The organism is Stenotrophomonas maltophilia R551-3 (assembly GCF_000020665.1).
Classification (GTDB): domain Bacteria; phylum Pseudomonadota; class Gammaproteobacteria; order Xanthomonadales; family Xanthomonadaceae; genus Stenotrophomonas; species Stenotrophomonas maltophilia_L.
Window position 1 is genome coordinate 1,042,199 of sequence record NC_011071.1, and the last position, 54,932, is coordinate 1,097,130.

The 54,932-nt window shown below is 66.8% G+C and carries 54 protein-coding genes (2 of these 54 running past the window's edge); 24 read left to right on the forward strand and 30 right to left on the reverse strand.

Going from position 1 to position 54,932, the window contains the following annotated elements:
- The 6 genes from SMAL_RS04650 to SMAL_RS04680 all read right to left on the reverse strand — a co-directional run.
- On the reverse strand, nucleotides 1-58 hold the beginning of the coding sequence (locus SMAL_RS04650; protein ID WP_232274011.1) for a Mor transcription activator family protein. Its footprint begins 371 nt before the window's first position; the window shows 58 of its 429 coding nt (coding positions 1-58); the start codon lies at nucleotides 56-58; its stop codon lies off the left edge, out of view.
- Between the two features lie 355 nt (nucleotides 59-413).
- Nucleotides 414-797 (reverse strand): hypothetical protein, encoded by a 384-nt coding sequence (locus SMAL_RS04660; RefSeq protein WP_012510241.1) that lies wholly within the window; start codon nucleotides 795-797, stop codon nucleotides 414-416.
- Nucleotides 798-949: 152 nt separating this feature from the next.
- Complete coding sequence (locus SMAL_RS04665) at nucleotides 950-1,588, reverse strand: deoxynucleotide monophosphate kinase family protein (RefSeq protein ID WP_012510242.1); 639 nt, start codon at nucleotides 1,586-1,588, stop codon at nucleotides 950-952.
- Between the two features lie 41 nt (nucleotides 1,589-1,629).
- Entirely contained in the window at nucleotides 1,630-1,857 is a 228-nt protein-coding gene (locus tag SMAL_RS04670; RefSeq protein WP_012510243.1) for a hypothetical protein, read from the reverse strand.
- A gap of 74 nt (nucleotides 1,858-1,931) precedes the next feature.
- Entirely contained in the window at nucleotides 1,932-2,207 is a 276-nt protein-coding gene (locus tag SMAL_RS04675) for a DUF7696 family protein (protein WP_012510244.1), read from the reverse strand.
- Complete coding sequence (locus SMAL_RS04680) at nucleotides 2,208-4,544, reverse strand: VapE domain-containing protein (RefSeq protein ID WP_012510245.1); 2,337 nt, start codon at nucleotides 4,542-4,544, stop codon at nucleotides 2,208-2,210.
- A gap of 485 nt (nucleotides 4,545-5,029) precedes the next feature.
- Here SMAL_RS04680 and SMAL_RS04685 point away from each other — a divergent pair, with 485 nt between their 5' ends.
- The 5 genes from SMAL_RS04685 (at nucleotide 5,030) to SMAL_RS04705 (ending at nucleotide 9,911) form a co-directional block, all read left to right on the forward strand.
- Nucleotides 5,030-5,254 (forward strand): hypothetical protein, encoded by a 225-nt coding sequence (locus SMAL_RS04685; RefSeq protein ID WP_012510246.1) that lies wholly within the window; start codon nucleotides 5,030-5,032, stop codon nucleotides 5,252-5,254.
- 11 nt (nucleotides 5,255-5,265) lie between these two features.
- Nucleotides 5,266-5,520, forward strand: a complete 255-nt coding sequence (locus SMAL_RS04690; protein ID WP_012510247.1) for a hypothetical protein — start codon at nucleotides 5,266-5,268, stop codon at nucleotides 5,518-5,520.
- A 216-nt stretch (nucleotides 5,521-5,736) separates the two neighbouring features.
- The gene (locus tag SMAL_RS04695; RefSeq protein WP_012510248.1) at nucleotides 5,737-6,132 is read left to right on the forward strand and encodes a DUF2946 family protein; all 396 of its coding nucleotides are present in this window, start codon (nucleotides 5,737-5,739) and stop codon (nucleotides 6,130-6,132) included.
- Between the two features lie 129 nt (nucleotides 6,133-6,261).
- Complete coding sequence (locus SMAL_RS04700) at nucleotides 6,262-8,400, forward strand: TonB-dependent receptor (protein ID WP_012510249.1); 2,139 nt, start codon at nucleotides 6,262-6,264, stop codon at nucleotides 8,398-8,400.
- 11 nt (nucleotides 8,401-8,411) lie between these two features.
- Nucleotides 8,412-9,911: a PepSY domain-containing protein gene (locus SMAL_RS04705; protein WP_012510250.1), complete on the forward strand. Its 1,500-nt coding sequence runs from the start codon at nucleotides 8,412-8,414 to the stop codon at nucleotides 9,909-9,911.
- Between the two features lie 9 nt (nucleotides 9,912-9,920).
- On the opposite strand, the gene SMAL_RS04710 is transcribed toward SMAL_RS04705, so the two are convergent.
- Nucleotides 9,921-11,054, reverse strand: coding sequence for an MFS transporter (locus SMAL_RS04710; RefSeq protein ID WP_012510251.1), 1,134 nt, complete (start codon nucleotides 11,052-11,054; stop codon nucleotides 9,921-9,923).
- Nucleotides 11,055-11,065: 11 nt separating this feature from the next.
- Entirely contained in the window at nucleotides 11,066-11,842 is a 777-nt protein-coding gene (locus tag SMAL_RS04715; RefSeq protein WP_012510252.1) for a DeoR/GlpR family DNA-binding transcription regulator, read from the reverse strand.
- Between the two features lie 158 nt (nucleotides 11,843-12,000).
- Between SMAL_RS04715 and smqnr the strand changes: the two genes are divergently transcribed.
- Nucleotides 12,001-12,648: a SmQnr family pentapeptide repeat protein gene (gene smqnr / locus SMAL_RS04720; RefSeq protein ID WP_012510253.1), complete on the forward strand. Its 648-nt coding sequence runs from the start codon at nucleotides 12,001-12,003 to the stop codon at nucleotides 12,646-12,648.
- Between the two features lie 3 nt (nucleotides 12,649-12,651).
- Here the strand turns inward: smqnr and SMAL_RS04725 are convergent, their stop codons facing one another.
- Nucleotides 12,652-13,326 (reverse strand): class I SAM-dependent methyltransferase, encoded by a 675-nt coding sequence (locus tag SMAL_RS04725; protein ID WP_012510254.1) that lies wholly within the window; start codon nucleotides 13,324-13,326, stop codon nucleotides 12,652-12,654.
- A 98-nt stretch (nucleotides 13,327-13,424) separates the two neighbouring features.
- Entirely contained in the window at nucleotides 13,425-14,804 is a 1,380-nt protein-coding gene (locus SMAL_RS04730) for an aminotransferase-like domain-containing protein (protein WP_012510255.1), read from the reverse strand.
- A 133-nt stretch (nucleotides 14,805-14,937) separates the two neighbouring features.
- Between SMAL_RS04730 and SMAL_RS04735 the strand changes: the two genes are divergently transcribed.
- On the forward strand, nucleotides 14,938-15,801 hold the full coding sequence (locus tag SMAL_RS04735) for a DMT family transporter (RefSeq protein WP_012510256.1): 864 nt from the start codon (nucleotides 14,938-14,940) through the stop codon (nucleotides 15,799-15,801).
- A gap of 39 nt (nucleotides 15,802-15,840) precedes the next feature.
- Here SMAL_RS04735 and SMAL_RS04740 read toward each other — a convergent pair whose 3' ends face one another.
- Nucleotides 15,841-16,776 (reverse strand): LysR family transcriptional regulator, encoded by a 936-nt coding sequence (locus tag SMAL_RS04740; protein WP_041864480.1) that lies wholly within the window; start codon nucleotides 16,774-16,776, stop codon nucleotides 15,841-15,843.
- 107 nt (nucleotides 16,777-16,883) lie between these two features.
- On the opposite strand from SMAL_RS04740, the gene SMAL_RS04745 reads away from it, so the two are divergent.
- Complete coding sequence (locus SMAL_RS04745; RefSeq protein ID WP_012510258.1) at nucleotides 16,884-18,401, forward strand: MFS transporter; 1,518 nt, start codon at nucleotides 16,884-16,886, stop codon at nucleotides 18,399-18,401.
- Here SMAL_RS04745 and SMAL_RS04750 read toward each other — a convergent pair.
- The 3 genes from SMAL_RS04750 to SMAL_RS04760 all read right to left on the reverse strand — a co-directional run bounded on the left by SMAL_RS04750 (nucleotide 18,385) and on the right by SMAL_RS04760 (nucleotide 22,621).
- Entirely contained in the window at nucleotides 18,385-20,475 is a 2,091-nt protein-coding gene (locus SMAL_RS04750; protein WP_012510259.1) for a TonB-dependent siderophore receptor, read from the reverse strand. The genes SMAL_RS04745 and SMAL_RS04750 overlap by 17 nt on opposite strands.
- Nucleotides 20,476-20,574: 99 nt before the next feature.
- Nucleotides 20,575-21,960, reverse strand: coding sequence for a sensor histidine kinase (locus SMAL_RS04755; protein ID WP_012510260.1), 1,386 nt, complete (start codon nucleotides 21,958-21,960; stop codon nucleotides 20,575-20,577).
- Nucleotides 21,938-22,621 (reverse strand): response regulator transcription factor, encoded by a 684-nt coding sequence (locus SMAL_RS04760; protein WP_012510261.1) that lies wholly within the window; start codon nucleotides 22,619-22,621, stop codon nucleotides 21,938-21,940. The genes SMAL_RS04755 and SMAL_RS04760 overlap by 23 nt, the downstream gene beginning before the upstream one ends.
- A 153-nt stretch (nucleotides 22,622-22,774) precedes the next feature.
- Here SMAL_RS04760 and SMAL_RS04765 point away from each other — a divergent pair, with 153 nt between their 5' ends.
- On the forward strand, nucleotides 22,775-23,953 hold the full coding sequence (locus SMAL_RS04765) for an efflux RND transporter periplasmic adaptor subunit (RefSeq protein WP_012510262.1): 1,179 nt from the start codon (nucleotides 22,775-22,777) through the stop codon (nucleotides 23,951-23,953).
- A gap of 4 nt (nucleotides 23,954-23,957) precedes the next feature.
- Nucleotides 23,958-27,059 (forward strand): efflux RND transporter permease subunit, encoded by a 3,102-nt coding sequence (locus SMAL_RS04770; protein WP_004147062.1) that lies wholly within the window; start codon nucleotides 23,958-23,960, stop codon nucleotides 27,057-27,059.
- Between the two features lie 270 nt (nucleotides 27,060-27,329).
- On the opposite strand, the gene SMAL_RS04775 is transcribed toward SMAL_RS04770, so the two are convergent.
- The gene (locus SMAL_RS04775; protein ID WP_012510263.1) at nucleotides 27,330-27,734 is read right to left on the reverse strand and encodes a GFA family protein; all 405 of its coding nucleotides are present in this window, start codon (nucleotides 27,732-27,734) and stop codon (nucleotides 27,330-27,332) included.
- A 171-nt stretch (nucleotides 27,735-27,905) separates the two neighbouring features.
- On the opposite strand from SMAL_RS04775, the gene SMAL_RS04780 reads away from it, so the two are divergent.
- Entirely contained in the window at nucleotides 27,906-28,880 is a 975-nt protein-coding gene (locus SMAL_RS04780; protein ID WP_012510264.1) for an Lnb N-terminal periplasmic domain-containing protein, read from the forward strand.
- Nucleotides 28,880-30,904: an esterase/lipase family protein gene (locus SMAL_RS04785; RefSeq protein WP_012510265.1), complete on the forward strand. Its 2,025-nt coding sequence runs from the start codon at nucleotides 28,880-28,882 to the stop codon at nucleotides 30,902-30,904. The genes SMAL_RS04780 and SMAL_RS04785 overlap by 1 nt, the downstream gene beginning before the upstream one ends.
- A gap of 123 nt (nucleotides 30,905-31,027) precedes the next feature.
- Here the strand turns inward: SMAL_RS04785 and SMAL_RS04790 are convergent, their stop codons facing one another.
- Nucleotides 31,028-32,449, reverse strand: coding sequence for an MFS transporter (locus SMAL_RS04790; protein WP_041864481.1), 1,422 nt, complete (start codon nucleotides 32,447-32,449; stop codon nucleotides 31,028-31,030).
- A 29-nt stretch (nucleotides 32,450-32,478) separates the two neighbouring features.
- Here SMAL_RS04790 and soxR point away from each other — a divergent pair, with 29 nt between their 5' ends.
- On the forward strand, nucleotides 32,479-32,913 hold the full coding sequence (gene soxR / locus SMAL_RS04795) for a redox-sensitive transcriptional activator SoxR (RefSeq protein WP_004147068.1): 435 nt from the start codon (nucleotides 32,479-32,481) through the stop codon (nucleotides 32,911-32,913).
- A 72-nt stretch (nucleotides 32,914-32,985) separates the two neighbouring features.
- Here soxR and SMAL_RS04800 read toward each other — a convergent pair whose 3' ends face one another.
- Nucleotides 32,986-33,588: a short chain dehydrogenase gene (locus SMAL_RS04800; RefSeq protein WP_012510267.1), complete on the reverse strand. Its 603-nt coding sequence runs from the start codon at nucleotides 33,586-33,588 to the stop codon at nucleotides 32,986-32,988.
- A gap of 100 nt (nucleotides 33,589-33,688) precedes the next feature.
- Between SMAL_RS04800 and SMAL_RS04805 the strand changes: the two genes are divergently transcribed.
- Nucleotides 33,689-34,564, forward strand: a complete 876-nt coding sequence (locus tag SMAL_RS04805; protein WP_012510268.1) for a LysR family transcriptional regulator — start codon at nucleotides 33,689-33,691, stop codon at nucleotides 34,562-34,564.
- A gap of 59 nt (nucleotides 34,565-34,623) precedes the next feature.
- On the opposite strand, the gene proC is transcribed toward SMAL_RS04805, so the two are convergent.
- Complete coding sequence (gene proC, locus SMAL_RS04810) at nucleotides 34,624-35,445, reverse strand: pyrroline-5-carboxylate reductase (RefSeq protein WP_012510269.1); 822 nt, start codon at nucleotides 35,443-35,445, stop codon at nucleotides 34,624-34,626.
- A gap of 18 nt (nucleotides 35,446-35,463) precedes the next feature.
- Nucleotides 35,464-36,141, reverse strand: coding sequence for a YggS family pyridoxal phosphate-dependent enzyme (locus SMAL_RS04815; protein WP_012510270.1), 678 nt, complete (start codon nucleotides 36,139-36,141; stop codon nucleotides 35,464-35,466).
- An 87-nt stretch (nucleotides 36,142-36,228) separates the two neighbouring features.
- On the opposite strand from SMAL_RS04815, the gene SMAL_RS04820 reads away from it, so the two are divergent.
- The 3 genes from SMAL_RS04820 to SMAL_RS04830 all read left to right on the forward strand — a co-directional run bounded on the left by SMAL_RS04820 (nucleotide 36,229) and on the right by SMAL_RS04830 (nucleotide 39,629).
- Entirely contained in the window at nucleotides 36,229-37,266 is a 1,038-nt protein-coding gene (locus SMAL_RS04820; RefSeq protein ID WP_004147099.1) for a type IV pilus twitching motility protein PilT, read from the forward strand.
- Between the two features lie 84 nt (nucleotides 37,267-37,350).
- Nucleotides 37,351-38,493 (forward strand): PilT/PilU family type 4a pilus ATPase, encoded by a 1,143-nt coding sequence (locus SMAL_RS04825; protein WP_005408369.1) that lies wholly within the window; start codon nucleotides 37,351-37,353, stop codon nucleotides 38,491-38,493.
- Between the two features lie 152 nt (nucleotides 38,494-38,645).
- Nucleotides 38,646-39,629: an aldo/keto reductase gene (locus SMAL_RS04830; protein WP_012510271.1), complete on the forward strand. Its 984-nt coding sequence runs from the start codon at nucleotides 38,646-38,648 to the stop codon at nucleotides 39,627-39,629.
- 55 nt (nucleotides 39,630-39,684) lie between these two features.
- On the opposite strand, the gene SMAL_RS04835 is transcribed toward SMAL_RS04830, so the two are convergent.
- Nucleotides 39,685-40,584, reverse strand: coding sequence for a LysR family transcriptional regulator (locus SMAL_RS04835; RefSeq protein WP_012510272.1), 900 nt, complete (start codon nucleotides 40,582-40,584; stop codon nucleotides 39,685-39,687).
- A 93-nt stretch (nucleotides 40,585-40,677) separates the two neighbouring features.
- Here SMAL_RS04835 and SMAL_RS04840 point away from each other — a divergent pair, with 93 nt between their 5' ends.
- The 3 genes from SMAL_RS04840 (at nucleotide 40,678) to SMAL_RS04850 (ending at nucleotide 42,234) form a co-directional block, all read left to right on the forward strand.
- On the forward strand, nucleotides 40,678-40,887 hold the full coding sequence (locus SMAL_RS04840; protein WP_012510273.1) for a DUF4287 domain-containing protein: 210 nt from the start codon (nucleotides 40,678-40,680) through the stop codon (nucleotides 40,885-40,887).
- Between the two features lie 96 nt (nucleotides 40,888-40,983).
- Nucleotides 40,984-41,433 carry a GNAT family N-acetyltransferase gene (locus tag SMAL_RS04845; RefSeq protein WP_012510274.1) on the forward strand — a complete coding sequence of 150 codons (450 nt, stop codon included), beginning with the start codon at nucleotides 40,984-40,986 and terminating at the stop codon, nucleotides 41,431-41,433.
- Nucleotides 41,434-41,526: 93 nt separating this feature from the next.
- Entirely contained in the window at nucleotides 41,527-42,234 is a 708-nt protein-coding gene (locus tag SMAL_RS04850) for a YitT family protein (protein ID WP_012510275.1), read from the forward strand.
- Between the two features lie 73 nt (nucleotides 42,235-42,307).
- On the opposite strand, the gene SMAL_RS04855 is transcribed toward SMAL_RS04850, so the two are convergent.
- Together SMAL_RS04855 and SMAL_RS04860 are read right to left on the reverse strand one after the other, a co-directional pair.
- Nucleotides 42,308-42,850, reverse strand: coding sequence for a DNA-3-methyladenine glycosylase I (locus SMAL_RS04855; RefSeq protein ID WP_012510276.1), 543 nt, complete (start codon nucleotides 42,848-42,850; stop codon nucleotides 42,308-42,310).
- The gene (locus SMAL_RS04860; protein WP_012510277.1) at nucleotides 42,847-44,634 is read right to left on the reverse strand and encodes a DUF4153 domain-containing protein; all 1,788 of its coding nucleotides are present in this window, start codon (nucleotides 44,632-44,634) and stop codon (nucleotides 42,847-42,849) included. Before SMAL_RS04860 ends, SMAL_RS04855 begins: the two co-directional genes overlap by 4 nt.
- A 91-nt stretch (nucleotides 44,635-44,725) precedes the next feature.
- Here SMAL_RS04860 and SMAL_RS04865 point away from each other — a divergent pair, with 91 nt between their 5' ends.
- The 4 genes from SMAL_RS04865 to SMAL_RS04880 all read left to right on the forward strand — a co-directional run bounded on the left by SMAL_RS04865 (nucleotide 44,726) and on the right by SMAL_RS04880 (nucleotide 47,485).
- The gene (locus tag SMAL_RS04865) at nucleotides 44,726-45,292 is read left to right on the forward strand and encodes a YqgE/AlgH family protein (RefSeq protein ID WP_004147177.1); all 567 of its coding nucleotides are present in this window, start codon (nucleotides 44,726-44,728) and stop codon (nucleotides 45,290-45,292) included.
- Nucleotides 45,285-45,779 carry a Holliday junction resolvase RuvX gene (gene ruvX, locus SMAL_RS04870; RefSeq protein WP_012510278.1) on the forward strand — a complete coding sequence of 165 codons (495 nt, stop codon included), beginning with the start codon at nucleotides 45,285-45,287 and terminating at the stop codon, nucleotides 45,777-45,779. The genes SMAL_RS04865 and ruvX overlap by 8 nt, the downstream gene beginning before the upstream one ends.
- 15 nt (nucleotides 45,780-45,794) lie before the next feature.
- Nucleotides 45,795-46,745 (forward strand): aspartate carbamoyltransferase catalytic subunit, encoded by a 951-nt coding sequence (locus SMAL_RS04875; RefSeq protein ID WP_004147181.1) that lies wholly within the window; start codon nucleotides 45,795-45,797, stop codon nucleotides 46,743-46,745.
- A 248-nt stretch (nucleotides 46,746-46,993) separates the two neighbouring features.
- Nucleotides 46,994-47,485, forward strand: coding sequence for an REP-associated tyrosine transposase (locus SMAL_RS04880; protein ID WP_004147230.1), 492 nt, complete (start codon nucleotides 46,994-46,996; stop codon nucleotides 47,483-47,485).
- 120 nt (nucleotides 47,486-47,605) lie between these two features.
- Here SMAL_RS04880 and SMAL_RS04885 read toward each other — a convergent pair whose 3' ends face one another.
- From SMAL_RS04885 to hprK, 8 genes are all read right to left on the reverse strand, one after another.
- Nucleotides 47,606-48,403 (reverse strand): carboxylesterase family protein, encoded by a 798-nt coding sequence (locus SMAL_RS04885; RefSeq protein ID WP_004147231.1) that lies wholly within the window; start codon nucleotides 48,401-48,403, stop codon nucleotides 47,606-47,608.
- A gap of 70 nt (nucleotides 48,404-48,473) precedes the next feature.
- A complete protein-coding gene (locus tag SMAL_RS04890; RefSeq protein WP_012510279.1) occupies nucleotides 48,474-48,740 on the reverse strand; it encodes a hypothetical protein in 267 nt (88 codons plus the stop codon).
- 61 nt (nucleotides 48,741-48,801) lie between these two features.
- Nucleotides 48,802-50,163 (reverse strand): magnesium transporter, encoded by a 1,362-nt coding sequence (gene mgtE / locus SMAL_RS04895; RefSeq protein ID WP_004147235.1) that lies wholly within the window; start codon nucleotides 50,161-50,163, stop codon nucleotides 48,802-48,804.
- Between the two features lie 180 nt (nucleotides 50,164-50,343).
- Complete coding sequence (gene ptsP / locus SMAL_RS04900) at nucleotides 50,344-52,113, reverse strand: phosphoenolpyruvate--protein phosphotransferase (RefSeq protein WP_012510280.1); 1,770 nt, start codon at nucleotides 52,111-52,113, stop codon at nucleotides 50,344-50,346.
- Nucleotides 52,114-52,115: 2 nt separating this feature from the next.
- Nucleotides 52,116-52,385: an HPr family phosphocarrier protein gene (locus tag SMAL_RS04905; protein ID WP_012510281.1), complete on the reverse strand. Its 270-nt coding sequence runs from the start codon at nucleotides 52,383-52,385 to the stop codon at nucleotides 52,116-52,118.
- The gene (locus tag SMAL_RS04910) at nucleotides 52,378-52,770 is read right to left on the reverse strand and encodes a PTS sugar transporter subunit IIA (protein ID WP_012510282.1); all 393 of its coding nucleotides are present in this window, start codon (nucleotides 52,768-52,770) and stop codon (nucleotides 52,378-52,380) included. Before SMAL_RS04910 ends, SMAL_RS04905 begins: the two co-directional genes overlap by 8 nt.
- A 572-nt stretch (nucleotides 52,771-53,342) precedes the next feature.
- Nucleotides 53,343-54,227, reverse strand: coding sequence for an RNase adapter RapZ (gene rapZ / locus SMAL_RS04915; RefSeq protein ID WP_012510283.1), 885 nt, complete (start codon nucleotides 54,225-54,227; stop codon nucleotides 53,343-53,345).
- A 27-nt stretch (nucleotides 54,228-54,254) separates the two neighbouring features.
- On the reverse strand, nucleotides 54,255-54,932 hold the 3' portion of the coding sequence (hprK, locus tag SMAL_RS04920; protein WP_004147299.1) for an HPr(Ser) kinase/phosphatase. It continues 273 nt past the right edge of the window; only the last 678 of its 951 coding nucleotides appear in the window; the start codon falls outside the window, past its right edge; it ends in the stop codon at nucleotides 54,255-54,257.

Sequence of the window (54,932 nt, forward strand, 5' to 3'; positions counted from 1 at the left end):
CTGCGGATTCGCCGATGACCTCGGCCAGGGTCTGGATGCTGTCGGGCAGGGCGTTCATGGAGGATGTCTTCAGTGGCATTGATCTCCACTGTTGCCATCCCGCTCGTCCAGTCAACACCTTTCATCTACTTTTATATCTGCGCGCTGAAGACGTTCAGTCGTGCGCGAGGAAGGGTGAGGAGCACGACTCGCCTGCTTGCAGTGCGCCGCATCCGCTTGCACCGACCGCTGATGTTCTCCTGTACATCCGTACTCGTTGTCCTCATCTGGCAGGAACAGAGGCAGATCAAGGGGATCGGGCAGGTACAGGGTGAGGACGGCCACCCGCCACACAGCCTCATGCGCCGTGTACGGGCCTGAAACGAAAAAGCCCCGGACGATGCCGGGGCTTCAGGACTGCAGGAGGCGCTGGATCAAAGATCGAATACCAGGTTGCCGCCGGTCTTGCGGGGGATGTAACCGGCGTCGCGCAGCCAGCGTGCTGCGTTGACCTGGTCCATACGCTTGACCGGGAAGCGGTTGGCGAACATCAGGAAACGCGCCACGGTGATCGACTCGCCCTTGCCCTTCAAGGCAGCGAGGGTTTCGACGAACCACGGTGCGGGCGGCTGCTGGTTGCCGGGGCGGGCCACGGTACGCGCCTGCTGGGCGCTGCCAGCGCCTGTCCGGGCAGTGGCCAGCGTGCACAGCGAGATGAAGATCGCATCCAGGCTCACGTTGTCCTTGCTGCCCTTGGGCTGGGACTTGAACAACTCGATGGCCTTCAGGCGCGTCGACGTGAACTGTTCGACCTCCATGGCGTTTCCTCTTTGCGAAATGGGTTGGGGATGCAGAGTGACGACAGGTGTCGTCGGTGATGGGGGATGACCTTACATCATTCTCGTCGATGATGGGTCGGGGCCTGCGGTGGGTTCAGCGGATGGGGCGGGTAGCGGGTCCTGATTCCGGATCAGATCACACCGCGTGAAAGCAGCTGGTCCAGGGATCTGCGGACCAGATCGGCCGGGGTGCCGTCGTTGTCGACTTCGATGTCGACCAGTTCATGTGGCAGCGGCTGCTCGCTGGCATGAGGGTCGCTGCTGCAATGGCCCGGGCGGTTGACGCGGATCACGACACCACCACGACGCCGGATCGCGCGGGCCTCATTGGCGAAGCGGACGTCGGGTACCAGCCCGCCCTCGGGCAGGCGTGCGAACAGCGAGCGTACCCACAGCTCGGGATGGACGCGGTCACGCCCCCATTCGGTACCGCCGGTCTGCATCAGGTGGCGCGGGGTGAGTTCGGCCAGCCAGTCGATGGCATCCTCCTTGCGCCTGTCCAGTTCGTGCAGGGAAAGACCGAGGAGGGAGGCGACGAACTGCCGCAGTGGGGCCGCGAAGCTGTCGCGTGGCAGTGACAACGCCGACGCCAGTCCATTGGCGAGTGTGTCCTTGCCCGAGCGCTTGCTGCCGGCGATGCCGATGTAGAGCGGCACACGTGCGCGCGGCGCCGGCCGCAGGGCGATGCTGCCCAGTGCAGGGCCGGCACGGAACGCGGCCAGTGTGTCGGCAATCATGCGATGACCGCTGTCGAGGGAGGCGGGAATCATGCGGAATCTACTCCTGGAGAAATGCGGCAGGTGCCGGAGGATCAGGAATCGCGACCGGCGAGGCTGCGGGCGCGGAGGATGCGCTGGGTGATGCGACCGCCCCGGGCCGCCGCGGCGATCGGGTCAAAGCACAGCATGGCGGTGCGGGTACGTCGGCCGGCAGCGAGGTGGTCGCGGATGGTCCGCTCGGACAGCACCGGTACCCGCTGGTGGATCTGCTGCACGGTCAGCTGCTCACCTTCGAAGGCATGCAGTCGGGGATGAGGCATGGCGGAAGCGCTCCTGGAAGGTGGCGGGCCGATACAGCCATCTTGCCTCTGTAGATGCCCCTAGTCAACACCTTTCATCTACTTACGTCATGGTGCAGTTGGACGGGCGGGCTGGCGGTCCACAGCCGCAATGCCGCTGCTGCCAGGCGCTCACGCTCAACCGGGCCGCGTGCGGCCAGGACACCCTCGAGATACTGCTGGCGGTGCCGGCGCGAACTGACCGCCGTCCAGCGCCCGTCGCTGCCCATGCGGCGGTAGCCGTCCAGTTGCAACACGAGACGTGCTTCGCAGTGCAGACGCCAGTCGTCGCTGCTGCTGTCAACGTCGCGACCATCATGCAGGCGTGGCATCTAGAACGGCCCTGCCGCGTGCTCGGCGAGACTGCGTCGGCGCTGTGGCATCAGCCAGACCTTGGCCCGCTCCTTGCCCACCACGCGGGTGCGTACGCCATGCCGCTTCACCACGTAGGCGGCGGCCTCGTTCACCTCGCGACGGTTGGGCTTGTCGATGCCCACCGCGATGACGATTTCGGTGGCGCGGTAATGCGCGCTCCAGTGTTCGGCAGGGAGCGACCAGTCGAAATGGCGATCGATCAGTTCGGCGATGGGCGAGATGGGTTCGTGTTCGCTGTTGGTGGCATTCAGTGCATCCAGTTCCTCGGCACTCAAGTGCCAGGTCTCGCCGCTGCTGTACAACGCATGGGCCTCTGCCCACACCTGCTGCATGTCGATCCGCGCCGGTTCGCCCAATGCCACGGCGTGCACGGTCCACCAGCGGGTATTGCCGGTGGCATCGCGCAGGAAGCGTTCGTCGTTGACACTGGCAAACAGGATGGTGCGCCGCGCGTAGCGGGATTCGGTGCGCGCGTAGGGGCGGCGGATCTCGTCATGGCTGCGCGAGATGAATGATTTCAGCGCCGCGATATCAGTACGGCGGAAGGTGGCATCGACTTCGCCCAGCTCGACGATCCATTTGGAGATGACCTGCTTGACGCTGTCCTTGTTGGCCGGATCGAGCACCACGCCATCGGCGATCAGTTGCAGCTCCGCCGGCGCCAGCTGCCGTGCCCAGCGCGTCTTGCCCAGGTTCTGTTTCGAGACGAACGTCAGCACGCCGCGCGCGACCACGCCATCGGGTTCAAAGGCGGCCGCCACGCCGGAGATCAGCCAGCGCCGCATCAGAACCTCCTTCAGCACGCGTCCGTCGGCCATGCGCGTGGGCTGGGCTTCCTGCACGGTGTCGAAGAACGCCTGCAGGCGGCGCTGACCATCCCACGGCCGTGAGGTGATCCAGCTGGCGACCGGGTTGTAGGGATTGGCTTCGGCCACCTGGCACAGGTTGGTCTCGAAGCTGGCGGTGGCCATGCCGGCGCGGTGCATGCAATCCATCACTTCGCCAGCCGCGACTTCCTTGGCGTTGTCCACGGTCGTCTGCAGCCCAGGGACCAGAATCTCCAGATCCTTGCGGATGACGTTGTAGCGCACGGTCACACCGGTGCGGCGGCACAGCTCGGCCAGGTTGCGGGCCGTTGGCAACGGCCGCCCGCGCGCGCTGGTGTCGGGAAACGGGGTGAAGGCATCGAATGCGGACAGGTTGCCTGGCACCTGGTAGCGCGCGCTGCCCGATGACGGTGCATCGTCCTGCGCCACGTCGTCGCCTGCTGCGGGCGGCACGGGGGGCAACAGCTGGGTACGCACGGCGTCCAGCCCTTCACGCAGATGAAGGTCGTTGAAGTCGGTTGGACGGTCATCGTCGCCATGCAGCGCGGCGAACTCGGGCCAGGCCACGCGGGCATCGATGTCTGCGGCAGTCTGCGTGGCCAGGGTGACGCCAGGGTTGTCCAGCGGCTGCCGCGTCCACTGATCGTTGTCGGCACATAGCACGAACGACGCGTCCGGCATGGCGCCGCGCCAGGCCTGGCCGACCGGGCCGAGGTTGCCGGCATCCCAAGCCACTACCGCGCACCAGCCGGTGGCCTGGTGGATGGATTCGGCCGTGGCGTAACCTTCTGCAATGGCGATCGGCTGGCCGGGAACCGGCTTGCCGATGACATGGAAGCAGCCCTGCTTGCGGCCGCCGGAAAGGAAGTCCTTGTCGCGTCCGAGTGCCGGATCCATGCGTGGAAAGATCGCCTGCAACGAGACAATCCGGCCCGCACTGTTCATCACCGGTACCAGCAGGGCATTGTCGATGTGGCGGAAGACCAGGCCATCGCTGTTGCGCACCGGCCATGGCGCCACACGCAGGCCATGTGCGTGGATGCCCTTGCGTACGAGATAGGGGTGGTGGGCATCCGCGGGAATGGCTCGGTTCCACAGCACGTTGGCCACCTTGGCGGCGGCGTCCTCGCGCTCGCGCTGATCCCGTTCGCGCGCGCTGCGGGCCGCCTCCTGGCGTTGCCGGATGGCACGCTGCTCGGCGGCGCTCAACGTGGTCGGCGATTTCGCGCACCAGGCATGGCGGATGCCGGTCCGCCAGCTGCCGAACTCGCCGGCCGGCACGTTGTCGCCAAACAACACCGCCCAACCATTGCGCGTGCCACGACGGTCGCCTTCCACATGGAAGCGCACCAGCGTGCCATCGGCGTTGAGCGCGTCGCGGCCGCGCGCGTCCGGCACGATGCCGTGCGCGTGCATGGCCTGCAGGAACGCGGGAACGATGTCCTGCGTGGGATGCGGTGTGTGCATTCGACGGAGCCCCTGGGAACGTGGATCGGTCCACGGCGGCTGATGGCGGCCAACGTGCTGTGCAGTACCTGGCGTGCGCAGGCCACGCAGCGGCCGACCGACGCAGTGTGGTCAGGATGTGATGGGAGGTGGTGACGGTCATGGTGTCGGAATGGGGCTTCATTTGCAACACCTTCCGGCACCTTGCATCCCTGATCGCGATCGGATCGCCCGGTACTCGTTGGATCTGCGATGGCGTTTGCAGATCGCTGTGGTCGCGCCGACGCGTCGCAGTTGGCGAGAACCGGTTTTCGCATGATGCGATCGCCGTCAGCGACGGCCCTTTGTTTCTCTCCATCGCGCCTTCGGGCGCCCGTGCACAAGGAGCCTGCATGCCTGAAATCCACTGCAACCACGAACACCGATCCGCCGCGGAATCCGCGTCATTGACGGTCGTTGCGACGTTCTCAATCGGTGCGACCACCCCTCGATAAAATACGACTGGCATGACGGACACCATCGGCGAAGCGCAGGAACTGGAAGCGCGCCACCTGCAACGCGCATTGGCCCAGCACGCAACGCGGGCCAGCAGCGTTGCCCCTCTCACGCCCATTGGGGAATGCCAGAACCCGGACTGCAGCGAAGACTTCGACAACGATCCGGCCAGGCTTTTCTGTGGGCCTGCCTGTGCCGAGCGTTTCGAAGCCATCCATCAACACCGCAACGCATAGGAACAGGGGACATGTCTCTGAACAGCAACGACGCTGACTTCACCGAACGCATCGCCGGATTGTCGGCCGAGCTCGCCATGCTGGTGAGCCTGGTGGAGAACCACATCCATCTGCAGCTGGCCGATCTGGCGGATGCGGGGGACGTGGATGCACAGGAGCGATTCGCGGTGGCCGACCCGGAGCGCTGGTTGGAGAACGCCCGCAACAGCCTGCAGGCGGGGGTCATGTTCCTGGAGCGCGCGGTGCAGCAGCCGGCGCGGTTCTAGCGTTGCCGATCGGGGGCGGAAGGGGCCGGCCAGGCTGGGCGCCCTTCCGTCCCCTCCGGGGTGATCAGTGCGCCACGTGAGCGAGGCTGCGTCATAACGTCGCACCACCTGCGAAGCAACCCTGAACGTGGTCCAAGGTTGGCTGCGGCCCCGTAGAATGGCCACGTGCGCCGTTCTGTCCTCCACCGCCGGTTCCAGGCCCTGGCATGGCTCGCCATGCTGCTGGTGCTGCTCGCTCCGCTGGTGAGCCGCTGGCTGGCGCACGGTCACGTGGCTGCTGCAGTGCCCGTGGCGGCGATGGACCACGCGATGCACGCAGAGCATGCGCAGCACGCGATGGAAGGCCATCACGACCACCACGCGATGGCGATGCCGCACGGCGAGGCCGCAAAGAAGCCACCTGCCGATCCACACGCCGATCATGAGATGGGTGTGGACTGCGATTACTGCCTGATCGCTGCACGGCTGATCACCCTGTTGGTGGCGGCATTGTTGCTGTTGACGCCGATGGCACCGGTGTGCCGCGCGCTGCGCGGTGCGGTGCGGGCGCTGCCGCAACGGATCAGCGGCACATTGGGAGCGCGTGGGCCGCCGGCCTTCATGGCCGCCTGAGCCGCACGCGCGTTGCACTGATCTGCCTTCCATGAGGTTGCCGGCCACGGCCGGTGCCCGCACGCGCGTGTTTGTCCCTTTCTGATTGCTGCCCTGCCATTGCGGGGTGGCCTTGCATGCCGTGAACAAATGAAAACGAACTCCAACTCCGCGCACCTGCGCCGGGCGACGCTGCCTGTCCTGTGCGCGTTGCTCCTGCACGCCGCGCCCCTGCTTGCCGCTGATGCGGCACCACCGACCACGCTGGATACCGTGCGGGTGGTCGATACCCGCAGCGGCGAACTCTCGTCCACCGCCAACGCCGGATCCGCACTGGGCCTGAGCGTGCTGCAGACACCGGCCAGCCTGACGGTGATTTCGCGCGAACAGCTGGAACAGCGTGGCGACAGCAACCTCAACGATGCAATCAGCCGGGCAGGCGCGATCAGTGCGATGCCGCACCCCGGCAACGGCCTGAGCGCGCTGTCCAGCCGCGGCTTCACCGATGGCGCCTCGGTGATGCGCCTGTACGACGGGCTGCGCCAGTACGGCGGCGTGGGCATCACGTTCCCGTTCGATACCTGGTCGATCGAGCGCATCGAAGTGCTGCGCGGGCCGGCCTCGGTGATCCACGGTGATGGCGCGATCGGCGGCGTGATCAACATCGTGCCGAAGAAGCCCTCGCGCGGTGCCATCGAAAACGAGATCAGCGTGACCGTGGGCAGCGAGGACACCGCGCGCCTGGGCTTCGGCAGCGGTGGCGCGCTGACGCCCGAGCTGGCCTACCGGCTGGATGTGAGTGGCAACTACAGCGGCGGTTGGGTGGACCGTGGCCGCAACAACGATGCGACGTTCTCCGGCGCGCTGCTGTGGCAGCCGCGCACCGACCTGCAGCTGACCCTCACCCATGCGCAGGGCTACCAGCAGCCGATGCGTTACTTCGGCACGCCGCTGGTCGAGGGCCGCCAGCTGGAGGCGCTGCGCCACCGCAACTACAACGTGGATGACAGCGAGATCCGCTACCGTGACCGCTGGACCCAGCTCGATGCGCTGTGGACGCCGACCGCGAACGTGGAATGGCGCACGCGCCTCTACCAGATCGACAGCCAACGCGATTGGCGCAATGCCGAGGCCTATGTTTACAACCGCGCCACCGGCTTGATCGATCGATCGGGCAACACCGAGATCACCCACAACCAGGACCAGACCGGGCTGACCTCGACGCTGCGTGTGCAGGGAACGGCGGGTGGCCTGCAGAACAGCTTCGCGGTGGGCCTGGATGCCAACCGCGCCCACTTCAAGCACACCAACAACACCTATGCTGGCAGTTCGGGCCCGGTCGATCCGTTCGATCCGGTGCCGGGCCAGTTCGTCAGCGATGCGCCGAACCTGCCGCGCTACCGCAACCGTGCCGAACAGTACGCGTTGTTCGTGGAAGACCGCTTGGCGCTGAGCGAGCGCTGGTCGGTGCTGGGAGGGCTGCGCCACGACCGCGCGCGCATCGACCGTACCGATCTGATCAGCGGCCAGAACGCGTTCTCGAAGACCTACAGCAGCACCGGCTGGCGTGCAGGCACGGTGTTCGCGCTGCAGCCGACGCTGAGCCTATATGCGCAGTACTCGCAGGCGGCGGACCCTGTCAGTGGCCTGCTGATGATCAGCCCGGCCAACGGTGCCTTCGATCTGGCCAAGGGCAGGCAGATCGAAGTGGGCCTGAAGCAGGCGTTCGATGGCGGCGAGTGGACGCTGGCGGCGTATCGCATCCGCAAGACCGGGCTGCTCAGCCGCGATCCGCTGGTGCCAGATCGCCGGGTGCAGGTGGGCGCGCAGACCTCACGCGGTATCGAGGCGTCGTTGAACTGGAACTTCGCGCCGCACTGGACGTTGGATGCCAACGCCACGGTGCTGAAGGCCGAGTTCGAGGACTTCCTGGAGACGGCCGGTTCGCCGCCGATGCTGGTGTCGCGCGATGGCAACGTGCCGCCGAACGTGGCCGAACGCCTGGCCAATGTGTGGTTGAGCTGGCGGTTCGCGCCGGACTGGAGCGCGGCGGGTGGCGTTCGCTATGTCGGCAAGCGCTACGCCGACAATGCCAATACGCTGGAATTGCCCGGCTACAGCACCACCGATCTGGCGCTGACCTGGCAGGCAGCACCGCGCACGCGGCTGACCGCTCGCCTGTTCAACGTGTTCGACAAGGCGTACTACGCCACGGCGTACTACACCAGTACACAGTGGCTGCTGGGCGCGGATCGCCGCGTCGAGTTCACCGTCGATCATCGCTTCTGAGGACGCGCACCATGTCGCTGCGATCCACCGCCAAGCGCTGGACCTACCTGGTGCACCGCTGGCTGGGCATCGGCGGATGCCTGCTGATGCTGTTGTGGTTCGTCAGCGGGTTGGTGATGTTGTTCATCGGCTACCCGAAGCTGACGCCCGGTGAACGTCTGGCGGCATTGCCGGTGCTGCCGGAGGCCCACGATCTGCACGGGCTGTCGGTGCTGCCTGCCGCCGTGCAGGCCGAGCCGGAGGCCGTGGCACTGACCACGCTGCGCGGCGAGCCGGCGTATGTGGTGCGCGCGGGAAGCAACGTGGGGGCGTGGTCAGCCGTCACTGGCCAGGCCCTGCTGCCGGTGTCGGCACAGCGCGCCGAAGCATCGGCGGCACAGTTCGCCGGCGGTCCGGCCTTCGTTGGTGCGATGCGGGTGGACGAGGATCGCTGGACGCATTCGCGCGCGCTGGACGCGCACCGGCCGCTGTACCGGGTGGAGGTGGGGGGCGCACAGCCCGGTGACCTGTATGTGTCCTCGCGCACCGGTGAAGTGGTGCTGGACGCACCGCATGTGCAGCAGCGCTGGAACTATGTGGGGGCCTGGCTGCACTGGCTGTATTTCCTGCGCATGCAGTCGGTGGATCCGGTGTGGACGTGGGTGGTGATCGTGCTGTCCGCGCTGTGCACGGTGGCGGCGGTCAGCGGGATCGTGGTGGGGGTATGGCGCTGGCGTTTCCGTGGGCACTATCGCTCGGGTGCGAAGACACCGTATGTCGAGCCGTGGATGCGCTGGCACCATCTGATCGGACTGGTGGCGGCCGCCTTCGTTTTTACCTGGATCTTCAGCGGGCTGATGTCGATGAATCCATTGGGGGTCTTCAGCAGCACGCGCGAGGCGATCGACAGCGGACGCTATCGCGGTGGTGCGGTGGCGGTGGATGGCGCATTGGGTGCACCAGCGGCGCTACTGGCGGTGGCCGACGCTACGCGGTTCAAGCCGGTGGAGATCCAGTGGCGGCGCATCGGTGGTGAACTGTTTGCGGTGCTGCTGGATGGACAAGGCGATACCCGCATCGTGTCCCAGGTTGAAGGGCGGTTGCAGGTTGCGCGCGTGTTGCCCGCAGAGTGGCTGCAGCAGAAGGCAGGGGCGATGTCCGACGTGCCGATGCAGGGTTTCGCAGTCCAGCAAGCGCCGGATGCGTACTTCTATCCGCGTGCACCGGAGGCCATGAATGGTGCGGCGGTGCGCCGCTTCCCGGTGGCAGTGGTGGACTTCGACGATGCCGAGGCGACGCGTGTCTATCTCGATCTGGCCACCGGCGACCCGTTGCTGACGATGGGGCATCGGGAACGGGTGGGGCGCTGGCTGTTCTACTTCCTGCACAGCTGGGACCTACCGGCGATGTTGCGCCAGGAAGGTGCCCGGCTGGCTGTGTTGCTGCTGCTGAGCGCTGCTGGCACGGCGTTGTGCGCGACGGCCACGGTGATCGGCTATCGCCGGTTGCGGATGAAGGTGCGGCGGCGCTGATGCAGCTGGTTAGACCCGTAGCCAACGTGTGGACACAGCCACCAGCAACAAGGCCACGGCCACGCCGATGAACGCAGCGATCAGGCCGAAATGATTGGCGGCGAAGCCGATCAAGGCAGGCCCGGCGAGGATGCCGGCAAAGCCCAGCGTGGATACTGCAGTGATCGCCAGCGCGCCGGGCATGCGGGTCTGGTGGCCGGCCAGTGAGAACAGCGCCGGTGCGATGTTGGCGCAGCCGAGGCCGACCAGCACATAGCCGATCAGCGACGCCTGCCACGGCGTGACCAGGGTCAACACCAGCACGCCCGCGGCGGCGAGCAGGGCGCCAAATACGATCGCGCGCTCACGGCCCACACACGCTACCAGCGCATCGCCGAACAGGCGTGCGACGGTCATGGTCAGGGTGAAGGTCACATAGCCGATACCGGCAATGCTGGCATCGACGCGACGCACATCGCTGAGGAAGACCGCGCTCCAGTCCAGCATCGCGCCTTCGCCGAGGAAAGCGACGAACGCCAGCACGCCGATGAACAGCACGATGCCGTGCGGAATGGCCAGCATCGGTGTGTCGTGCGGCATGCGCTCGCTGTGCCAGTAGGCCGCCGACAACAGCATCACCAGCAGCATGGCGCCCACGCCGATCAGCACCGATGCCAGTGGCGGCAGCTGTGCGGACAGCAGCACGGTCATGGTTGCCGCGCCGAGGAAACCACCGATGCTGAAGAAGGCATGGAAGCCGGACATCATCACGCGTCGTGATTCGCGCTCAACGATGACGGCCTGCACGTTCATCGTGCAGTCCATCGCGCCCACGGCGGCGCCGAACACGAACAGCACCAGCCCCAGCGTCCAGGCCGAACCGGCCAGCGCCAGGCCGGGTACGGTCAGGCAGATCAGCAGGCTGCTGGCCACCATCACCCGCCGGCAGCCCAGGCGTGCGGCCAGTACACCGGACAGCGGCATGGCCAGCAGCGAACCGGCACCGAGGCAGAGCAGCACCAGGCCCAGCGTAGCGTCGTTGATGTCGGTGCGCGCCTTGGCGAACGGCACCAGTGTTGCCCACAACGCCGTGGCGAAACCGGGAATGAAGAATGCAGCGCGGGTCGCGTGCTGTTCGGCACGCGCGCGGTTGGCGAGGGACATGAGCGGTACGGTCAGGGCGGGGTGGGGTGTACCGCGATACCGGCGGCGCGGAAGCGCGCGGCCAGTGCGGGCGGTGCGGTGGTGGTCAGCACCAGGTCGTCGATCTCGTCCAGGCTGGCGATCTGCCAGTTGCCGCGGGCACCGAGTTTTTCTGTGGTGGCAGCGACGATGACGCGGCTGCTGCAGGCCACCATCGCGCGCTTGAGCGTGGCTTCTTCCGCATCCATCGCCCACACGCCGGTGTCGCCATCCACCGCGCAGGGGCCGGGCAGGTACACGTCGGCGCGCAGGCGCTGCACCTGGGCCAGTGCTTCGGCACCGACTGCACCGCCGCCGCTGGCGAGGCGGCCGCCGATCAGCTGCACCGAAGTGCCTTCGAGCATGCTGGCAGCGGTGGCGATCTGCGGCGCGTTGGTGATCACCGTCAGACCGAGGGCGGCCGGCAGCTGCTGGGCGATGGCCAGGTTGGTCGAGCCGGCATCGAGCAGTACGACCTGGCCGGGCTGCAGCAGCGCGCAGACGCGGGTGGCCAGTTCGGCCTTGTCGCCACGGTCGCGGGTCAGTCGCTCGCGTAGCGGGCGTTCCTTTGGCGGCGGCAGCACGGCGCCCCCGTAGACACGCTGGCACAGGCCTTGGGCGGCCAGCTCGCGCAGATCGCGCCGGATCGAATCCTCGGAAACCGCATAGCGGTGCGCCAGTTCAGCGGCCACCACACGGCCCTGTTGGCGCAGTTCGTCGAGGATCAGCTGGGTGCGCTGGGCGGGGAGGGGGCTGGGATCGGAGCTCATGCTGCAAGTCTGCATGTTCGTGCATTAACGTGCAACAACGTGCATTCGGCCGGGTGGACACAGAACGGCTGGACTGCCGGTGAACCTGCCCGCGTCCGGGTCTATGGATCACCTTCGTGGCCCGGCATCATGGCGGGGCACATGGCATGGAATCCCCGATGTCCCCCACCGTTCACCGAAAGCTGCGCATCGGCGTGGACCAGTACACCGGCCAGAAAGTGGTCGACCAGCAGTTCCACGAATGCGACTTTTCCGGCGCTGACCTCACCGCCACCGAGTTCATCAACTGCAGCTTCTATGACGCTGAAAACCGCGCCGGTTGCCGTTTCAACGGCGCCACATTGAAGGAAGCCAGCTTCCGTAGTTGCGACATCAGCATGTGCCACTTCAGTTTCATCAAGGCGCTGGGCCTGGAGATCAGCGAGTGCCGTGCGCAGGGCGCGGACTTCAGCAACGCCAGCTTCATGAACCAGATCACCACGCGCAGCTGGTTCTGCAGCGCCTTCATCAAGAAGTCGAACCTGCGCTACGCGAACTTCTCGCGGGTGACGCTGGAGAAGTGCGAACTGTGGGAGAACCGCTGGGACGGCGCCAACGTGAGCGGTGCCAGTTTCGCAGGATCGGATCTGTCCGGGGGCCAGTTCGAGGGTATCGACTGGAACAGCGCCAACTTCACCGACTGCAACCTGACCAACTCGGAGCTGGGCGAGCTGGACCTGCGCAGCACCAATCTGCGCGGCGCCACGCTGGATGTGCAGCAGGTGGCGCTGTTGATGCAGCGCATCGGCATTACCGTGGTGCCGTAGACATCATCCGGCGTACGCCACCCAGCCCTTGAAGCTGAAGCCGGCATAGAACAGCTCCACGTCGTTGAAGCCGGCCTCCTGCAGCAGCGCGACTTCCTGCTCGGGCGCCAGCAGCGGCAGCCGCTCCGCAATTGCTTCGATCGCGCGCTGCGCCTCGGCGTGGGCAACCCCCGAGGCTTCGGCGAACGCCGCGTAGCGCTGCAACCAGCGCAGCTTGCCGACCGGATCCTGCGGCACGCTGTGGTGGGCGACAACCAGAGGGGCACCCTGGCGCAGTCGCTTGTGTAGTTCACGCAACGTATGCAGGCGTTGCGTGGCGTCGAGGAAGTGCAGGGTCAGCAGGCAGCTGGCACCATCGAAGCGCACATCCGGGGCATCGTCGATGTAGCCTTCCAGCAGCTCAACGCGTGCGTTCAATGTGCCCAGTGTCTGCTCGGCCAGGGCCAGCATCGGCGCGGCCGGGTCCACGCCCAGCAACTGCCAGCCCGGTTGCGCCTCGGCGAAGGCCTTCAGTTCCAGCCCGCCACCGGCACCCAGCACCAGCACGCGGCCCTGCGCAGGGACACGTTCGGCCAGCAGCAGGCGGCTCATCTGCTGCAACGCGAAGAAGCCGGGCACCTGGCGCAGCGGCGCTTCGGCATAGCGGGCCACCGCCTGCGGATCGGAGAACGTGGACATGCGCGGATTCCTGCGGCGGGGACATACCACTGTAGCGCGCCGTGCAAGCGCCTTGGAGGCAGGATACTGCCGCCTGCGCTGGCCGGTTCGCAACCAGCTCAGCGCAGTTCCCGCGCCAGTACCTGCCAGATCCTCGGGTCCTGGCACTGCGAAACGTTGAAACGTACATAGTCGGCCGCGCGCTGCGACTGACTGAACGCGTTGCCCGGTGCCAGCACGATGCCCTCGCGCAGGCATTGCCGGGCCAGTGCGGCGGCATCGCGGCCATCGGGCAGCTGGCACCACAGGAAGAGCCCGGCTTCCGGCTGCAGCCACGGCGTGATGCCCAGCGCCTGCAGCTTCCGCAGCGTGTGCCGGCGCGCATCGGCCAGCCGCGAACGCACCGACTGCATGTGGCGGCGGTAGCCGCTGTCGGTCAGCGCGATGTGCATCAACTGCATCGCCAGGTGACCGCCACCGAAGCTGGTGGCCAGCTTCAGGTCGGTCAGCGCCTCGATCCATTCGTGGCGGGCAGCGATGTAGCCGCAGCGCGATGCAGCCGACAGTGTTTTGGAGAAGCTGCCGACGTGGATCACCCGCGACAGTCCATCGAGCGCGGCCAGTCGCGGTGCAGGCTGCAGTTCAAAGTCGGCGAAGATGTCATCCTCAACGATGATCAGTTCGCTGCGTTCGGCCAGGCCCAGCAGGCGATGGGCAGTGCTGGCCGACAATATGGCGCCGGTCGGGTTGTGCAGGCCGGAATTGGTGATGTACAGCCGCGGCGAATGCGCCTGCAGTGCCTGCGCGAACGCTTCCAGGTCCGGGCCGCTGTGCGTGTACGGCACACCGATGGCCTGCACCTGGTGTGCCTTCAGCAACGCGTGGTAGTTGAAGTAGCTGGGGTCATCGACCAGCACGCAGTCGCCGGGCTTGAGCAGGAAACGGCAGATCAGCTCGACCGAATGCGTGCCCGATTCGGTCAGCAGGATCTGTTCCATCGGCGCATCGATGCCCACTGCGGCCGAACGCCGTTGCAGCAACTGGCGCAGCGCAGGCAGGCCGAGCGGCCCGGCGTAGTCGACCAGTTGTGATGCATCGGCGCGCGCCAGCCGGCGCAGGCCACGACGCATGCCGTCGTGGTACAGCCAATCGCTGGGCATCCAGCCACAGCCCGGTTTGAGGTGACCGGCCGGTGTTTCCAGCGATTGCCGTGATACCCACAGCGGATCCACCGCGCGGTCCAGCCGCGGCTCCATCTCGGCCAGCGCCAGCGGTGCCGCCGGGCCACTGACGTAGAAGCCCGAACCTGCGCGAGCGCTGATCAGGCCTTCGGCGGCCAGGCGCTCGTAGGCCTCGACCACGGTGGAGACCGAAACCCCCATCGCCGCCGCCTGCGCACGTACCGAGGGCAGGCGGGAGCCGGGGCCATCCACTCGCGCACCGATGCGGGTGCGGACGGTCTGGATGACCGATTCGATGCGGGTGAGCGAACGTGGCATGGCGGAACCGTAGTGGAAGTGTGGGCAGTACAGTTACTTGCGACTGTACTGGATTGTAGCTGGGGTCGTTCCGCGCTGGATGCTTCCATACAGGTCCAGCCGGGCATCGTCCGGCACCTTCAGGAGTACAGGCGTGGAACGGTCGGCGAGTGGTTGGATCAATGGCTTCATCGGCGTGGTGATTTTCGCGGGCTCGTTGCCGGCTACCCGCCTGGCAGTGCTGCAGCTGGACGCCGGATTCGTCACCGCTGCGCGTGCCACCATTGCCGCCGTGCTGGGCGTCAGCCTGTTGTTGCTGCTGCGCCAGCCGCGTCCGCAGCGCACCGATCTGGCGGGCCTGGCCGTGGTCAGTCTCGGCGTGGTGGTCGGCTTTCCACTGCTGACCGCGCTGGCCCTTCGCCACGCTTCATCGGCACACACCATCGTGTTCCTCGGCCTGCTGCCGCTGAGTACTGCTGTGTTCGGTGTACTGCGCGGTGGCGATCGGCCGCGCCCGGCGTTCTGGTTGTTCTCGCTGCTGGGCAGTGCCTGCGTGGTCGGCTATGCGGTACGCAACGGCATCGAGGCCTCGCTTCAGGCTGACCTGCTGATGCTGGCGGCGATCGTGGTGTGTGGGCTGGGCTATGCCGAAGGTGGTCGACTTGCCCGCCATCTCGGCGGTTGGCAGGTGATCAGCTGGGCGCTGCTGTTGGCGCTGCCAGTGATGTTGCCGTTGGCGGTGCTGATGCGGCCGGCGTCATTCGCGGCGGTCGGGGCATCCGCGTGGTGGGCGCTGGGCTATGTCGCTGTGTTCAGCATGCTGATCGGTTTCCTGTTCTGGTATCGCGGGCTGGCCCAGGGCGGGATTGCCGCAGTTGGCCAGCTGCAGCTGTTGCAACCGTTCTTCGGCCTGGCCCTGGCTGCGCTGCTGCTGCACGAGTCGGTCAGCCTCAGCATGGTGCTGGTGACCGTGGTCGCGGTGATCTGCGTGGCAGGCGCGCGCCGCTTCAGCCGCTGAGCGAAAAAGGGGACGGAGGGGATTAAGTCGTAATTAGCCCTACTGTGCCTGAAACGACTTAATCCCCTCCGTCCCCTTTTCCGGGTGGCCGCGGAACAGATGCGCAACGGCATAGTCGATGAACACCCGCAGGCGTGCACTGGGATGGCGCCCACCGGGCCATAGCAACGAGAACTGCCCCTGGTGCGTGGGCAGTGCAGGCAGTACCCGTTGCAGGCGGCCATCGGCCAGCGCGTCGGCTGCGAGGAAGTCAGGCATCCAGGCCAGGCCCATGCAACCGATCGCAGCGGCCAGCACGGCTTCCATGTTGTTGCAGGTCATCGCGGTGGGAAGGCGCGCTCCAGCATCACCTTCGATGCCCGGCAGCTGCCACGGGTGCAGCTTTCCGGTGGTGGGGTAACGGAAGCGCAGCGCGGTATGCAGGCGCAGCTCGCTCACATCACCGGGCGTGCCATGGGCCTGCAGATAGCCCGGCGCCGCACTGAGGATGAAACGGAAGCCGCCCAGCCGCCGTGCGGTCAGGCTGGAATCGGCCAGTTCACCGCTGCGTATCACCGCGTCGAGGCCTTCGCTGACCACATCGACGATGCGGTCGTTGAAGTCCAGTTCCAGCTGCACCTGAGGGTAGCGCTGCTGGAACCCCGGCAGTACCGGCAACAGGAAGCGGTAGCCGATGGTGGGCAGGCCGATGCGCAGCAGTCCACTCGGGGCGTGCTGGCGCTGCGCCAGATCCGCCTGCGCTTCGGAAAGCTCGTCCAGTGCACGCCGGCAGCGCTGCAGCAGCAGTTCGCCTTCGTCGGTGAGGTGCACGCGGCGGGTGGTGCGCTGGAACAGGCGCGTGCCGAGTTCCTGTTCAAGGCGGGCGATGCGCTTGCCCACGGCCGACGCGGAGAGGCCGAGGACGCGAGCGGCGCCGACGATGCTGCCTGCTTCGGCGGTACGGACGAAGGCCAGCAGGGTAGAGATGGAATCCATGCGGGGCATGATTACGGAACGATGGGCCGTAATCAACGTCCATCGAGCCTGTTTTTCAGGAATAGCGGCCTGTCCATCATCAATGCCCCTGATGGATGGAGGCCCGCATGGCCCCGGTTTCGATGCTTCCCGTACCTTCCCACACGCAGCAGCGCTGGGCGCTGCTTGCCGTCTGCCTGGCCGCGCTGGCGCTGCCGTTGTCCTTCTCGGCCGGTGCCGTCGCGGTGCCGGCGCTGGCCCGTTCCGCGGCGTCGTCGCCCACCGCGCTGGCCTGGGTGACCAATGCGTTCATGCTCACCTTCGGCAGCCTGTTGCTCGCTGCCGGTGGCCTGGCCGACCGCTATGGTCGGCGGCGGCTGTTCCTGCTGGGTACGGCGGGCTTCAGCATCGCCACTGCCGTCGTCTGCCTTGCGCCCACGCTGCTGTGGCTGGATCTGGCGCGCGGGCTGCAGGGCGTTGCCGCTGCAGCGGCGCTAGCGTCCGGCACCGCTGCGCTGGCGCATGCCTGGCAGGGCCCGGTGCGTGCCCGTGTGTTCGCCCTGCTGGGCACCACATTCGGTGCGGGGCTGGCGCTGGGGCCGCTCCTCGCCGGTCTGCTGTTGCAGGCATTGGGATGGCGCAGTGTGTTCGCCGTAGGCGGTGTACTGACGCTGGCGGCCTTCGCAGTGGGCGCGCGCGTGTTGCCCGAAAGCCATGGCGAACGCGGGCGGCTGGATGTCGGCGGCATGCTGGGCTTCAGCCTGATGCTGGCGGCGTTGACCCTGGCCCTGCTGTGGCTGGGTGAATTCGGCCTGCATGCCATGCGCGTGCAACTGGCGCTGTTGGCGACGCTGCTGCTGGGTGGGGTGTTCGTCTGCATCGAACGGCTGCACCGCTCACCGTTGCTGGACCTCTCACTGTTCTCGCAACCTGCGTTCCTGGGTGTCCAGCTGCTGCCGGTCGCAACCTGCTTCGGCTACGTAGTGCTGCTGGTGGTACTGCCTCTGCAGCTGCTGGGTGTGCACGGACAGAGCGCGACCCTGGTGGGGCTGCAGATGCTGGCCCTGTCCGCGCCGATGCTGGTGCTGCCGATGCTGGCCGCGCGCTGGGCGGAGCGCGTTGGAAGTGCGCGGCTGTGTACGCTGGGCCTGCTGGTCTGTGCCTCTGGGTTGTACCTGTTGTCGCGCCACGCATCGCATCCGTCGCCCTCGCAGTGGGTCCCGTTGCTGATGCTGATCGGCGCTGGAACGGCCTTGCCGTGGGGCTTGATGGATGGGCTGTCGGTCAGTGTGGTGCCGGTGCAGCGTGCGGGCATGGCCGCCGGCATTTTCGGAACCGTGCGGGTGGCCGGTGAAGGCATCGCATTGGCCGCAGTTACTGCCTTGCTTGCGCTGCTGATCGGCCACCAGCTGCAGGGAGCATCACCCGCATCGTTGGCGCGCGCCGGTGCCTATCTGGCGACGGGTGCGCATGCACAGGCACAGGCACTGCTTCCTGCGATGAGCGGCGCACAGCTGCAGCAGGCCAGTGCCGAGGCGCTGGCGATACTGCTGCGTGTCCTGGCGCTGCTGACCGCCGCATGCGCTGTGCTGTTGCACCTGCTGCTGCGGCGGCCAGCGTTGGCTGTGATCAGAACCGATAGCTGATGGTGCCGGTCACCACGCGCGGGTAGCCGGCGAAGCAGTCGCCAAAAGTGCGGCACGGCGCGTAGTAGCGCTTGCCGGTGAGGTTGGTGATGTTCAATGCCATCGTCCAGTCGGTCACCTGCACTTCCAGCAATGCATCGGCCAGCGTATAGCTGGGCGTGATGATGCGCCCGCCATTGCCCAGCGACACCGTATTGCCGACATGGCGCACGCCCAGGCCCAGGCGCAGGCGTGCGGCATCATCCAGCTGGAAGCCCTTCGACACCCATGCCGAGGCCAGGTCCTGCGGGGTGTCGTTGAGGCGCTGGCCCACTTCCAATGCGAAGTTGCTGCGGCTGACCTCAGCCTCGTTGCGCGCAACGGCAGCGGTGACCGTCAGGTCGTTGGCGAACTGGAACTGGCCTTCCAGCTCCACGCCCTTGGAGCGGATCTGCCCGGTCTGCACCACGTTCAGCACATTGTCCGGATCGTTGGTCTGGCGATTGGTTTCGGTGATGCGGTACGCCGCCAGCGTCAGCAGCAGGTTGCGCGCGGGTTGCCACTTGATGCCGGCCTCGGACTGGCGCCCGCGCATCGGCTTGAAGGCGTTGCCGAACAGATCCTGCCCGGACACCGGCAGGAATGACTCGCTGTAGCTCAGGTAGGGCGAAACGCCCGCGCCAAGTTCGCCGATCAGCCCGGCGCGGTAGGTGGTGGCGTTGTCGGTCTGGCTGGGTTGGCCTTCGGTCTTCGAGCGTGCATGGTCGCGGCGCGCGCCCAGCACCAGCGAGACGCGGTCGGCCCAGCGGATCTGGTCCTGCACATAGACACCCAGCTGGGTGGAGGTCTGGTCCGGCTGACGATCCCAGCCACGCACGATCGGTGCGACCGATACCGGAGTGTAGACGTCGATCGGCGTGCCGGTGGCGTCCAGCCGCTGCAGCTGCTCTTTGTACTGGCTGTAGTCCACGCCGGCCAGCAGCAGATGCTGGAAGGCACCGGTGGCGAAGTCGAACTGCAGCGCATTGTCGGCGCTGAAGATCTGCACGTCGGGGCGGGTGCCGTAGGCAGTGCGGTTGACCACGCGCCGCTCGGCGTCGATGAAGGGATCAGCCGGATTGCTGTAACTGTCGACGTACATCTGCTGCAGGGTGGTCCTGCCATCGATGTAACGCACTGCCGAGCGCAGGCTGAGCGTGTCGTTGAAGCTGTGGTCGAACAGCGCGGTCAGGCTGTACACACGCGAGTCGATGCGGTCGAAGCCGGGATCGCCGATGAAGGTGGACGGGTCGAGGCGGCGTCCGGGCGGGGCCAGCAGGGTCGCAGCCAGCGGCAGGAACTGCTGGCTGGAGCCGGTCTTGTCATGCTGATAGCTGGCCAGCAGGGTCAAGGTGCTGCGTTCGCCGCGCCAGCTGATCGACGGTGCCAGATAGACGCGGTCATCCTTCAATACATCGGTCTGCATGTTCGATTCACGCACCAGCCCGACGAAGCGGCCGGCAAGTGTGCCGGCATCGTTCAATGCGCCGCCGATGTCACCCTGCAGCTGCCTGCGGTCGAAACTGCCGAGCTGCACGCCGACCTCGCCGTTGAGGGCACCGAAGGCCGGGCGCTTGCTCATCGCATTGATGATGCCGCCGGTGGCGCCGGCACCGTACAGCACCGAGGACGGGCCGCGCAGCACTTCCACCCGTTCCAGGCCATAGGTTTCCGGGCGGGCGAGGGGACTGAAACCGTAGCTGCGGCGCAGGCCATCCTGGTACTGCACCGGGTCCAGCCCGCGCACCGAGGTGGCATCGTTGCGGGTATCCAGGCCCCAGGCATCGGCGGTGACGCCGGCGCTGTAGCGCAGCACTTCCTGCAGGTTGTGCGCGCCGCGATCGGTGAACAGCTGCTGGGTGACCACGCTGATCGCCTGCGGTGTCTCGGTCAGGGCGGTGTCGGTCTTGGTCGCGGTGCTGGCCCGCTCGGCCACCACCGTTACCCTGTCCAGGGTGCGCGCCGCCGGGGTGTCCTGGGCCTGGGCGATGGCCGAGGCCAGCAGGGTGGGCAGGGCGAGCGTGTACAGCAGCGGACGCAACGGCAGAGCGGGCATCGGGAGTGATCCGGGAAGGGCGGTGACGGCGGATTATCCGGATGCTCGCCCGCAAATACAAATGATTCCCAAGTGCGATTGAGGTGCCTGAGCCCAGCGTCAGGGCAGGCCGTCCGTCGCGCCGCGGATGCTCATCCAGGCGCCGCCACCGGGGGCGCTGCCGGCGCGGACACGGAAGCCGTGCAGGCCGGCAATGGCGGCCACGATCGACAGGCCCAGGCCGAATCCAGGCCCCTGGCCGGCGCTGCTGCTGCCACGGAAGAAGCGCTGGTAGATCAGCGTGCGGTCCTGTGGCGGAATGCCCGGCCCGTTGTCGATCACATCGATCCTCGGGGCGCCGTGATCATCGACCGCACGCAGCAGGATGCGGCCGTGTGCAGGGGTGAACTGCAGGGCATTGGACAGCAGGTTGGCCAGCGCTTCGAACAGCAGCTCGCGGTCTCCACGCAGCGGGCCCACCTTCGGGTCCACCTGCAGTTCCAGCAGCTGTTGCTTCTCTTCGGCCAGCGGCAGGTAGAACTGGTGAAGTTCCTGCAGCAGATCGGCGATGTCCACCGCGTCGAAGGCCGAACGTCGCTGGTGGCTCTCCAGCTCGGATACCCGCAGCAGCGCGGCGAAGCGCGCCATCAGCATGTCGGTCTCGGCCAGCGCCTTGTCCAGTGGATCGGCATGCGGGTTCTGTTCGTCCAGGCCCACGCGCATGCGGTACAGATGCGCGCGCAGGCGGGTCAGCGGGGTGCGCAGATCGTGGGCGATGCTGTCGCAGACTCCTTTGACTTCGGTCATCAGCTGTTCGATGCGTTCCAGCATGGCATTGACGATGCTCGACAGCCGATCGATCTCGTCGCGACGGCTGGAGACCGGCAGGCGCTGGCCGAGGTCGCCGGCAACAATTCGGTTGGTGGCCGCTTCGATCTGCTGGATACGTTTCAACGGGCGCCGACGCAGCAGATGCCAGCCCACCAGGCCGGGAATGACGGTCAGCGACACGCCCCACAGCAGTGCATCAAGGATGATGCTGTTGACCGCCATGAGCTTGCCATTCTGGCGTACGAATACCAGCGTGCGGCCATCGCGGGTCACCACGCCGAGCGCACTGCCGCCGTTGTCGTGGCGGCCATCGGCCAGCGTCCAACCGTCCACCGCATGCGAGTTGCCATCCAGCGGCAGTCCCTCGGGGATCGCTGTCAGCGGGCCCGCCATCGGCATGCCGGCCTTGTCGAACAACCCATAGGTATAGACCTGGTGCAGATCGAAGCGCTGGCTGTCGCGCAATGCTTCATCCAGTGCCGGCCCGTCGAAGCTCATGAACAGGTGGGCGCGCTGCTGCAGGCCCGATTCGGTCAGGTCACTGAGGTAGTCCGAGATGCGCCAGTACATCACGCCCAGCAGCAGGCTCGACCACGCCACGAACAGAATGCAGTACAGGCCCAGCAGCCTGCTGCTGGAGGAACGCCAGTGGTCAGGATTGCGCGTCGAAGACATAGCCGGTTCCACGGACGGTCATGATCGGCTGCGGCCGGCCGGGTTGTTCGATGCGTTTGCGCACGCGACCGATATGCACGTCGATCAGGTTGGTACCCGGATCGAAGTGGTAGCCCCAGACTTCCTGGAACAGCATGCTGCGGGTGACCACCTGGCCGGCGTTGCGGACCAGGAATTCGAGCAACTTGAACTCGGTCGGCAGCAGCGCGATTTCATCCCCGCCGCGTCGCGCCGAACGGGTCATCAGGTCCAGTTCCAGGTCGCCGGCACGCAGCACGTTGTCGATGGCGCCAGTCGGGCCCTGACGCCGGATCAGCACTTCCACGCGTGCAGCCATCTCGTCCGAAGCGAAGGGCTTGGTCAGGTAGTCGTCGCCGCCGGCGCGCAGGCCACGCACGCGTTCATCCACGTCCGACAGTGCGCTGATCATCAGCACCGGCGTGGTGATGCCTTCACGGCGCAGCGTGGTGACCAGGGCCAGCCCGTCGATGCCGGGCAGCATGCGGTCCAGGGTGATCACCGCGTAGTCGCCTGCACGTGCCAGCGCCAGGCCGTTGCTGCCGTCGCTGGCCAGGTCCACGTCGAAGCCGTGGCTGCGCAGTTCGGTGGCGATCTCCTCGGCGGTGACAAGATCGTCCTCGATGGTGAGTACGCGCGGCATGGGCCAGTGTGCAGAGTGGGACAGGGGCATCCTCGCAATCGTGGGCAGCGACTGCAAATGAAAAATGTTTCATGCGCGATTTAGCAGGATCGTGCCGCCACGTCTTCTATATTCGGCGCCGAACGCTCCCCCACGCGTGGAACCCTGCAGCCGATGATCCTTCCGAACCCCTCCCGTCCGTACCGTGCCTGGCGGCTGCCGCGAACCGCGGGCCTGCCGCTGCTGGCGCTTGCCCTGGCGGGCCTGCTCAGCGCCTGCGGCAAGGACGCGCCCAAGCCCGGCGCCGCGGCACCGGAGGTGACCGTGCTGACCCTGCGCAGCCAGCCGCTGGCACTGCAGCAGGAACTACCCGGGCGCAGCGTCGCCTCGCAGGAATCGGACGTGCGCCCGCAGGTCGATGGCGTGCTGGTGAGGCGGTTGTTCGAGCAGGGCCAGTGGGTGAAGGCCGGGCAGCCACTGTTCCAGATCGAGCCCGCGCTGTACCAGGCGGCGCTGAACGAGGCGCAGGCCAACCTGAAGACCGCCGAGGCCGCTGCGGTGACCGCGCGCCTGCGGGCGCAGCGCATGCAGGCGCTGGGCAAGGACCAGCTGGCCGCGCGCCAGGACGTGGACGATGCGATCGCCAGCGACCAGCAGGCTGCCGCCGCGGCGCAGGCCGCACAGGCGGCACGTGACACCGCCAGCACACGGCTGGGGTTTGCCACGGTGACCTCGCCGATTGCCGGGCGCATCGGCCGCGCGCTGTTCACGCCGGGGGCGCTGGTCACCTCGGGCCAGGCCGATCCACTGGCACGGGTGCAGCAGATGGACCCGATGAACGTGGACATCACCCAGTCCAGCAATGAGTACCTGGCACTGCGCCGCGCCATCGCCGACGGTGGCGTGCAGGCCGACACAGCACCGGTGCGGCTGCGCCTGTCCGATGGCACCGACTACCCGCTGCCCGGCACGCTGGAATTCGCCGACGTGGACGTGCAGCAGGAAACCGGCAGCATCACCCTGCGGGCGCGTTTCCCCAATCCGGATGGGCAGCTGCTGCCGGGCATGTATGTGCGCGCATTGGTGGGGCAGGGGACCCGCCAGCAGGCGCTGCTGGTGCCACAGGCCGCGGTCGATCGCAGCCCCGAGGGCGAGGCGCAGGCGTGGCTGGTGGACAAGGACGGCAAGGCGCGGCTGCGCCTGTTCCGCACCGCGCGTGCGGTGGGCGATCAGTGGCTGGTGCTCGATGGCCTGGCCGCCGGTGAGCAGGTGGTGGTAGCCGGCGCGCAGGGCCTGGCCGATGGCATGACGGTACGGGTGAAGCCTGCACCGGCACCGGCCGGGAAGGACTGAGCAGATGCTGCCGCGCTTCTTCATCCATCGCCCGGTATTCGCCTGGGTCCTGGCGATCTGCATCATGGCCTTCGGCACCATCGCGGTGACCCAGCTGCCGGTGGAGCAGTACCCGGACATCGCACCACCGCAGGTCAACATCACCGCGAACTACACCGGTGCCTCGGCGCAGACGGTGGAAGACAGCGTCACCCAGGTAATCGAACAGCAGATCAAGGGCATCGATCACCTGTTGTATTTCTCATCGACCAGTTCGTCATCGGGGCAGGCGCGCATCACGGTCACCTTCGACCAGAGCGCCAACCCGGATATTGCCCAGGTGCAGGTGCAGAACAGTGTCAACCAGGCCATCAACCGGCTGCCGCAGGAAGTGCAGCAGCAGGGCGTGACGGTGGCCAAGTCGCAGGGCGACTCGCTGATGGTGGTCTCGCTGTACGACACCAGCCGGCGCATGGAGCGCGTGGACGTCTCCGATTTCCTGGTCAGCAACGTGCAGGATCCGATCAGCCGCATTCCCGGTGTCGGCGAGATCAACGTGTTCGGCTCGGCTTACGCAATGCGCGTGTGGCTGGACCCGCACAAGCTGCGCGCCTATGACCTGATGCCGTCGGACGTGCGCGCTGCGATCCAGGCGCAGAACACGCAGGTGACGGCGGGTGAGCTGGGCGCGATGCCGTCCAGCCCGACGCAGAGCCTCAACGCTACGGTGACCGCGCAGTCGCGCCTGCAGACCCCCGAGCAGTTCCGCGCGATCATCCTGCGCACGCTGCCCAATGGTGCTGCGGTGTTGCTGGGTGACGTCGCACGGGTCGAGATCGGCGCGGAGAACTACCAGACCAGCAGCTATCTCAACGGTTATCCGGCGGCCGGCTTCTCGGTCACCCTGGCCTCGGGTGCCAACGCATTGGCTACTGCCGATGCAGTGCGCGCGGAGATCGAACGGCTGCGGCCGACTTTCCCGCCGGGGTTGCAGGTGGCCTATCCGCGTGACAGCACGCCGTTCGTGCGGGTCTCGATCGAGGGGGTCATCCACACCCTGATCGAAGCCATCGTGCTGGTGGTGGTGGTGATGTTCCTGTTCCTGCAGAACCTGCGCGCCACGCTGATCCCGGCGATTACCGTGCCGGTGGTGCTGCTGGGTACCTTCGGCGTGCTGGCCGTTGCCGGATTCACCATCAACACGTTGACGTTGTTCGCGATGGTGCTGGCGATCGGCCTGCTGGTCGACGATGCGATCGTGGTGGTGGAGAACGTGGAGCGCATCATCCACGAAGAACATCTGCCACCGCGCGAAGCGACCGAAAAGTCGATGGGCGAGATCACCGGCGCATTGATCGGCATCACCGTGGTACTGGGTGCGGTGTTCCTGCCGATGGCGCTGTTCGGCGGTTCCACCGGCATCATCTACCGGCAGTTCTCGATCACCATCGCATCTGCCATGGCATTGTCGGCGCTGGTGGCGCTGACGCTGACCCCGGCGCTGTGCGCGACCCTGCTCAAGCCGTCTTCGGCGCAGAAACCGCAGGGCCGCTTCTTCCGGGCGTTCAACCGCGGCGTCGAGCGCAGCCAGCTGGCCTACCAGGGCAGACTCGGCGGCGTCGTCTCCCGGCCGCGGCGCTGGATGGCGTTCTACCTGCTGCTGGTGATCGCCATGGTAGCGCTGTACGCGCGCATGCCCACCGGCTTCCTGCCGGTGGAGGACCAAGGCCAGGTGACCTTCCAGTTCTCCACGCCGGAGGGCACGCCGATGGCGCGTACCGAGGCGCTGGGCGAACAGATCAGCCGCTACTTCATGGAGCACGAGAAGCAGAACCTGGATGTGGTGTTCGTGGTGGTCGGCCGTAACAATGCCGGCACCGGCCAGAACGCGGGGCAGGGCTTTCTCGCACTGAAACCCTGGGATGAGCGCACGGGCGACAACACCGCTGCAGCGATCATCAAACGCGCCAATGCCTACTTCCGCAGCTTGCCGGATGCCAAGGTCAATGTACTGGCACCGCCGGCAGTGCGTGGACTGGGCCAGTCCAGCGGCTTCGAACTGTGGCTGCAGGACACCAGCGCGGCCGGGCGCGTGGCCCTGCAGGCGGCGCAGGAACAGGTGGTGCGCGCGGCCGGCGAAGACGACGGGCTCACCTCGGTGCGCTTGAACGGTCTGGGCGACAAGGCCGAGCTGCGGCTGGACATCGACCACGCCCAGGCCAGCGCGCTCGGCCTGGCCCAGGCCGACATCAATTCGACGTTGTCCGCGGCCTGGGGCGGCAGCTACATCAACGACTTCCTCGACCGTGGCCGGGTCAAGCGTGTCTATATGCAGGGCGACCAGCCCTACCGCAGCGTGCCCGACGACATCGGCCAGTGGTATGTGCGCGGCGGCACTGGGCAGATGGCCTCGTTCGCCAGTTTCGCCAGCAGCCACTGGGCGCGTGGGCCGCAGCTGCAGCAGCGCTTCAACGGCCTGCCGGCGATGCAGATCCAGGGCAGCGCCGCTGAAGGCCGCAGTTCGGGCGAGGCGATGCAGCGCATGCAGGCGCTGGTTGCCGATCAACCCGGGTTCGACCTGCAGTGGAGTGGCCTGTCCTACCAGGAACAATTGGCCAGCAACCAGACGTTGTGGCTGTACACCGCCTCCATCGCCTTCATCTTCTTGTGCCTGGCGGCGCTCTATGAGAGCTGGACGGTGCCGGTGGCGGTGGTGCTGGTGATCCCCCTGGGCGTGATCGGTACCGTGCTGGCGACCACGGCGGCCGGGTTCGTCAACGACATCTACTTCCAGGTCGGCTTGCTGACCACCATCGGCCTGTCGGCCAAGAACGCGATCCTGATCGTTGAGTTTGCCGAAGCCCGCTATCGCGCCGGCAGTTCGGCGGTGGAGGCGGCGCTGCAGGGCGCACGCCTGCGCCTGCGTCCGATCGTGATGACGTCGTTGGCATTTGTGGCCGGTGTGATTCCGTTGGCGTTGGCCACCGGTGCGGGTGCGGTCAGCCGTCGTGAAATCGGCATGAGCGTGATCGGCGGCATGCTCTCCGGCACGGTGCTGGCGGTGTTGCTGGTGCCGTTGTTCTTCGTGCTGGTACGCCGCCTGGGAGGTTCACGGCCGCAGCACTGAGAGTGGACCGCCGCTGTCATCTGACTGCCGCAGGGCCCTCACCGGTTCTTTGCCCAGGCATCGCTAGCGTACAGGTCCCCGTCCCCCACGGAGACCCGCCATGTGGCTGCTCGACCATCTCTGGCCTGGCCGTAGGCCTGTTCCTCCTCCGGTCGCCACCGAACCGCAGGCGACGCCCCGCCGGCCCTGGCTGAAGCGCCCGGTGCGGGCCGGCCGCAGCGGCATGGCCCCCTGGCAGAAGGTTGCCGCACCGCCACGACGCACTCGCCACTAACCGGTGCGGTCGGCGGGATGGTTGACCCCATCGTTGACTGGGATCACACCCAGCGCGAACGGGTCGATGCCTTCCAGGCAGGCCACGTTGTAGCCGTACTGTTCCGGGTTGGAGCGGCGCCGGTGATGGGTGTAGATGCCGCACACGCCACAGAAATAGTGCTCGGCCACATGGGTGTTGAACTGGTACAGCTGCAGGTGGTTCTGCCCGCGCACCACCTGCAGGCCCGCGCGGCTGACGCTGGCGGCAATGGCCCCCCGGCGCCGGCACATCGAGCAGTCGCAGCGGCGGGGTTCGACAATACCGTCCGGCAGGTCCAGCAGCAGTTCGACCGTGCCGCAGTGGCAGGTGGCTCGGTGCCGGGGTTGGACCGGAACGCCGGCCACGGAAGTGATGCCCATCGTTGCTCCTGTGAAGTGAACCTGGCCGCAGAGGCCGCCGCCGACGGTGCGCCGCCCAGCCTGAACGGTCCGTAGATGCCACGGTGAACCCGCTTGTGGCTAACTATGCGGCTTCGAGACCGCGACAGGGTGCCAGTGAACGCCGCAGGACGTTGGATGACAGGAAGTGCCATGGCGCTGGCGGCGCTGTGGGTGAGCGGGCTGCTGGCCTACCAGCTGCCGGGACCGGGTTGGCTGGCCACCGGCGTCGCCGTGCTGTGGCTGCTGGTGGCGCTGTGGGCGTCGTGGCGGGTCGCGCGCGGGCGTGCCTCGCGCCGCCTGGGCACGGCCTTCGGTGTGGCGCTGGCGTTGGCCGGCCTGTGGTGGCTGCTGCTGACCCCGCGCCAGGACCGCGTATGGGCCGACGACGTGGCCCAGCGCCTGCATGTGGTGTCCTTCGACGGGCGCCATGTGGTGCTGGACAACGTGCGCGACTTCAGCTGGCGCAGCGAAACCGACTACGACGCGCACTGGGTGCGCCGCGAATACGACCTGGACCAGCTGCGCTCGGCCGACCTGGTGCTGTCGTACTGGATGGGCCCGGCGATCGCCCACACGCTGATCTCGTTCGGTTTCGAGGATGGTCGCCACGTGGTGTTCTCGCTGGAGATCCGCAAGGAGCGCGGTGAGTCGTTCTCCGCGCTGGGCGGCTTCTTCCGCAAGTTCGAGATGACCCTGGTGGCTTCGGAGGAGACCGACATCATCCGCACGCGTACCAACGCGCGGGGCGAGGATGTCTACCTGTACCGCCTGCACGGCATGGACCGCGCACAGCTGAAGGAACTGTTCGCCGCGTACATCGCGCAGGCGCGCGAGCTGGATGCGAAGCCGGGCTTCTACAACACGCTGACCAGCAACTGCACGACCATCGTCTTCGACCTGGCCCGCCACATCGCACCGCGCCTGCCGCTGGATTACCGCCTGCTGCTGTCCGGCTATCTCGCCGAGTACGCGCAGGAGGTCGGTGCGCTCACGCCGGGCGTGCCATACGCCGAGCTGCACGACAAGGGCCGCATCACCCAGCGCGCATTGGACCTGGGTGATGGCGCGCATTTCTCCACCGTGATCCGCCAGGGCGTGCCCGGCACCGAGCAGGACCCGCAGTAATGACCCAACTCTTTCTGACCCGCTGGCAGCGCCTGCTGCCGGTGTTGTTCGTCGCCTTCCTGCTGCTGGGCAGCAGCGGCTGCGCGATGGTCACCGTCAAGCAGGTCAAATCCAGTGATTCGCTGGTCAACAAGCGCGCGGATGTGCTCAACACCGGCAAGCTCAGCCCGGCCGCGCGTGAAACGCTCAGCGCAGCGGGCCTGGACGAATCGCAGTGCGAGAAGGACTTCCTGGTCTGCCGAAGCACGTTGCTGATGACCGACGACCTCAATGTCGAACAACGCCTGTCGGCGCTGTCCGAGCTGTGGGTGAAGGCGGCATTGGCGATGACGCCGAAGAAGACCGCTGCCGGTGATCCACCGATGAGCGATGCGGCGCTGGATGCGTGGCTGGAGGCCGCGCGCTATGCCTATGCCTACCTGTTCTACAGCGGCCGCTCGCCGTCCGACCGAGCCTTCGAGGACCGCCAGACGCAGGTGCGTGACTACTACAACTACGCGGCCGAAAAGGCGGCGGTGGTGTTGTTCGTGCGCGCGCGTGCCGCTGCACTGGCCGGTGAGGACTACACGAAGCCGATCACGGTTGGCAGCTGGTCGCTGGCGTCCAATTACCAGCAGCTGGGCCTGAAGAGCATTCCCGCGCAGCTGGTTCCGGCCGGCACCGTCAGCTTTGTCGGCCTGCGCAGCACCTATCGCCGCGATGGCTTCGGTGCCGAGCTGGTGATGGTGATGGATCCGCCGAAGCTGGTTGCGCCGGTGATCGCACCGGATGGCCCGAAGGCCGAAACGGCACCGGATGATGAAGACGACGAGCGTCGTGGCCGCCGCCATCGTCATGACGATTCGGTGCCCGAGTTCAGTGAGATGTCCTCGATCAACGTCACTGCGCTGCTGCGGTTCGAAGGCAGCAGCCTGGAAGACGTGATGCGCACGCGCCGGGTCGAGCTGGATGCCTATTCGCCGGAAGCGACCGAGCGCATCACCCTGCACGGTGAGCAGGTACCGCTGGCCGGCAACTTCACTGCCGCCTACGGCCTGTGGCTGGCGCAGAGTGGCTTCGCGCGGCAGTCGCTGCGCACCCTGTTCGGCATGAGCGAGGGCATCGGCGAGCCGCACATCTACCTGATGCAGCCGTGGGATCCGAACCGCCGGATCATCTTCATGCTGCACGGCCTGGCCAGCAGCCCGGAAGCGTGGGTGAACCTGGCCAACGAAATCATGGGTGATCCCGAGCTGCGCCAGCAGTTCCAGGTGTGGCAGGTCTACTACCCGACCAATGCGCCGATCGCGTTGAACCGTTACGAGATCGCCAACGCGTTCAACGACACGCTGAAGCATTTCGATCCCGACGGCAGTACGCGTGCATCGAAGGACATGGTCTACATCGGCCACAGCATGGGTGGCGTACTGGCGCGCCTGCTGGTCAGCGATTCGGGTGATGTACTGTGGAACGACCTGCTGGCCAACTACGACCTGAAGGGTGAACGGTTGAAGCGGGTGCAGAACAAGCTGGGGCCGCTGCTGCATTTCAAGGCACAGCCGAACGTGGAGCGTGCGATCTTCATCGCCGCACCGCACCAGGGCACCGACATCGCCGGCAACAAGGTCGGTCGCCTGATCGGCCGCCTGGTGCGGCTGCCGCTGACCATCCTCGGCAAGTTCGAGGATGTGTTCCTGGCACTGGCGCAGGCCGAGCAGCAGGTCGACGGTACCGCCAAGCCGAAGATTCCCAACAGCATCGACAACCTCAAGGCCAGCGACCCGTTCGTGAAGGCCGCCGCGCAGCTGCCGATCGAGACCGGCCTGAAGTACCACTCGATCATTGCCCAGCGCAAGCCGGAGCTGCCGGTGGAGAAGTCCGATGATGGGCTGGTGCCGTACTGGAGCGCACACCTGCCGGGCGCGCTGTCGGAGAAGGTGATCATCTCCGGCCACAGCGTGCAGGAAACCCCGCAGGCGGTGCTGGAGGTGCGGCGTATCCTGCATCGCGACGTCGATGATGTGGGGACCGGCGCGAAACCCTGACCGCTGCGCTCGCCGGGCATGGCCCGGCGCTACCGCGGTGCGCCTTTCCGGGGGGCGCTGCGTTGACGTGATCCGCCTCTTCGGTAGCGCCGGGCCATGCCCGGCGGAATCCGTCCTGCGGCGCTACACCCGCCGCGCGATCACCGTGGCCAGCATGGCCAGACCGAAGGTAATCGCCAGGCACAGGAAGTAGCCGGTGTGTGGCGCGCTGTCCACGAACAGCGCGAACAGTGCACCGGAAACCGCCAGTGCGGTGGTCACCGACAGCGCCTCGCTCAGCTGCAGCGCCGAGGTGTTGGCGCCCTGCTCATGCGGCGCCGACAGCGACAGGGTCAGCACCGACAGGCTGGCGTAGATCATGCCCATGCCGAAGCCGGTCACCGCCCAGCCGACCAGTGCGACCGGCAGCGGAACCGCATTGAACAGCACCGCCAGCGTGGCGGCGATACCGATCGTCATCAGCGGCGTGCCCACGCGGAGCAGCTGCTGGCGCGACCATCCGCGCTGTTGATGGCCTTGCAGCCAGGAGCCCGCGAACCAGCCCAGCGCACCGAGGCTGAGTACGGCGCCGGCCCAGCTGGGTGAGAGTCCGCGCTCGCGCTGCAACAGCAGGGGCAGGTAGGCCTCGCAAGCAAAGAATGCTGCTGCAGCGATGCCGCGCAGGGCGATCACGCTGGGTAGGCCGCGGCGCAGCAGCAACGTGCCGGCTGGCAACAGGCGGTGCACGCAGAACAGCAGCGCCAGCAGCGCCACACCAATGCAGAGCAGGGCCGGCACGCCGCGTTGCTGGCCACCGAAGTACAGCAGCAGGGCCGCCAGCGAGGCACCGCTGGCCCAGCGCACCACGTTGCCGCGTCCATCGTCGCTGCTGGCAGCATCAGTGAATTGCATGCGTGCCAGTGCCGGGCGCAGCAGCAGCGCGGCCGGGACCGCCAGCAGCGGCACCGCCAGGAACACCCAACGCCAACCGAGGTGCTGCACGATCAGGCCGCTCAGTGCCGGGCCGATCATCGACGGCACCACCCAGCCTGCGGAGAACGCGGCAAATACCTTTGGCCGCAGGTGCTCGGGGTAGCTGCGCCCGACCATCACGTACAGCGAGACTGAGATCGCACCCGCACCCAGGCCCTGCAGCAGGCGGCCTGCCACCAGCATGCCCATACGCATGGCGAAGCCGGCCAGCAGCAGGCCCAGCACGAAGCAGGCCAGCCCATACCACAGCGGACGCGCCGGCCCCTGGCGGTCGGCCCAGCGCCCGGCCAGGGTCATTCCGATCACGCTGGTGGCCAGCGTGCCGCCGAACGCCAGTGCATACAGGCGCAGGCCATCCAGCGCCTCGGCCACGGTCGGCATCGCCGCTGCCACCGCCAAGGCCTCGAAGGCGTGCAGGGCGACCAGCGCGACCATGCCGATGGTGGTGGCGCGGTAGCGTGCGGACAGGATCGAAGTGTCGGCCGACATGCTGGCGTCGACGGAAGAGGCAGTGGGGGTCATACGGGTCAGGTGCGGGCCGCGCTTGTCAACTGGCGGCGAAGATAGCAGCATGACACCTCAACTGCAGTTGAGGTCAAGTAATGGTGTCCCAGGATCTGAGCGTTGGCGAAGTATCCCAGCGCAGTGGCGTGGCCATTTCCGCGCTGCATTTCTACGAGCGCAAGGGGCTGATCAGCAGCCTGCGCACCTCGGGCAACCAGCGCCGCTACAGCCGTGACGTGCTGCGCCGACTGGCCGTGATCCGCGTGGCACAGCGGGTGGGCATGCCGCTGGAAGCCGTTGGCCGCGCTTTTGAAAGCCTGCCCGAGGGGCGCGCACCGACCAAGGCCGACTGGGCCAAGCTGTCCGCACGCTGGCGCACCGAACTGGAGGAGCGCATCCACATGCTGCAGCTGCTGCGCGACGAACTGACCGGCTGCATCGGCTGTGGCTGCCTGTCGCTGCAGCACTGCCGCCTGGCCAACCCGGGGGACGTCCTCGGCGAACGCGGCGACGGCCCGATGCGCTGGGAGTGACCGACAAAAAGGGGACGGAGGGGATTAAGTCGCAAGTGCACAAACGACTTAATCCCCTCCGTCCCCTTTTTCTTACCAGACCGTGATCGTCTCGCCGCTCTGGATGCCTTCCACCGCGCGCTGGAAGGCCAGTGCCGCGCGCTGTGCGCTCACCGCTTCAAAGCCGGGGAAGTAGGGCCCGTAGGCGGCCATCGATTCGATCAGCACGTTGGGGCTGACCACGTTGATGCGCAGGCCACGCGGCAGCAGTTCCAGCGCAGCGGCACGCACGAAGCCTTCCAGCGCGGCATTCACCGAGGTGGCGTTGACGCCATCGCGGATCGGCTGCGCGCTGACGATGCCACTGGTCAACGTGATTGAACCTCCGGCAGTGAGGTGGTGCTGCGCGACCAGCGCCAGCCGTACCTGGCCGAGCAGCTTGTCCTGCAGGCCCATGTTGAACTGAGCCGGGGTCATTGCCTGCAGCGGGCCGAAGTGCAGCTTGCCGGCGGTGGAGATCACCGCATCGACCGGGCCGGTACGCGCGAACAGTTCGGCGACGCTGGCATCGTCGGTGAGGTCCACGCGCAGTTCGCCGCTGGTGCGGCCGGCGGCGAGGATCTGGTGCTGCTGGCCAAGCTGGCGTGCGACCGCCTGGCCGAGGGTGCCGCTGGCACCCACAAGGAGAATCTTCATGGCGGTTCCTTGCGAGAGGGGGAATGAGCGCAGTCTGCGCCGTCACAGCCAGGTTCGGTAAGGTGCGTATGCTTAGTGGATTCCTAACTAAGGGTTAGCAATGGATACGCTTCGCTGCATGCAGGCCTTTGTCGCCGTGGCCGAGCGCGGCAGCTTCACCGGTGCCGCCGAGCAGCTGCAGGTCTCGGCGGTGATGGTGGGCAAGTACATCCAGCAGCTGGAGGCGCACCTGGGTACGGCGCTGCTGCAGCGGAACACCCGGCGCCAGCGCCTGACCGAAGCCGGCAGCGCCTACCTGGCCGGTTGTCGGCAGGTGCTGGAGCAGGTGCAGCAGGCCGAGGCCGATGTCGCCGGCCTGCAGGTGCAGCCACGGGGCCTGCTGCGGGTCAGCGCGCCGACCACCTGGGGCAGCTGCGTGCTGGCGCCGGTACTGTCCGGGCTGCTGCGTGAGCAGCCGTTGCTGAACATCGAACTGGACCTGAGCAACCGCCGCGTGGACCTGATCGAGGATGGCTTCGACGTGGCAATCCGCGTTGGGCCGCTGCCGTCACAGGAAGTGGTGGCGCGGCCGTTGCCACCGTACGCGATGAGCCTGTGCGCGGCACCGTCCTATCTGCGCCGGCGTGGCACGCCGCGCACCCCTGAGGATCTGGCCGGGCATGACTGCCTGAGCCATCTGGCCTGGCGCGGTGGCCATGGCTGGCAGCTGGCCAACGGTGAACAGGTGGATTGGGAGGCGCGGCTGACCTGCAATGATGGTGTTGCACTGCGCGAGGCCGCCGTCGCCGGGACAGGGCTGGTGCTGCAACCGACCGCACTGCTGGCCGGCGAGATCGCGGCAGGGCGGTTGAAGCCCCTGCTGCGCGACTACCTGCCGGAACCGCGACCGATGCACCTGATCTACCTGCCGGATCGACGGCCGCGTCCGCGCCTGCAGTGCTTCGTCGATTTCGTCATGGCCACATTGGGGCGGTGAGCATCCACGCCATGCGTGGATGATGGTAGGTGCCGACCGTTGGTCGGCACACATCGGGATCAATCATTCGCCGCAGACAGTTCCTGCCCACGCACCTGGGCGGCGCGCAGCGCCTTATCCACCAGCGTCTCGAAACCACCGGCCTGGAAGCTCTCGATCGCGGCCTGGGTGGTGCCGTTGGGCGAGGTCACGCGGCGACGCAGTTCGGCCGGGCTTTCGCCGGCTTCATCGAGCATGCGCGAGGCACCCAGCAGGGTCTGCACCACCAGCGTGCGCGCCGCTTCTGCAGGCAGGCCCTGTGCGATACCCGCCGCTTCCATCGCTTCGGCCAGCAGGAACACATAGGCCGGCCCACTGCCGGAGACCGCGGTGACCGAATCCATCAGCGACTCGCTGTCGATCCACACCGTACGCCCGGCGCTGGCCAGCACCTGTTCGGCGCGTGCGTGCTGCTGCGCATCCACCGACGCGGTGGCGTACAGGCCGGTCACGCCGGCGCCGAGCAGGGCCGGCGTGTTCGGCATCGCGCGCACCACCGGCAGGTTCCCGCCCAGCCAGCGTTCAAGCTGCGTGCTGGTGATGCCGGCGGCAATCGACACCACCAGCGGTCGGTTCGCCTGTGCCAGCGCCTGCAGCGACTGGCATACATCGCGCAGTACCTGCGGCTTCACCGCCAGCAGCCAGGTATTGCCCTGTGCGGCGGCATCAGCGGCGTTGTCGTGCACCTGCACGCCGAAGTCGGCAGCCAGTGACTCGCGCAATGCGGCCACTGGTTCGGCCACGTGGATGTGCGCGGCAGGCACGCCCTGGCGGATCAAGCCGGCGATCAGGCTGCGGGCCATGTTGCCGCCGCCGATGAAGGTGATGGAATCAACTGCCATGGAAGTCTCCTTGGAATATCAGGCCGGGCGCGGGCGCGCGCCGAACAGAGCGGTGCCGATACGCACCAGGGTGGCGCCCTCGGCGATGGCCTCGGCGTAGTCGCTGCTCATGCCCATCGACAGCGTGTCGATCTGCGCGTGCTGGGTAACCAACGACTGGAAAAGTGTGCGCATGCGCACGAATGCATCCCGGCGGCGCTCGGCCTCGGGCCACGGTGCGGGAATCGCCATCAGACCGCGCAGGCGCAGGCTGGGTTCGGCGGCAATGGCGGCAGCCAGCGCGTCCACATCCTCTGGTGCACAGCCGTGCTTGCTGGATTCGTCGTCGATGTTGACCTGGATCAGCACGTTCAGCGGGCCGCGTGCGACGGGGCGATGGCGTGCCAGCGCGGTCACCAGCTTGGGCCGGTCCACGCTCTGCACCCAGTCGAAGTGGCTGGCCACGGCCTCGGCCTTGTTCGACTGCAAGTGGCCGATCAGGTGCCATTCCAGGTCCAGGTGCTGCAGCGCCTGCATCTTGGCCAGTGCTTCCTGCACGTAGTTCTCGCCGAAGGCGTGCTGGCCCTGTGCGGCCAGCGCGGCCACGGCCTCGGCCGGCTGGGTCTTGGACACCGCCAGCAGGCGTGGATCGGGCCTGCCAGCGGCCTCGGCGGCGGCGTGCAGGTTGCTCAGGATCTGGGGCAGGGGAGTGGCCACGTAACGCGTTCCGTTGAATCAGGAGGCTATACTGCCGCCCGGGGAAAGATCCTTCCAGTCGAAGCCGTTATTGGGGAGTAGCCGCTCATGGATATCGCCGAGCTGTTGGCGTTTTCCGTAAAGAACAAAGCGTCCGACCTGCACCTGTCCGCAGGCCTGCCGCCGATGATCCGCGTGGACGGCGACGTGCGCCGGATCAACATCCCAGCCCTGGACCACAAACAGGTCCACGCGCTGGTGTACGACATCATGTCCGACAAGCAGCGCCGCGATTACGAGGAATTCCTCGAAGTGGACTTCTCCTTCGAGATCCCGTCGCTGGCGCGCTTCCGTGTCAATGCGTTCAACCAGAACCGCGGCGCCGGTGCGGTGTTCCGTACCATTCCGTCCGAGGTGCTCACCCTCGAGGACCTGGCCTGCCCGCCGCTGTTCCGCGAAGTGATCCAGCAGCCGCAGGGCCTGATCCTGGTCACCGGCCCGACCGGTTCGGGCAAGTCGACCACGCTGGCGGCGATGATCGACTACATCAACAAGAACGAGTACGGCCACATCCTCACCGTCGAGGATCCGATCGAATTCGTGCACACCTCGCAGAAGTGCCTGATCAACCAGCGCGAAGTGCACCGTGATACGCATGGCTTCAACGAAGCGCTGCGCTCGGCACTGCGTGAGGATCCGGACATCATCCTGGTCGGCGAACTGCGTGACCTGGAAACCATCCGCCTGGCGCTGACCGCGGCGGAAACCGGCCACCTTGTGTTCGGGACCCTGCACACCAGTTCGGCCGCCAAGACCATCGACCGCATCATTGACGTGTTCCCGGCCGGCGAAAAGCCGATGGTGCGCTCGATGCTGTCCGAGTCGCTGCGTGCAGTGATCTCGCAGGCGCTGCTGAAGAAGGTCGGCGGCGGTCGTACCGCTGCGTGGGAAATCATGGTCGGCACCCCGGCCATCCGCAACCTGATCCGGGAGGACAAGGTCGCGCAGATGTATTCGGCCATCCAGACCGGCCAGCAGTACGGCATGATGACCCTGGACCAGCACTTGCAGGACCTGGTCAAGCGCAGCCTGATCACCCGCAACCAGGCCCGCGAGTACGCCAAGGACAAGCGTCTGTTCGAGTAAGGCGAGGCAATGGCGGGGCAGCGCGCAGCAAGGCGCGGCCGTCCCCGCGATGTCCCCTCCACCGACCGATTCCTGGAGCCTTTCGTGAACACCACCGCCACCACCATCGATTTCACATCGTTCCTCAAGCTGATGGCGCACCAGCGCGCCTCGGACCTGTTCATCACTGCAGGCATGCCGCCGGCGATGAAGGTCAACGGCAAGATCTCGCCGATCACGCAGACACCACTGACCCCGCAGCAGAGCCGCGACCTGGTGCTGAACGTGATGACCCCGGCGCAGCGCGAAGAGTTCGAAAAGACCCACGAGTGCAACTTCGCCATCGGCCTGTCCGGTGTCGGCCGCTTCCGTGTCAGCTGCTTCTACCAGCGCAACCAGGTGGGCATGGTGCTGCGTCGTATCGAGACGCGCATTCCCACCGTGGAAGAGCTGAGCCTGCCGCCGATCATCAAGACGCTGGCGATGACCAAGCGCGGCATCATCCTGTTCGTCGGCGCCACCGGTACCGGTAAATCGACCTCGCTGGCAGCGATGATCGGCTACCGCAACCAGAACTCGACCGGCCACATCATAACCATCGAAGACCCGATCGAATTCGTGCACAAGCATGAAGGCTGCATCATCACCCAGCGCGAAGTCGGCATCGATACCGACAGCTGGGAAGCCGCGCTGAAGAACACCCTGCGCCAGGCGCCCGATGTGATCATGATCGGCGAAGTGCGTACCCGCGAAGGCATGGACCACGCCATCGCGTTCGCCGAAACCGGCCACCTGGTGCTGTGCACCCTGCATGCCAATAACGCCAACCAGGCGATGGATCGCATCGTCAACTTCTTCCCGGAAGATCGTCGCAACCAGTTGCTGATGGATCTGTCGCTGAACCTGAAGGGCGTGGTTGCGCAGCAGCTGGTGCCGTCGCCCGATGGCCGCTCGCGCAAGGTGGCGATGGAGATCCTGCTGGGCACGCCGCTGGTGCAGGACTACATCCGCGATGGCGAGATCCACAAGCTGAAGGAAGTGATGAAGGATTCGGTCCAGCTGGGCATGAAGACCTTCGACCAGAGCCTGTTCGAGCTGTACCAGGCCGGCGAGATCAGCTACGAGGACGCACTGCGCTACGCCGATTCGCAGAACGAAGTGCGCCTGCGCATCAAGCTCAGCCAGGGCGGCGACGCGCGCACCCTGTCGCAGGGGCTGGATGGCGTGGAGATCTCCGAGATCCGGTGATCTGCGTGTTCCGTAGAGTCGAGCAAGCTCGACTCTACGGGCGGGCGGCTCCGCGCATTGATGAATTCCAGTCATGACCAACTGCAATGCTGCCCATTCAATCCGTGGGCTCTGCAGGCGTATCGTCAGCGCTCCCCCTCTGGAGCACGACGATGCAGACACGTGAACTCGGCCGCAGTGGCCTGAAGGTTTCCGCCCTCGGCCTGGGCTGCATGGGCCTGAGCCATGGCTACGGCCAACCGGTGGAGCGGGGCCAGGGCATCGCCCTGCTGCGGGCCGCCGTCGAGCGTGGCGTGACCTTCTTCGACACCGCCGAAGTGTACGGCCCGTACACCAACGAAGACCTGCTCGGCGAGGCGTTGGCGCCGTACCGCGACAGGCTGGTGATCGCCACCAAGTTCGGCTTCAAGGATGCGCGCGTCGATACCGGGCTGGACAGCCGCCCCGAGAACATCCGCGCGGTGGCCGAGGCCAGCCTCAAGCGCCTGCGCACCGACCATATCGACCTGTTCTACCAGCACCGCGTCGACCCCAACGTGCCGATCGAGGATGTCGCTGGCACCGTTCGCGACCTGATCGCCGAGGGCAAGGTCGGCCACTTCGGCCTGTCCGAGGCCAGCGCCGCGACCGTTCGCCGTGCGCATGCGGTGCAGCCAGTGGCCGCCGTGCAGAGCGAGTACTCGCTGTGGTGGCGTGAGCCGGAGCGCGAGCTGCTGCCCACGTTGCAGGAACTGGGCATCGGCTTCGTACCGTTCAGCCCGCTTGGCCGTGGTTTCCTGACCGGCGCGATCAACGCCGACACCACCTTCGACGCCAACGACTTCCGCAACACCGTGCCGCGTTTTGAAGTGGAGGCGCGTCGAGCCAATCAGGCGCTGGTTGACCGCATCAGCACGATCGCCGCGGCCCGTGGCGCCACCCCGGCGCAGGTGGCGCTGGCCTGGCTGCTGGCGCAGGCGCCGTGGATCGTGCCGATTCCGGGCACCACCAAGATCCATCGCCTGGAAGAAAACCTGGGCGCGGCCGACCTGCAGCTGGCGCCGGAGGAACTGCAACGCATCGCGCAGACGTTGGAGGAAATCTCCATCGTCGGCGAGCGCTACAACGCGCAGCGCGCCGCGCAGGCGAAGGGTTGATCACCAGGTGGGTTCGGACCGTTGGTGGTGGGTGCGGACCGTTGGTCCGCACTCCTCAACTCCCCATCGGCCCACGCAGTGCATCAAGCACCGTCCGCATCGCCACGGTGACGTGGCGGCGCGACGGGTAATACGCGTAGTAGCCATCGAAGTGCGGGCACCAGTCGTCCAGCACCGACTGCAGGCGGCCATCGTCCAGCATCGGCTGCACCTGGTCTTCCGGCAACCAGGCGAGGCCGCTGCCGGCCAATGCGGCAGCACGGGTCATGCCCATGCTGTTGAAGATCCACTGGCCGCTCACGCGTACGCTCAGCTCGTTGCCGTCCTGGCCGAAATCCCACGGCATCAGCCCGCCATGCGTGGGCAGGCGCAGGGTGACGCAGTTGTGGTTGGCCAGGTCGTGCGGATGCCGCGGCACCACGTACTGGTGGAAGTAGCTGGGTGCACCGACCACGCGCATGCGCAGCGGCGGGCTGACCGGTACCGCGATCATGTCGCGCGCCAACCGTTCGCCGAGGCGGATGCCGATGTCGTAGCGCTCGGCGACGATATCGGCCAGGCCGTAGTCGGTGGTCAGTTCCACCTTCAGGTCCGGATACTGCTGCAGCAATGGTGCCAGCCGCGGCCAGGCGATGTACTCGGCGGCATGGCCGGTCGCATTGATGCGGATGGTGCCGGCCGGTCGCTCGCGGTACTCGGCCAGTGCGGCCAGTTCGTCCTCGATCTCGGCCAGGCGCGGGGCGAGGGTATCGAGCAGGCGGGCGCCAGCCTCGGTGGTGGACACGCTGCGGGTGGTGCGGGTCAGCAGGCGCACGCCGAGTCGCTCTTCCAGCCCGCGCATGGCATGGCTGAGTGCGGACTGTGAAACGCCCAGCTGGGCGGCGGCCCTGGTGAAGCTGCCTTCGCGGGCAACGTGGACGAAGGCCTGCAGGTCGTTGAGATTTTCACGGGGCATGACGGGATGATACGGCTCCCGGATTGAACGGATCTGTCGATTTCCGGCTCCCCGGTTCGTCGTACCGGTACATCCATCGCAAGGAGCTTCCGCATGAGCACTGAAAAGCCCAAGGGCCCGGCCTCGTACTTTCCCTCCATCGAGAAGACCTACGGTCAGCCGGTGACGCACTGGTTCGGGCTGCTGGCGAAGCAGCCTGGGCTGAAACACATGGAACTGGTGAGCTTCCTTAAAAGCGAGCATGGGCTGGGCCATGGCCACGCCAACGCGCTGGTGGCGCACCATCTGGCCGGGAAGGGATGAGGCAGGCAACGCTGCGCTGAACGGTCGTGTGGGGTCAGGCCACACGGCATCCAGAGTCAGGCAGACTGGGCGCTCATCCCGAGGCAGGACGCCCATATGCAGGTCACGCTGGACGCGATCACCGTCGACAACTACGAAGCCGTGTGCGACCTCGACGTCAGTGAGGCGCAGCAGGATTTCGTCGCCGGCAACACCTGGTCGCTGGTGCAGGCCGCATTCCATCCCGGCTACCAGACCCGTGCCATCCAGGCCGATGGCGAGCTGGTTGGATTCTTCATGTGGGTGCCGGAGACGCCGCAGCGCATCTCGATCTGGCGCTTCATGGTCGATCAGCGCTGGCAGGGGCGCGGCATCGGGCGGCGCGCGCTGGAACTGGCGCTGGCGCAGATCCGGGATACGCCCGGTCTGGCCGAGATCGAGATCTGCTACAACCCGCACAATCCGGTGGCGGGCGCCTTCTATGGCAGCTTCGGTTTCGTCGAGACCGGCATGGACGACGATGGCGAGGACATGCTGGCCGTGCTGCCGGTGACACCTCCGAAATAACCTGAATGGGCGAGCGCAGCTGAACGATTTCATCTGCAACTGTCATGCGGATCGTGTCTAATAGCGCTCCCCACCTGCTGTTCCCCCACCCGTATGTCCCTTCCCGCCCATGGCTCCGCGCCGTGCGACGACGCTGACGGCCACCTGGTCACCGCTGGTCCGCTGACCCCACCGCCCGACAGCGCCGGCACCACCGCCGACGAAAAAGCGCTGCGCCACTCGATTGCCGAGGACGTGCAGGGCATGGTGCTTGCCACGATGGTGGCCTCGCTTGGCTTGGCCATCTTCGCCAAGGGTGGGCTGATGATCGGCGGCATGGCCGGCATGGCCTTCCTGCTGCACTACTCGATGGGCTGGAACTTCGGCTTGGTGTTCGTGCTGGTCAACCTGCCGTTCTACTGGGTGGCACTGCGGCGCATGGGCTGGGAATTCACCCTGAAGACCTTTGCTGCGGTCACCGCCTGTGGCGTGCTGACCGACCTGCTGCCGCGCTGGATCGATTTCTCGCACATCAACCCGCTGTATTCGGCGATTGTTGGTGGCGCGTTGTCCGGCCTGGGCATCCTGTTCTTCATCCGCCACCGCGCCAGTCTCGGCGGCATCGGCATTCTCGCCGTGTACCTGCAGCGCACCCGTGGCTGGAGCGCCGGCAAGGTGCAGATGTCCTACGACGCCTGCCTGATGGTGGCCGCGTTCTTCGTGCTGTCACCGTCGAAGGTGTTGTACTCGGCCATCGGCGCGGTGGTGCTCAGCCTGGTGCTGATGTTCAACCACCGCCCGGGCCGTTACATGGGCGTGTGACGATTCGACGGTAGTGCCGGCCGCTGGCCGGCAACACCTGCAGCATTCCGAGGCTGCCGGCCAGCGGCCGGCACTACCGGGAGGCCTGCAACCACGGCGGCGACAGCTTCAGCAGCCGCGCATGCACCGGGCAGTCCTCGGCGTGCGCACCGGGCAGGTAGCCCAGGCTCATCAGGAACTCGCCGGTGATCTCGCCGCCGGTGAAGCGGAACGTCTTCTTGAACAGCTTCACCCAGTCGGCCTTGCTGCGCGGATGGTGCGCGTCCAGCCACGCCGCGAAGCTGCCGTGGCTGGCCCGCAGCTGCTGGATCACCTGTGCGTTGTGGATCGCCGCCAGCACCTTCAGCCGGTTGCGGATGATGCCCGCGTCCGACAGCAGCCGTTCGATGTCCTGCTCGGCGTAGGCTGCAACCCGATCCACATCGAAGCCGTCATAGGCCGCGCGGAAGCCCTCGCGCTTCTTCAGGATGGTCTCCCAGCTCAGCCCGGCCTGGTTGATCTCCAGCACCAGCCGCTCGAACAGCTCGCGCTCGTCACGCTGCGGGAAGCCGTATTCGTTGGCGTGGTAGTAGTCGTGCACCGGATGGCCCGGGGCGATGAGGCAGTAACCGCTCATGGAGAAGACTCGTTGGATTCGGGTTCGGGATCGATGGCCACCGCGGGGTGCCCGCCGATGGACAGCATCGGCCAGCGCGGTGGCACAAGCGTGAGTTTGCCGTCACGCAGGGCCTGGTTGATCGCCTCGGCCTGGCCGCTGGCGGCACCGAACAGCGAACCGGCCCGATGCCAGCGCGTGTCCTTGCCGCGCGCGTACAGCACGCAGTCCGGCCCACGGATGTTGTACAGCTCGCACAGCAGCACCTCGGCGCTGCCGTCGCCATCCAGGTCACGATGCACGATCAGGCAGTCGCGCTCGCTCTGGGCGCAGGATTCGCCGTTGATCGCGCGGGTGGCCAGTGCCTGCCACCAATCGTCCGGTGGCGAGCTGGATCCCTTGGCCAGCTTCAGCGCGCGCTGCAGGGCGGCGATATCCTGCGGGCCCTTGTCCAGGCGGGTGCCGCCGTCCCAGCGTGAGGTGCGTGCCAGCGCATCGGCGATCACCTGTGGCGCGTTGGCATCGGCGGTGATGGCCGGATCGTCCTGCAGTTCGCGCAACGCCTGCACGCCACGGTGGCCGAGGTCGAAGCGCAGCACGTTGACGTCGCTGCTGGTGATCGCCGGCGGGTCCGCACGCAGCCGCGCCAGCTGGCTGGACAGGGTCAGCCGCACCGGGTCCAGCAGCGGCGAGTTGCCCAGCAATGCCAGTGCCAGCACCGCCCAGCACATCCAGCGGTTGACCGGCTCCAGCGTCTGCAGCCAGCGGCCCCGCCGGCGCACTACCGCCAACGCGTAGCCCAGCGCATAGCCGGCCACGGCCAGCGCGATCAGCACCGCCCAGAAGCGGTCCAGGGTCCAGCCGTACTGCACCACGCGCAGGCCCAGTGCATACAGCGCCAGCACCGCATAGACCGGCAGCGCCAGCAGGCTGGCCTCGACCAGCCGGCGCAGCAGCAGGGGGTAGGGCGCGGTGTCGTCGCCCTGCTGGTAGACCGCATTGGTGAACGACACCAGCAGCAGCGACAGCACCAGCAGCAGGCTCGCGGCAGAACGGGTCTTCCACAGCGGTTCCAGCCCGGTCAGCGGCAGGCTCAGCACGAACAGCACGGCGATGAACGAGAGCAGCGGCAGCAGCCCGCGGCAGATCGCGAACAGCACCTGGCGGGTGATCTGGATCGCGCGGTGCTGGGTGCGCCCGATCAGCACACCAAACCCGGCCAGGCTGCCGGTGGCCAGCGCGATGAACGCGTCCTGCCGGAACAGATCGCGGAAGAAGGTCACGTCCAGCAGCTGGAACAGGGCCGCCCACAGCCACAGCAGCAGCCAGGTCAGCCCGGTGAACAGCGCCGCCAGGGCCAGGGTCAGGCCGTTCTGCCAGGCACGCTCGAACAGCTCCGGATAGCTGGCGCGCCAATGCCCATGCTGCAGCTGGAACTGCCACCAGGGCAGGGCCACGAACACTGCCACGGCCATGCCCAGGGTCAGCGGGAACTGCAGTGCGCCCGATTCCAGTGCGGTTTCGCCGTTGAGGTTCCAGCCGATCCAGGCGGCCAGCGCCAGCACCACCGCCGAGCCGAGCATGGCCTGCAGCCACAGGCGGCGCTGGCCCAGATCGACCAGGCTCAGCGCCACCGCGCTGGGAATAGCCAGCACCCAGGCGTACCAGCAGTAGCGCCAGCCGATATCGCGGAACGGCCACGCATCAGACAGCTCCTGCGCGGCATACAGCATCAGGCCCTGCAGCAGCGCGATCAGGACGATGGCGCTGCGTGCGGGCAGGGTCAGGGGCGATGAAGACTGCATCGACGACCTTCCATGGCAAAGCACCATCCTAGCCGATCGCCGCGCGCGTCCATCGCGCGACCATCCCGCCCCCAGCAGGTAGAATGGGGGCATGCCTGTAACGCCGACCTCCCTCGCCGATCACCTGCTCGTTGCGCTGCCGTCGCTGCTCGACGCGACCTTCGCCCGCAGCGTCGCGCTGATCTGCCAGCACGACGAGAACGGTGCGATGGGTGTGCTGGTCAACCAACCTTCCGAATACACGCTGGGCGAAGTGCTGGCACAGATGGACATCACCACCGGTGATGGCGACCTGCAGGCGCGCATGGTGCTCAATGGCGGCCCGGTGCATCCCGAACGCGGCTTCGTCATCCATGACGACGCGCGCGCATGGGATTCCAGCCTGATCGTGGGTGAAGGCCTGTACCTGACCACCTCGCGTGACATCCTCGAAGCGATGGCGCGCGGCGAAGGCCCGGCCAATGCCGTGGTCACGCTGGGCTGTGCGGGCTGGGGCGCAGGGCAGCTGGAAAGCGAGCTGTCCGAGAACAGCTGGCTGACCGTGCCAGCCGATGCCGAGCTGGTGTTCCAGCTGCCGCTGGAGCAGCGCTGGCAGGGCGCGGCCTCGCGCATCGGCGTGGACCTGTTCCGGCTGACCGATTACAGCGGCCATGTCTGAGCCGACCGCGCCCGCACCGGTGTCTGCTGCCCCGGTCATCCGCCGTGACGGCACCGTTCTGGGTTTCGATGTCGGCTCGCGGCGTATCGGCGTGGCCATCGGCAGTGCCTTCGCTGCGCATGCGCGCGCGGTGGCCGTGGTCGACGTGCACGGCAACGGCCCGGACTGGACCGCGATCGAACGCCTGATCAAGGAATGGAAGCCCGATGGCCTGGTGGTCGGTGACCCGCTGACCCTGGACGGCCAGGACCAGCCCAACCGCAAGCGCGCGCAGGGCTTTGCCCGCCAGCTGCGGGAACGTTTCAAGCTGCCGGTGGTGATGATCGACGAGCGTTCCAGCTCGGTCGAGGCCGCCCGCCGCTTCGCTGTCGAGCGCGCCGAAGGGCGCAAGCGCCGCCGCGATGCGGCCGCCCTCGATGCCGTGGCCGCGGCGGTGATCATCGACCGCTGGCTGTCGTCCCCCGACGATGCCATCCCCATTCCCTGACTGCCCGACACCGCCATGACCGCCCAGCAACTCGATGCCTCCGGCCGCCTGCGCCACCTGCTGACCCTCGAAGGCCTTCCGCGCGAGACCCTGCTGCAGCTGCTTGACCGCGCCGGCCAGATCCGCGATGCCGCGGTCGGTCGTGTCGGCAACAAGCGCCAGGTGCTGGCCGGCTCAGCGGTGTGCACGCTGTTCTTCGAACCGTCCACGCGCACCCGCAGCTCGTTCCAGCTGGCCGCGCAGCGCCTGGGCGCCGACGTGCTGAACTTCGATGCCTCGACCTCGTCCACGCGCAAGGGCGAAACCGCCTGCGACACGCTGCGCAACCTGGAAGCGATGGGCGTGCGCGGCTTCGTGGTGCGCCACCCCGATGATGGCGCCGTGGCCGCACTGGCCGAAGCGGCGGGCGAGGGCACCGCGCTGATCAATGCCGGTGACGGTCGCAGCGCGCACCCGACCCAGGGCCTGCTCGACATGCTGACCCTGCGCCAGGCCAAGGGCCCTGATTTCTCGAAGATGAAGGTGGTGATCGTCGGCGACGTGAAGCATTCGCGCGTGGCCCGCACCGACCTGCATGCGCTGCGTACGCTGGGCGTGGGCGAGATCCGCGTGTGCGGCCCGCAGTCGCTGCTGCCCGACGACGAGACCCTGAAGGGCTGCGTGGTCGGTGATGATTTCGACGCGATGCTGGAAGGCGTCGACGCGCTGATGATGCTGCGCCTGCAGCGCGAGCGCATGGAGGAAGGCCTGGTGCCGTCGCTGGAGCAGTACCACGCGCAGTACGGCCTGACCAACGAACGCCTGGCCCGCGCCGGCAAGGATGCAGCCGTGCTGCATCCAGGCCCGATCAACCGCGGCGTGGAAGTGACCGACGAAGTGGCCGACGGCCCGCAGTCGTGGGTGCTGCGCCAGGTCGCCAACGGCGTCGCCGTGCGCATGGCCGTGCTGGAAACGCTGCTGGGCTGATCGCCCTGGTGGGTGCCGACCGTTGGTCGGCACAAAAGGGATTCACCCTGAACTGTCTGGGTGGGTGCCGACCGTTGGTCGGCACGGTTGATCTGTCCTTATCCGATCCGGTGGGTGCCGACCGTTGATCGGCACTGAACCATCAGTGCGGTGAAGTGCGGGCCTAGCCTTTGAATGGTTCCGGGCCTACCTGTACTGACGTGGTTGCCCGATAGAAGAGGGATGCCGGCAGGCACACGCTTGTGCCCATGAACCGCGCACGCCTGAGACTTGGCCGCCATTCCCGGATCGGGCAATCCTACATCCTGACCACCGTCACCCAGGAACGTCGACGCTACTTCGATGATGCCACTGCGGCACAGGAGGTGATGGATGTGTTCCGTCGCATTGATGCTGAAGGCCTGACGCACTCACTTGCCTATGTGGTCATGCCGGACCACATCCATTGGCTGGTGGAGGTCCGTGCGTTCTCGCTGGACTACGTCATGCAATGCTTCAAATCGAGCAGTGCATTGCGGATCAACCGCATGCTGGGTAGGACAGGACCATTCTGGCAATCGAGCTATCACGATCACGCCATTCGTTCTGAAGAATCACTGTTCCGCCATGCGATGTACATCGTCGCCAACCCGCTCAGGGCGAACTTGGCGAGCTGCGTGGGAGAGTATCCGTATGCCTGGTGCCGATGGGAGATCGATGGGAGGTACCAAGCAATGGATTACCCCGAAGCGGAGAGATAGTGCCGACCAACGGTCGGCACCCACCAATACCCAAGCCAACCAACGGTCGCCACCCACCAATACCCAAGCCGACCAACGGTAGGCATCCACCAACAGATGTTTTCCAGCAGAAGCTGCGGTTCAGCGCTTCTGCGCGAACAGCCACGCCCACATCGCCGGGTCGGCGTAGGTGGCGTCCCAGGCATTGTGGTTGCCTTCCGGGTATTCGGTGTAGCGCACGTCGCGTGCGTTGGCGCTCTGGAATGCGGCATGCAGCCTGCGGTCGTCGTCCGGTGGCACCACATCGTCCAGCGCGCCGTGGAAGATCCAGATCGGTGTGTGCTGAAGGCGCTTGGCGATCTCCGCATACGGATCAGACTCCTGCGCGACCTGCTCGACGAACAGGGTCGGCCGCTTCGCACGCGGTGCCAGCACGGCACCGCATACCGGCACGATCGCGGCAAAGCGGCGTGGGTCGTCCAGGGCGATATTCCAGCTGCCGTAGCCGCCCATCGACATGCCGGTCAGGTACTGCCGGGCAGGGTCGGCGCCGAATTCGGCGATCGCTGCATCGAGTGCCGCCAGCGCGACACGGTTGTTGTGGCCGCTCCATTCCTCGTGGCCTGGCACCTGCGGGAACACCACCAGCGCAGGGAAGCCGGGGTGCTCGCGCAAGTAAGGTCCCAGCCCGGCGTGGGTCTGCCTGACACCATCGCTGCCGCGCTCGCCGGAGCCGTGCAGGAACAGGATGACCGGGAGGTGGGTGGGAGCGGCGGCCTGCACGCCGGCCGGAATGAACACCTGGTAGTAGGCCGTCTCGCCATCCACCTTCACCGCGCGGGCTTCGAAGCGTCCGCGCGCGCTGTCTGGAAGCGATGTGCAAGCGGTCATCATCAGAACGGCCAGCAGTGGCAGCCAGCGCGACAGCGAACGGACCATGGGCTTTCCCGTAGCGGCAGGATCGTCCGCATCGTAGTCCGCCGCGATCAGCCTGGCATCATGCGCTGCGTCACTCCGGGTGCGGGAAGCTGGCGATGATGTCCAGCTGCTCCTGTGCTTCAGCATTGCCTTCGGCGGCGGCCGCCTGCACCTGCGCCCTATCCGGATGCAGCACCACCAGCAGTGGGTTCTCGCAGACCGGGCAGTCGTACTCGGTGGCGTCTTCGTCCAACTCCATCACCATGGCGCGCGAGCTGCCCTTCCATTCGCAGGCCGTGCAGGTGTACTGCTGGTCACGCCAGCCGGGCTGGAAGTAATTTTCGATCGTCGTTGCCATGGGTGTTCCAGTTGGGATCGGGTCAGCGCCCCGCGCGGTGCGGATCCGACCCTTGATACGGTCAGTGCAGCAGCACCAGGGTGGCCAGGCCGAGGAAGGTGAAGAAGCCCATCGAGTCGGTCACGGCGGTCAGGAAGATGCCGCTGGCCAGCGCCGGGTCGAAGCCGAAGCGTTTCAGCGTCAGTGGCACCAGCACGCCGGCCAACGCGGCGAACAGCAGGTTGCAGGTCAGCGCGATGGCGATCACCGCCGACAGACCAGGTGAATGGAACCAGGCGAGCACGATCAGGCCCAGTAGCGAGCCGAGCACCACGCCGTTGAGCAGGGCCACCCGTACTTCCTTCCACAACAGCGTGCGTGCGTTGGAACTGCCGACCTGGCCCAACGCCAGGCCACGCACCATCAGCGCCAGCACCTGGGTGCCGGCATTGCCACCGAGGCCGGCAACGATCGGCATCAGCACCGCCAGCGCCACCAGCTTGTCGATGGTGCCTTCGAAATGGCCGACCACGCTGGAGGCGAGGAAGGCGGTGCACAGGTTCACCGACAGCCACATCAGGCGGCGGCGCATCGCACGCCAGACCGGGCTGAACAGATCCTCGTCCTCGTCCAGGCCGGCGGCGCCCAGCGCCTGGTGCTCGGCCTGGCCACGGATGATGTCGACCACGTCATCGATGGTGATGCGGCCGATCAGGATGTTGTTGTCATCCACCACCGGCGCGGAGATCCAGTCATGGTCGGAGAACTGCCGCGCCACCTCCTGGTCGCTCTCGCCGACATCGATCGCCGGTTGCTCATCGTCGATCAGGCGGTTGATCGGCGTGGTGTCCTCATGGGTCACCAGCGAGGCAAGCGACACCCGGCCCAGGTACTGGTGGCGGCGGCTGACCACGAACAGGTGATCGGTGTGGTCGGGCAGCTCGCCGCGCAGGCGCAGGTAGCGCAGCACCACGTCGACGTTGACGTCCGCACGCACGGTCACCACGTCCGGGTTCATCAGGCGGCCGGCGCTGTCCTCGGGGTAGGACAGCACCTGTTCCAGGCGCTCGCGGTTCTCGCGGTCCATCGACTTGAGGACTTCGTCGATGACCGTGTCCGGCAGATCCTCGACCAGGTCGGCCAGATCGTCGATGTCCAGGTCTTCGACCGCGGCGATGATCTCGTCCGGGTCCATGTCGGCGAGCAGGCTTTCGCGCACGTCGTCGCCGACGTGGACCAGCACCTCGCCGTCATCTTCCGGATCGACCAGGCCCCAGACGATCTCGCGTTTGCCGGGCGGCAGCGATTCGAGCAGGTTGCCGATCTCGGCCGGCGCCAGGGTATTGACCAGGCGGCGCACCGGGCCCAGTCGGCCGCTGTCCAGTGCATCGGACAGCATCCGCAACTGGCGCGCAGTCTTGTCGTGGCGTACAGCCTCAGCCATCGCAGCTCCCGCGGGATAAGAAAAGCCGCGATCCTGGCAAGGATGCGGCAACAGGGGTGTTCAGCGCGTCATTATCGCAAGGGGATGTTTCAACGCATAGCCGCCGGGCATGGCCCGGCGCTACCAGGCGACGTGCGGCGGTAGCGCCGGGCCATGCCCGGCGAACGGGGTGTGCTGCGATCAGGACGCGTCCGCCACCAGCGCCAGCCAGCGCTCGATGGCACGGCGGTCGCGGGCGGCCAGCAGCTTGGGAGCTCGTGCGCGTAGTGCCCCCAGGTCGGCGTCGCGGATCGCGCGGCGTACTTCCAGCAGGGTGCCGGGGTGCAGGCTGAATTCGGTCAGGCCCAGTGCCAGCAGCAGTGGGGTCATTCGTGCATCACCGGCGATCTCGCCACACACCGCCACCGGGATGCGATGGCGCACGCCGGTCTCGATCACCATCTGCAGCAGCCGCAGCACCGCCGGATGCAGCGGCGAGTACAGTTCGCCCAACGCTTCGTTGTTGCGATCGGCCGCCAGCAGGTACTGCACCAGGTCGTTGGTGCCGATCGACAGGAAGTCGACCAGATCGATGAAGCTCTCCAGTGCCAGCGCGGCGGCCGGTACCTCGATCATTGCGCCCAGCGGCACGTGGTCGGACACCATGTGGCCTTCGCCTCGCAGCTGCTCGGTCAGCTTGAGCATGCGCCGGCGCACCGCCAGCAGCTCCTCGCGGGTGCTGACCATCGGCACCAGCACGCGCAGCTTGCCGTAGGCCGAGGCGCGCAGGATCGCGCGCAGCTGGGTGTCGGCCACCTTCGGCCGCGCCAGCGACAGGCGCACGCCGCGCAGGCCCAGTGCCGGGTTCTCTTCGTTGCTCAGGGTCAGGCCGGTGCGGTCGGCCTTGTCCGCACCGAGGTCGAGGGTGCGGATGGTCACCGGTCGCCCGCTCATGCCCAGTGCGGCATCGCGGTAGGTCTGGAACTGTTCTTCTTCGTCCGGCAGCTCGTTGCGCTGCAGGAACAGGAATTCGGTGCGGTACAGGCCCAGCCCGTGCGCGCCCAGCGCATGCGCCTGGGTCACGTCCTCCAGCGATTCGGCATTGGCCAGCAGGGCGATGTCGACCTGGTCGCGGGTACGGCTGGGCTTGCTGCGCAGGCGGCCAAGTTCGCGCTGCTCGCGTGCGTGCTCTTTCAGCCGCGCGCGGTAGTCGCGCAGGTTGTCGGCCTGCGGGTTGGAGGTGATGCTGCCGTCTGCGCCGTCGATGATCAGCACGTCGCCATCGGCAATGCGGCTGAGCAGCTGCGGTACGTTGACGATCAAGGGCAGGTGCAGGCTGCGCGCCAGGATCGCACTGTGCGACAGCGCGCTGCCGGCGGCGGTGACGATGCCGACCACGCCCTGCGCCTGCAACTGGGCAAGCTCGGAGGGCGCGATGTTGTCGCAGACCAGGATTTCACCGGCGAGGCCTTTCACCGCTGGCGGCCGCTCGGGTTGCAGGAATGCATGGATGCGGCCGATCACATGGTCGAGGTCGTCCATGCGGCTCTTCAGATAGGCATCGTCCATGCCATCGAAGACCTTGGCCAAGCGGTCACGCTGCAGGCGCAGCGCATAGCCGGCGCTGTACGGGCCGCTGCGGATCAGCTCGTCCAGCCCGAACAGCAGCTCGGGGTCGTCCAGCAGCAGTGCATGCAGGTCGAGGAACTCGCCCACTTCCTGGTTCAGTGCACCCTGCAGGCGCTGTCGCAGCTCGTGCATTTCCGTGCGCGCGGCATCCACGGCACGGTGCAGGCGGGCCAGTTCGGCCTCGACCTGGTGGACGGCGACCCGTTGCTCGGCAACCTCCAGTGCATGCGGCAGGCGCACACGGGCGCGGCCCATCGCGGTGCCTCGGGCCGCACCATGGCCGGCCAGCAGCTGTACCGGCCGTTGGCCGGAACTGACCTGGCCGGCGCGTGCGCGTGGCACGCTCAGTTGTCCTCGTCGAAGCGGCGCTCGAACAGGCCGACCACCGCCTCCATCGCGGCGACTTCGTCCTCGCCGTTGATCCGCACGGTGACCGGGGTGCCCTGGCCGGCGGCCAGCAGCATCACGCCCATGATGCTCTTGGCGTTGATCTCACGGCCCTTGGCGGCCATGGTCACGTTGCAGCGGAACGGCGCCAGGGTCTGCACCAGCTTGGCGGTGGCCCGGGCATGCAGGCCCAGGCGGTTGCTGACGGTGAGTTCTCGTTCAAGCATCGTCGACTATCGCTCCATTACGGGTACCCGCCGCGGCTGTGGCGGGCAGTTGATCCAGTCCCTGTTCCGGATAATTCATCACCCGCAGCAACATCGGCAGGCTCAGCGCCGACACCCGGCGAACCGGGGTACCCAGCCGGGCCAGCTGCCCGGCAAGGTTGGCGGGGCTGGCACCGTACAGGTCGGTCAGGATCAGCACGCCATTTCCCCCATCGACCCGCCGCAGGGCGGCCGAGGCGAGCGGAAGCAGGGCGTCCAGGTCTGCGTCGAACGGTACTTCGAAAGCTTCTGTTTTCAGCGGCAACTGCCGCAGGAGCCGGGTCGCCACGTCAAGCAGGGCGGTCCCGACCCCAGGATGTGTTACGAGGAGAATGCCACAGGTCATTACTGCACGTTAACAGGTCAAGGTGAATTGGCGATAGCAGCAGGAGAGGGGCACAGTGTCCCGTATTCAGTGTTGCTCGGGTCAGAGCCCTTTTCCGTTGAAAAGGGATCCGACCCCATCCGTTTTTTTCGATGCCTGACAGAGATTCATCCACGCATGGCATGGATCTACCGTGTCGACCAGGGTCGACATCTACCAACAGCACACGGAATCTGTCAGAGGCGGGGCAGTGTGGGTAGGCAGGACCGTTGGCGCCATGGGCCCAAGGCATGCCTCGGGCGGGTTGGGCAGGACGCCCAACCCCGGTCTTGCTGTGTGCGCAGGACAGCGCACACGAGCAAGGCGCCATCGAGCCCCCAGGGGTGAGGGCGCTTTGCTTGCGAAGCACTGCTTTGCAAGCGCCCGAACGCACAGCCGCCAGCGGCTGGGCCGGACCGCGGAGCGGGGTTTACGGCGTGTCCTGCCTACCCACACCGCCTCGCCATCCCACGGAATGCCGCTTTTGCTTTTGCTGTTGCCGGCCAGCGGCCGGCACTACCAGCGGGTGCCGGGCGCAGCCCGGCCGACCACCCTCAATCCTGTTCGCGGTGGTAGGTCGCCACGTCTTCCCAGCCCATCTCACGGGCGTGGCGCGCCATGCGTTCGGCCAGGAACACCGAGCGGTGCTTGCCGCCGGTGCAGCCAAACGCCACGGTCACGTAGCTGCGCGTGCCATCCCCCAGCTTCGGCAGCCAGGTATCGAGGAAATCCGTCAGCTGGGCCAGGTAGTGCTGCACGTCCGGTTGCGCTTCCAGGTAATCACGCACGCCCGGTTCGCGGCCACTCAGCGCGCGCAGGTCCGGATCCCAGTGCGGATTGGGCAGCACGCGCGCGTCGAACACGAAATCCGCCTCGGCCGGCACGCCGCGCTTGTAGGCGAACGATTCGAACAGCAGCGACAGGCGCGTGGCGTGGTCCAGCGCGAACTCGGTGATGATCCGTCGCCGCAGCTGGTGCACGTTGAGCGTGCTGGTGTCGATCACCGCATCGGCTTCACGGCGCAACGGTGCGGTCAATTCACGCTCGCGGGCGATCGCTTCGGGCAGTGACAGCCCCAGCTGGCTCAGCGGGTGGCGACGGCGGGTGTCGGCATAGCGCTTGAGCACCGCTTCGTCGCTGGCTTCGAAGAACAGCACCTCCACTTCCACGCCGGCATCGGTGGCCAGCTGCCGCCAGTTGCCCAGCTGGCTCAGGTTGGACTGGCCGCGCACGTCGATGCCCACCGCCAGGCGGCGCGGTGCACTGCCGTCATGGTTGGCCAGCAGGCTGCGCACGAAATCGGGCAGCAGGTTGATCGGCAGATTGTCCGAGCAGTAGTAGTCCTGGTCCTCGAAGGTCTTCAGGGCGACGGATTTACCCGAGCCGGACAGGCCGCTGACGATGATCAGGGTCGGGGCGGAGGGGGGTGCGGTGCTCATGGACAGGCTCTTCGAGGGACGGGGGAGTCAGGGTGTTCGCCGTTCCAGCAGGTTGCTGTGGCGGGCGATGAACATGGCCGCCGGGTCGATCCCCTTGGTGCGCAGGATGTGCAGGCGGGTGGCCGCCTCGGTCAGCACGGCCAGGTTGCGGCCGGGCATCACCGGCAGGGTGATCAGCGGAACATCCAGGTCCAGCACATGGCGGGTGCCCGAATCGCCGGTCAAGCGCTCGTAGCCATGTGGGGTGGGTTCGGTCATCGGCTTGGTCAGGTGGACGATCAGCCGAAGGTACTTGTTCTTCTTTACAGCCGTGTCGCCGAACATCTCGCGCACGTTCAGCACGCCCAGCCCGCGTACTTCCAGCAGGTCCTGCAGCAGCTCCGGGCAGGTGCCGTCGAGCACGTCCGGGGCGATCTGGGTGAACTCCGGCGCATCGTCGGCGACCAGGCGGTGGCCACGGCTGAGTAGCTCCAGCGCCAGTTCGCTCTTGCCCGAACCGGCCTCGCCGGTGATCAGCACGCCGATCGAGTAGATCTCCATGAACACGCCATGCAGGATCACCCGCGGCGCCAGCGTGCGCGCCAGGTGATAAGAAAGATGGTTCAGCAGTTCGTGGCCGCGTTTGGGCGACAGCCACAGCGGCGTACCGGATTCGTCCGCCGCCGCGCGCAGGTCTTCCGGGCAGGGCTGGTTGCGGGTCAGCAC

Excerpts from the sequence above, each read along its gene's own strand:
- SMAL_RS04745 (WP_012510258.1), top strand. The coding sequence starts at position 16,884 with ATGGCCCCGGTTTCGATGCTTCCCGTACCTTCCCACACGCAGCAGCGC.
- SMAL_RS04910 (WP_012510282.1), bottom strand. The coding sequence starts at position 52,770 with ATGACCTGTGGCATTCTCCTCGTAACACATCCTGGGGTCGGGACCGCC.
- smqnr (WP_012510253.1), top strand. The coding sequence starts at position 12,001 with ATGTCCCCCACCGTTCACCGAAAGCTGCGCATCGGCGTGGACCAGTAC.
- SMAL_RS04660 (WP_012510241.1), bottom strand. The coding sequence starts at position 797 with ATGGAGGTCGAACAGTTCACGTCGACGCGCCTGAAGGCCATCGAGTTG.
- SMAL_RS04790 (WP_041864481.1), bottom strand. The coding sequence starts at position 32,449 with ATGCTGCTATCTTCGCCGCCAGTTGACAAGCGCGGCCCGCACCTGACC.
- SMAL_RS04835 (WP_012510272.1), bottom strand. The coding sequence starts at position 40,584 with ATGCCCCGTGAAAATCTCAACGACCTGCAGGCCTTCGTCCACGTTGCC.
- SMAL_RS04780 (WP_012510264.1), top strand. The coding sequence starts at position 27,906 with ATGGCGCTGGCGGCGCTGTGGGTGAGCGGGCTGCTGGCCTACCAGCTG.
- soxR (WP_004147068.1), top strand. The coding sequence starts at position 32,479 with ATGGTGTCCCAGGATCTGAGCGTTGGCGAAGTATCCCAGCGCAGTGGC.
- SMAL_RS04705 (WP_012510250.1), top strand. The coding sequence starts at position 8,412 with ATGTCGCTGCGATCCACCGCCAAGCGCTGGACCTACCTGGTGCACCGC.
- ruvX (WP_012510278.1), top strand. The coding sequence starts at position 45,285 with ATGTCTGAGCCGACCGCGCCCGCACCGGTGTCTGCTGCCCCGGTCATC.
- SMAL_RS04765 (WP_012510262.1), top strand. The coding sequence starts at position 22,775 with ATGATCCTTCCGAACCCCTCCCGTCCGTACCGTGCCTGGCGGCTGCCG.
- SMAL_RS04740 (WP_041864480.1), bottom strand. The coding sequence starts at position 16,776 with ATGGATTCCATCTCTACCCTGCTGGCCTTCGTCCGTACCGCCGAAGCA.
- SMAL_RS04865 (WP_004147177.1), top strand. The coding sequence starts at position 44,726 with ATGCCTGTAACGCCGACCTCCCTCGCCGATCACCTGCTCGTTGCGCTG.
- SMAL_RS04675 (WP_012510244.1), bottom strand. The coding sequence starts at position 2,207 with ATGCCACGCCTGCATGATGGTCGCGACGTTGACAGCAGCAGCGACGAC.
- SMAL_RS04725 (WP_012510254.1), bottom strand. The coding sequence starts at position 13,326 with ATGTCCACGTTCTCCGATCCGCAGGCGGTGGCCCGCTATGCCGAAGCG.
- SMAL_RS04710 (WP_012510251.1), bottom strand. The coding sequence starts at position 11,054 with ATGTCCCTCGCCAACCGCGCGCGTGCCGAACAGCACGCGACCCGCGCT.
- SMAL_RS04775 (WP_012510263.1), bottom strand. The coding sequence starts at position 27,734 with ATGGGCATCACTTCCGTGGCCGGCGTTCCGGTCCAACCCCGGCACCGA.
- SMAL_RS04730 (WP_012510255.1), bottom strand. The coding sequence starts at position 14,804 with ATGCCACGTTCGCTCACCCGCATCGAATCGGTCATCCAGACCGTCCGC.
- SMAL_RS04715 (WP_012510252.1), bottom strand. The coding sequence starts at position 11,842 with ATGAGCTCCGATCCCAGCCCCCTCCCCGCCCAGCGCACCCAGCTGATC.
- SMAL_RS04875 (WP_004147181.1), top strand. The coding sequence starts at position 45,795 with ATGACCGCCCAGCAACTCGATGCCTCCGGCCGCCTGCGCCACCTGCTG.
- SMAL_RS04695 (WP_012510248.1), top strand. The coding sequence starts at position 5,737 with ATGCTGCTGGTGCTGCTCGCTCCGCTGGTGAGCCGCTGGCTGGCGCAC.
- SMAL_RS04685 (WP_012510246.1), top strand. The coding sequence starts at position 5,030 with ATGACGGACACCATCGGCGAAGCGCAGGAACTGGAAGCGCGCCACCTG.
- proC (WP_012510269.1), bottom strand. The coding sequence starts at position 35,445 with ATGGCAGTTGATTCCATCACCTTCATCGGCGGCGGCAACATGGCCCGC.
- SMAL_RS04880 (WP_004147230.1), top strand. The coding sequence starts at position 46,994 with ATGAACCGCGCACGCCTGAGACTTGGCCGCCATTCCCGGATCGGGCAA.
- SMAL_RS04885 (WP_004147231.1), bottom strand. The coding sequence starts at position 48,403 with ATGGTCCGTTCGCTGTCGCGCTGGCTGCCACTGCTGGCCGTTCTGATG.
- SMAL_RS04670 (WP_012510243.1), bottom strand. The coding sequence starts at position 1,857 with ATGCCTCATCCCCGACTGCATGCCTTCGAAGGTGAGCAGCTGACCGTG.
- SMAL_RS04770 (WP_004147062.1), top strand. The coding sequence starts at position 23,958 with ATGCTGCCGCGCTTCTTCATCCATCGCCCGGTATTCGCCTGGGTCCTG.
- mgtE (WP_004147235.1), bottom strand. The coding sequence starts at position 50,163 with ATGGCTGAGGCTGTACGCCACGACAAGACTGCGCGCCAGTTGCGGATG.
- rapZ (WP_012510283.1), bottom strand. The coding sequence starts at position 54,227 with ATGAGCACCGCACCCCCCTCCGCCCCGACCCTGATCATCGTCAGCGGC.
- SMAL_RS04830 (WP_012510271.1), top strand. The coding sequence starts at position 38,646 with ATGCAGACACGTGAACTCGGCCGCAGTGGCCTGAAGGTTTCCGCCCTC.
- SMAL_RS04840 (WP_012510273.1), top strand. The coding sequence starts at position 40,678 with ATGAGCACTGAAAAGCCCAAGGGCCCGGCCTCGTACTTTCCCTCCATC.
- SMAL_RS04845 (WP_012510274.1), top strand. The coding sequence starts at position 40,984 with ATGCAGGTCACGCTGGACGCGATCACCGTCGACAACTACGAAGCCGTG.
- SMAL_RS04800 (WP_012510267.1), bottom strand. The coding sequence starts at position 33,588 with ATGAAGATTCTCCTTGTGGGTGCCAGCGGCACCCTCGGCCAGGCGGTC.
- SMAL_RS04820 (WP_004147099.1), top strand. The coding sequence starts at position 36,229 with ATGGATATCGCCGAGCTGTTGGCGTTTTCCGTAAAGAACAAAGCGTCC.
- SMAL_RS04890 (WP_012510279.1), bottom strand. The coding sequence starts at position 48,740 with ATGGCAACGACGATCGAAAATTACTTCCAGCCCGGCTGGCGTGACCAG.
- SMAL_RS04690 (WP_012510247.1), top strand. The coding sequence starts at position 5,266 with ATGTCTCTGAACAGCAACGACGCTGACTTCACCGAACGCATCGCCGGA.
- SMAL_RS04665 (WP_012510242.1), bottom strand. The coding sequence starts at position 1,588 with ATGATTCCCGCCTCCCTCGACAGCGGTCATCGCATGATTGCCGACACA.
- SMAL_RS04755 (WP_012510260.1), bottom strand. The coding sequence starts at position 21,960 with ATGTCTTCGACGCGCAATCCTGACCACTGGCGTTCCTCCAGCAGCAGG.
- SMAL_RS04860 (WP_012510277.1), bottom strand. The coding sequence starts at position 44,634 with ATGCAGTCTTCATCGCCCCTGACCCTGCCCGCACGCAGCGCCATCGTC.
- SMAL_RS04750 (WP_012510259.1), bottom strand. The coding sequence starts at position 20,475 with ATGCCCGCTCTGCCGTTGCGTCCGCTGCTGTACACGCTCGCCCTGCCC.
- SMAL_RS04805 (WP_012510268.1), top strand. The coding sequence starts at position 33,689 with ATGGATACGCTTCGCTGCATGCAGGCCTTTGTCGCCGTGGCCGAGCGC.
- SMAL_RS04700 (WP_012510249.1), top strand. The coding sequence starts at position 6,262 with ATGAAAACGAACTCCAACTCCGCGCACCTGCGCCGGGCGACGCTGCCT.
- SMAL_RS04680 (WP_012510245.1), bottom strand. The coding sequence starts at position 4,544 with ATGCACACACCGCATCCCACGCAGGACATCGTTCCCGCGTTCCTGCAG.
- SMAL_RS04760 (WP_012510261.1), bottom strand. The coding sequence starts at position 22,621 with ATGCCGCGCGTACTCACCATCGAGGACGATCTTGTCACCGCCGAGGAG.
- SMAL_RS04905 (WP_012510281.1), bottom strand. The coding sequence starts at position 52,385 with ATGCTTGAACGAGAACTCACCGTCAGCAACCGCCTGGGCCTGCATGCC.
- SMAL_RS04850 (WP_012510275.1), top strand. The coding sequence starts at position 41,527 with ATGTCCCTTCCCGCCCATGGCTCCGCGCCGTGCGACGACGCTGACGGC.
- SMAL_RS04785 (WP_012510265.1), top strand. The coding sequence starts at position 28,880 with ATGACCCAACTCTTTCTGACCCGCTGGCAGCGCCTGCTGCCGGTGTTG.
- SMAL_RS04855 (WP_012510276.1), bottom strand. The coding sequence starts at position 42,850 with ATGAGCGGTTACTGCCTCATCGCCCCGGGCCATCCGGTGCACGACTAC.